Source organism: Roseiconus lacunae (assembly GCF_008312935.1).
GTDB classification, from domain to species: domain Bacteria; phylum Planctomycetota; class Planctomycetia; order Pirellulales; family Pirellulaceae; genus Stieleria; species Stieleria lacunae.
In genome coordinates, this window is the sequence record NZ_VSZO01000010.1 from 1 (window position 1) to 57671 (window position 57671).

Below are 57671 nucleotides of genomic sequence, written 5' to 3' on the forward strand. Positions count from 1 at the left end.
TGTAGATACCAATGCCCACTGGGAGAGTCGGGCCTTCAGGCCCGGAGAGGGCACCCTCCCCGGCCGTTTGCTCGTCCGACCCTCCCGCAAGCGGAAGAGTGTTATCCAGATGTTTGGCCCCAAAGACTCGTGTTTACCTGCTTAGCCCTCTTCTAATTCTGCCGCGTCCACCATCTTCTTTGGAAAGTCCATTAGATCGTTAAAGAACCAGCTCTTCCGCTCAAGCCTCATCAGAGGAATGGTCCCCGAGCTTTCGATCAGCCGGCGAAACGTTCCCTCTAATGCGGGAACACCGTCGATACCGCGGACGATGTCGAGCGCATGCCAGTGAGCATCCATCATCGGAAACTCGTGCTCTGCAATCGAGACAACGCCTCTACTGAGTCGGTCGGTGTCAATGGTATGACGTTCCCTGGCCGTCAGATTCATGTGATGCGGCAGCGAATCCCCCATCAAACGCGTGTAGACCATATCCGAATACTGCCCTTGATAAAGATTCGCGTGAGCTGTCGCGAAACTAATCAAATCCCCTTCTTCACCGAACCATTGTGGCAAGAGTTTAAACGCGATCTCGCCGGCGGCACCAAGGTGATCGGGATATAATTCCACCGTTCGTTTGGCTAGCTCGTTGATTGAGTGAAGCTCATGCTCGAGATCGAGTCGAACCGCGACCAAGGTCGAAAGTGCCAAGATCGGTGGCTTGTCCATCTGCTCGACCACCTCTGCCAACTCTTCCTCGGCCTGTTGATTCTTTTCATAAAACGTCTCAAAACCTTGAGCCGACACGGTATCGACGGTACCGGTACCTCGCGCTTCCCACGCCAGTCGCCGAAGACGAAAGCCGTTCGCCGACTTTGCTAGTGCACCGCCCTGTTGATGCCACTGCTTAATCTTCTCCAGCACTTGGCGTTCTTTGTCTGAAAGTTGATCGCCTTGCTTTTCGAGGTAAAGCCAACGATAGCTCACACGGGTCAGGAGCAAGTACTGCAGTTCGCTCGGTGACCCCGCACCGTTGATACGAGTCTGACGTCCAATAGCTTCGTGTAACTTTTCCAATTCCCGCATCGGTGATTCGTTCACCAGTTGGTACCCAAGATCACTCAACCTCCATCGACCCGGCGTTCTCCACACTTGTCGACGATAAGCTTTGATGCGATCGTTTTGCAGTAGGACCACCACTTCTCCGTCATCACTGCAAAGCAAACGCATTGGCTTCTCGGCCAAAACGATGGGGTACGAATAGGCGTGATTGACCGGGCCGAGATCGAAGAGAATCCACTGCAGCCCTTGCCGCGTGAGACGACGCCCCACGGCGACGAACGAGTTATAGCCTTCGACAACCGAAAACGGAGCGGCCAGACTTGGCTGCCAATAGCAATGTGCAATTGAAAACTTCTGCGTTGCTTCGCCTTCGCTATCGACGTTCCGGTGCAAAACCTTTGGGTGATGCCCGTCAAGCCAAAGATGTGATGAATCCCCTGCCACCACGGTTTGTTGTTTCCCCGAATAGCCGTGAAATAGATCTTTCGATGTGACCTCACCTTCTTCTTCGAGATTGAAAACAAACGGCCCACCGACATCGACAACAATCTGTGATCCGTCTTTCGCGAGCCCCATGCTTTTGACAAAACGTTCTCCTGTATCGATCGGTGTGATCTTCTTGAGCTGCAAATCTCCATAAAACAGATTGCCAGACGACGTCAACAAGGCCACCACTCTGTCGTTTGAGTCAGTCTCGCATTGCTCGATTGGATCACCGTGCAGATCCGCCTGTGCGACCACAGCCCCGGTGCGTCCACTCACGCGACAGAGTTTTTGATTCGAACCAATCAGAAAGTCATTCGATTCCCCACAAAATCGGATGAGATCGGGCGCAGCGTTCGGCCAATCGCCCGGCAATGGAAAGCTTCCCACACGTTTAGCATCACTCAGGTTGTACAGCACCACCTCATCACCATTGAGAACGATCAATCGCTCTCCGTCGGTCGACAAATCAAAAGCGCCCGCACCGTTGAAATCCGTCTTCGTTACTTCCACCAACAGTTGCATTTCGGTCGGGGGTGGAGCATACGCTTCGGTAAGAAATGCCTTTGCGGTCGCATTTAAATTCAAATCACTGCACTTGACCAGCGATGCCTCGAACCGTTCGTCCATCGAGAATGGCTTGCTGAATTCATTTAGGTATCCCATCGGCGCTGGCTTGGAGACGACATAATTACCTTCCTTCAAAGGCCATTGATATCGAGCGGAAGCATTGTTTGCGTCAGGAGACTCAGCAACGCTGTCGGTCACAGGGTCAATCCATTCGACCGGCGTCACACTTGCCTCTCGTGAGATCGAGTGATGAATGACCCGGTCACATCCGATCGCCAACCCGACCAACATCAAAACTACCACGAAGGCAAGGTGAGATCGCTTTAGATTCGCAGTCGACCGTTGCGGCTGTCTTTGTCTCATTCTTCTGACTCCTCGATCCCGCTTTTGTCAGATACTTCCACGTCTTGATCAACCACAATGACCTGTGGTCCACCGATGGCTTGGCCACCAAACAGACGACCGAACATTCGGTTCATCAGGGAAGGTGCATCAGAGTCGCGATTTTCAACATCCGCGTCCTCTTTCATCTGAGCGAATTCGCCGACCGGCGAAAAAGCCTCAACATCGATCTTCGCGAATTCATCTTTCACCGTCGGTAGCTCCATCGCCATCATCATTCCTTGCGAAGAATTCGCCATCTTTTGCCGCCACTGTTGAGTCGCCTTGAACTCGGCATAGTCGTGTTCATCGATGACACGCTGCTCCGCCATTAACCTGGTGTGCACATTTGAATCAAGATTGCTTCCGGTCGGGTCAAGCATCAAACTCGGATGCCGACGCATCAGTTCATAGACCGCCCGTGAATCGACTTCGCAGTCACGCAACACTAACAACTCGATATCGGTTCCATCGAGTGCAGAAAGCAAGTCTTTCGAAACCTTCGATCCGGCTAGATTGAGGTGTTTGATCATTCCAAACGAAGCAATCTTAGTAAGCGTCGGCTGATCGATCCCAATGTCCGCTAAAGAGAGTACTCGCAACATGGTCATCCCTGTCAATCCAGCCAGATCTGCTGGTTTCAAGTCACAACCATCCAAACGCAGACTTTGTATTGACTCCGATGCGAGCAAGGTCTGCAACGATGCCGCGGTCACCTCGGTATGGCTTAAGTCCAATGATTGAAGCGTTGGTAAGCTTCCCCAATTTCGAACCACCGAATCGTCGACCTTGCATCCAGGTAGACTCAAGTTCACGATCGCTCGAAGATTCAACTCACTCAGCGCCGCTTTCGATGCGTCCGCATAAGCCAGCGTGATTGTTGTCAGCTGATCACAATCGGAAAGCGATTCGACGACAGTATCGGTGACCTGCGCGCCGCCGGCGGCAAAGTATTCGAGGTCTCGAAACCCGCCAAAATGGGTTTTCGACGGAAGCGGCGACGAAAACGACAACCCTTTAAGCGACGGCGACCGATCGATCCATATTTCGTTCCCGACCCACTGAAAATCGAAGGAGCTTTGCAGTCGCGGCATGCTTTCGATCCGCACCGAATTAAAAAAATCGAAGCGCATCGCGTTTCCGGTCAGTTCAGTTAGATGGGCATGGCGTGCCAACTGAAACGAGTCCGCGGAACGATCGAAAACGATCATGTCATCGTTGGTGTCAAACTGAAACTCCAACACTTCAAGGTTCGGAAACAACGTCAGAATCGAAGCGAGATCTGCCGGACCAGCTGATGCGGTCCCCAGTCGTAAATGTTTCAGATTTGGCGTCGATGCGAGTTTTTTCACCTCCTCGGTGGCCACCCCCGTTGACGCAAGGAACAGTTGTTCTAGACCGGCATTCTCACATAGTGGCGTCAGATCTGTGTCACGAAGAAAAACGGCATCCAAGTCAATCAACGCTGGCCCATCGCTTGCGCCCAATCCTTTCACCAACGCATCACGAGTCTCCTTTTCGGGGCGAACATACTGAGGGTACCCCATCGGAAGATTGCGAAACGCGGCGACATAAACGGCGTCTAACCCTGGCAACTTACTGAGCTTGATTTCTTCGATTTCTGCTCCGTAAATCTCAACGGTTTCCAACTTGGGCACATTCTCAGCAACTAAGCGGCTGAGCCAAACCCGCCCCGGCATCGACTCCCCGCGTGCCAATCGCATTTCCCAAAAATCGTTCTTCCCTTGCCATCCAGTGAACTCCGGCAAATCGGACAACTCCAATGAAAACTTTTGCAATTGACCGAGTTCCAATGTTTCTAGTTTCGGTAGCCCTGACAGTTTCAACTGCACCGCGTCGGCGTTAAGTTGATGATCCCAATCATTGACCGAAAGAAACTTCAGCGATGGCCAACCCTCGATCGTCAATTGATCGGAACCGCGACTCGGGTGAGGCAGCCACAGTTCGGTGATCGACTTCGACCACGATGGCCGTCCTAGCTTGCTCAAAACGACATCGCTGTGCATCGCATTGAGCCGTCGGAGCCGTGGTAGCTGCAGTGATGCGAGCGTCTCAGAAGAGACATCCGTTCGCATCAGACTCAGCGTGTGCAAGCGGGGCATCGAACCGATCATTTGCATCGTCGCTCGATCGAGCCGCCGTCCGGCGATCCTGATGTCGACCAAATGAACTTTATTGAGCAGCGGCTGCAGCTGCTTCAGCTGATAGTTGTTACCGCCAATTCGGAAACACGTCAGCGTGGTCAACGCCATCGCTTCGTCAAGATCCTCCGGCGACGGCGTATCAAGCCTCACCGCGCGGACTCTGACAAACTTTTTGGCGAAAGAATCTGGGAGTTGATCCGCAATGATCTCGGGCAACCACGCCGAAAAAACCACACCGTGATTCTTTCCCATCATCGAATTGGCGTACTTTTTAACCGCCTTTTCACGGCCTTGAAGGTATTGGTACCAGCCGAAGGAAGCGGCAACCAGTGACGTCGCGATCATCAGGTCTGCGATGGTCAGGTTCCCGCGCCCCTTCGATTTTTGTTTCAATTTCTTGCGATGGGCATAAAACTGAAACACCGTGATGAGCGTCACTAGACAGGCGATGTTGATCAGCAACGCGGTCCATGAAAACACAGATTGCGAAGCCGACAAAACATTGCTTTTATCTTCCGTCTCCGGACGCCCCGCTGGCCCGGATCGATAGTCGATCCAATATCGAAACGGTGCCCCCGCCATCACAGGCAACTCATAGGCCTGGTTGGGAAGATCAACGATCGATTGAACAGAACCTGAACTGAATCGTTCGACATATTGAACCGGCCAATTCAGCGCAACGAAGATTCCGATCATCAACGATGTCGACCCCCAAACCGCCGTTTTACTACGACGACGCTTCTCATTTGCTTCGGTCGATCGCTCGACCGCTCGCGCTTCCGGTTCGGCGAGCTCACTCTCGCATTCCGCCGGCATCTCTTGATGAGCGGTATCCTGGCCGACATTCGCCTGACCGAGATTCCTTTGCTCGGATGGTAGTTGATCGCCAGTCATTCAAGCCCTGTGTGAAAACGTTTAAACTATTAACAGGGCCCATTCTGAACTACCCGACAGAGGTAGGCAAGCATTTTCGGGGGGGCACGTGCGAGAGACACCCAACACGGACGCAAGCGAAGCGGCAACGCGATGGACCTATCACTTTGGATCTTCAGTGACGAAGGCTTCCCGGCCCGATGGTTTTGCGGATCCGGCTGGACCGATGAACCTTACGTCGGCTGGATCCACGTCGTATCCGATCTCGTGACTTGGGCGTCTTACCTGACCATCCCAGTCCTATTGATGTACTTCGCAACAAATCGTCGCGACGTTACCTTCCCCAAAGTGTTTTGGCTGTTTTGTGCGTTTATCATTTCGTGTGGAATGGTCCATCTTGTCGAGGCAGTGATTTTCTGGTGGCCGGTGTACCGTTTGTCGGCGGTGTTGAAATTGGTGACCGCAATCGTTTCCGCGGCGACTGCGATCGCGCTGATCCGTGTCTTTCCCGTTGCCCTCTCGTTGCCAGCACTGGCGACGATCAACCAAAAGCTGCAAACAGAGATCGAAACGAGGAAACTTGCGGAGGAGAAGCTCGAGCGAATCAACCTTGAACTTGAGAGCTTCGTTTCGATCGCTTCTCATGATTTGCAGGAACCACTTCGCAACGTCATCAGCTTCACCGAACTGCTAAAAGAAGACCTCGGTGACAATCTTTCTGACAATGCGACTCAGGACCTCAAGTACATTTCCTCCGCCGCGAGTCGGATGCAACGACTGATCAACGATCTGCTGACGTTCTCGCGCACCACTCGGCACGGTGCGACATTCCAAATCGCTCCTGTCGACGATTGTGTCGACGAGGCGTTGGAGATTTTGCAGTCACGCCTGGAACAATCAGGCGGAACCATCACGCGAAGCAATCTCCCAAAGCTAAAGCTCGACATTACCCTGGTCGCTCAGCTCTACCAGAATCTCATCTCCAACGCGATTAAGTTTACCGAAAGCGATCGGTCTCCGCAGATTGATCTGACGGCCGAAATGGTCGACGGAGTCTGGGTCCTAGGCGTACGCGATAACGGGATTGGCATCGAATCGAAATATACCGATCAGATCTTCGAGCCTTTCAAACGTCTTCATGGCATGTCGGAATACGAAGGCACGGGGATCGGCCTGGCAGTTTGCAAAACCGTCGTCGAACACCATGGCGGACAAATCTGGGTGACTTCTCACCCCGGCGAAGGCTCCCACTTTCAGTTCACGTTGGAGCCGTTTATGCTTACCGCTGGCGTTTCGCCGCAGGCGACTTGACACCGAACATTACGGAGTGCACAGGTGACTCAAACGGTCTTGATGATCGACGACAATCCGGCGGATGCGGTCATCGTCAAACGGCTGCTGGCAAAGATCCCGGGGAGTACATACTCGTTTCTTCACGCCGAGAATGCTGAAACCGGCTTTGAGTCGCTGCGACAACAATCCATCGATTGCATCGTTCTGGATTATCAACTCGGACGAATCAGCGGAATCGAACTTTTGCATCAAATGCGCAGTGCCGGCATCGATGTTCCAGTGATCGCACTGACCGGTGAAGGTTCCGAGTCGATCGCCGTCGATACTCTGAAAGCCGGCGCACAAGACTACTTGGTCAAAGGGCAGGTTACCGCCGCGACGCTCCATCGCTCCATACTCTCGGCGACAAAAACGGTCGCACTCGAGCGCAAGTTAAGGGAACAACGCGAAGAACTCCTTTCGTTCACAGGAATGGTTTCCCACGACCTCCGCAATCCGCTTCGGCACATCTGTCAATATTCGGAACTTCTGCAACTTGAACTCACCAACTCCGACGACCATTGTCGTCGTTACGTCGAAGCGATCGACAAAGCCTGCAAACGGATGTCGACGCTGATAGAGAACTTACTCAGCTACACCAAGTACGGCCGATCTGCCAAGCAACTCACTGATGTTGATCTTACAGAGGTGCTACGTGTCGCGACGACGGACCTTTCCGCGGTAATCGAAAGTTCTAATGCGTCCGTCCAATTTGATGAATTACCAGCAGTGACCGGTGATCCGACCGGACTAAGCCAATTGTTCCAGAACTTGATCGGCAATGGAATCAAGTACAACCACTCGCCACGCCCTTCGATCGTCATTCAATCGGAACACGTCGATGATCGAATCAACGTCACGGTAATCGACAACGGAATCGGAATCGATGAACAGTATCTCGATGATGTCTTTCGACCGCTTTGCCGGCTGCATACCGAGGAAGAATATGAGGGCTCCGGTTTAGGGCTTTCCACCGCCCAGCGGATCGCACATCAACACGACGCGACCATTACCATCGAATCGAAACTCGGCGAAGGCACCGCTGTCTGCCTTTCATTCCCGGCCGGCCCCAAACGTTAGAGTATCTTGCCTCCGAACACCGTGTCGCCCAAAACACTTACGCCAAGCCCTACTGGCCGAAAGCGCCTAAATGTGAGGCCGCGGCCAGCGTCGTCGACCGACAAGTTGCACATCTTCAATTTTTGCGGTGTTCTTTCATTGCCCGCCCGAACCGGTCCATCCGATTTGACTTCTCCGGAAGCCAGGAAATCGTTGCCCGCCAAAGCCCCCGGACCTACAATAGCGTCTGATCTAAACATGTGTGTGCCCGCATTGTCTTGTCGTTGAATCCGATTGTTGTCGATTCGACAAACCTGGTCTGGCTTTCTTGGTCTGGCTTTTCACTATCGTAGTCTCTGATGAATCTTGACCTATCAAAGACGGACTCGAACCGTCTAAGCCAAATCAAGACAAACTGGACGGCGATGTTCGACGCGACAGAGCGGCCCGATAATGCGTCCGAAATTCAACGTGAGTTACTGCTGCGATATGCGGGCCCGGCGTACCGCTACCTCCTTGCCATGGTCCGAGATGTAGACATCGCCGACGACCTCGCCCAAGAATTTGCCTTTCGATTTATTCGAGGCGACTTTCAAAATGCGACCCCAGATCGAGGCCGCTTTCGCGACTACCTAAAACGCTCGCTCGTGAACCTCGTCAACGATCACTTTCGCAGGCAGCGGCAACGCCCCGTCCCCATCGGTCAAGCCGCGTTAAATGCGAAAGAACCATCGTACGCCTCGGATGTCGATGCGGAATTCGACCAAGATTGGCGTCGCGAACTTCTTGCCAGAACCTGGTCCGCTATGGATACGGCCGACAACGTTTCTCGGACCTGCTACTCCGTTGTCCTGAAAATACGCGCCCAACACCCCACCCAGAATTCGAAGTCTTTGGCAATGCTTGCCAGCGAATCATTGCAGCGTGATGTGAGTGCGACTTGGCTTAGACAAACGCTCAAACGTGCGCGTGCCCGCTTCGGTGAATTGATGCGAACCGAAGTCCGCAACACATTACTCGCCGCCTCAGATGAACAAGTTGAAGTCGAACTTCAAACACTGGGACTTCAAAAGTACACGAATTCCTGAACCAAGTGAGATTGACCGTTCCTGTTTTGTTTTAAGCGGTTGAACACGAATCCTTCGTGTTCAACTGCTTGGCCACGGTGATTGCACAGAAACCGTGGCTAACGCCAATCGGTTAATCCTAGTATTGAACTGGTACGAGACACTAGATTCCCAAATCGATGACTGCGATATCGGGCGCAATCCCGGCTTTGGCTTTCGTCGGGACCAACCGCGGACGAGAAACGTTGTTGGCGCGAGCCCACTTCGCGACACAATCTTCCCGACGATACAATTCATACGGCATGGCGAGTTCGTTTTCTTGGCTAACGCGAACGAGATCCAATGCTTCTTCAAGGGCATCGGCAAAAAACTCAATCCGATCGTCGACATTCATCATGACCGCTGGGCCTCGACTTACCGCACTGCGAAACATTTCGTCTTTTGCTGTCCTCCGTTGTATATTCACGATTGCCTCCAACGCATCGCTCAATTCGTGAAAAGCAGCGATCACTGTCTCACCGACGTTTTTTATGTATCTACCGTTAAATGAAGAAATCGAATTCCCCGCCGAACGAATGAATTGACGGGTTTGGTCCAAACGCTTTTTGGAATCAATCCTCGACGTCTCACCTCGCTGCCTAGAAATCACAACAAAAGTCAGTTCGGGAATTTCAATTGGATTCTCGGGCGTAGGAATTTCATTCGGGAACAGTCTCTGAAAAATCGGAAGTGCGGCAACCTCGGTCGCGGTGAACATCTCTTCGCTGGAATCAATCCTCTCGATACGGATAACAAGCTCCTTCGCGAACTCATTCTGAATCGTGATCGTTTGCGATCCTTCGGACAAGACAACATCCTCCTCACCGCGACGGTTCTTTGAGAGGACGACTGTTGCATCACGTTTATCTGCTTCGATGTCGATCGTTAATTCGATCGACGTGCGCAATTGCGGACTGCCTAGGCGATAACGTCCCCTAGCCAAGGAAAGTTCAAGCGATCGTTCCTGACGCCCCGGTAAAACACATTGAGTCGACACCTTGGGTAAATGCCACGGCCCGCCGATACAGTAAATCTGATTGGTGCACGATCGGATCGTCGGATGAACTTGAAACGTCATCTCCACAAGGTGGGCAAGATCGTTTTTGAACTCGGCCCTGCAGACCTGGCAACGCCCGTGGGTCTCAATGTCAGACAAGCGTTCCACTTGTGACGTCGGTACTCGGCAGGAGGGACAATGAATCTCCCATCGATAGCTCAACAATCCGGCGTCGACGGCGGCCAGACAAGCATCGATGACGTTCTTTCTAGGCAACCCGATGTCACGGGCGAAGACGATCGGTCGGATTTTCCCGACGACTTGATCGGGTCCCTTACGGATCAACCGAGACAATTCGATCAACACAGCGGAATCCAATCCTTGTGCGGCGAGCCGATCCAGCCCCGAATCGATTGCAGCGTGACTCGTTTTCGAAAGTCGAGGCGATGATTCGAAAGGATCATCGCTCATGTCAGTCGCCATTGACGTTTGTGAATGGACCGAATCTGGTCGCCGTGAAATTACTTGATCGATCCGATCATAGAGACGTCGAAGCTGTCGCCGAGCGACGCGTCCGATCTGAAAACGCGCGAGGCCTTGTCCCACGAATCCATGGGGTGCAACTTCAAATCGATGGATCACGGTGGTTCCATCGCCGTTCGACAAAAGTTCCACCGTGCTGTTGACCCATCGAAACGGCCCGACGGTGAACTCGCGAAAAACGGAAAACCGCCGAGGTTCCGACCACTCGAAGAGATGCTCAATCCACGTAAAACGTATTCCGAGAAACTTGACCGTCGCAAGTTTCTTCAGTGCCGCGTCTGCATCTTTCCAGACAGAGTAGTCCACCGCGGGCAATCCTAAGGCATGGTTAACGCGTTCTGTGTTAGAGAGGTAGGGCCAAAGGATCTGAGCTGGTGATCGAAGCTGACATTTCACTTCGAATACCAAAGGCCGCGTTGTGACGTTTGATGTGGCAAACCCTGAACTTGGCAGCAAGCACGACGTCGGCTGTCCTTCAATAATCGCGTCGACTTCTGCCAACAATTCTGCCGCGTCGGAAAACCGATGTCCCGGATGTTTGCTCAGCGCACGATCAACCAATCGTGCGACCAACTCGTCGACCTCTGATGCAATCGAACGCAAAGAAGGTAGCGACTGTTGGGCATGTTTTTCGGCCAGTTCCAAAAAGCTCTCAGCCTGAATCGGTGGTCGCCCGGTGATTAACTCAAACATCATCGCCCCGACCGAGTAGACATCCGATGCCGGGGTCCAATCGTTACGATCACTGAATTGTTCCGGTGCGAGATATCGCGGCGTCCCAATGATGGTGTTGGTCCGTGTTAACTCCATCGACTCTGTTTGCCGGATAAATCTTGCCAATCCCAAATCGGACAACTTGACTGCCCCCGGAGCCAAAGGTTCTGGACAATCTGGTTGATAGAGCGTGGCGATCTCGCTGTCGCTTAGATTGACTAAGACATTCGAAGGCTTGATATCACGATGGATGATGCCTTTGCAATGCAAGTGACTTAATCCGCTGACGATCTGCCGAATTACTTCAATGGCTCGCGACGGTGGCAACGGCCCGTGACGCTGCAACAGTTCGAGCAGGCTTTGGCCCGGAACGTACTCCATCACGAAATAGACCAGCCCACGTTCGTCGCCGATTTCGAAGATGGACGTGATCGCAGGACTGTCGATTTCAGACAGCAATCGAGCTTCTTTTCGAAATCGCTCGATCGCCGATGAACGATTGGAAATCTCCGGCCGCAATACTTTGACCGCGACCACGCTCCCAGAGTCAGCCTCTCCTTTAAAGACAAGCCCCATCGCGCCACGTCCAAGCAATTCCACAAGCGTATAGACGCCAAGCCGTTTCCCCAAAAGCTGCTCTGACCAATCACCTTCCAAGCAGACTTGGAAACGATCACCAACTGAACGAATTTCAACCTCGCCATACCAACTCGGGGCATCGACAAGTTCATCTGAGCTTTTGTCTAGCTCGCCGTTGTCACGCGACTCGGCTTCGGACTCAGAGGACATTCGTCGGGTTCTCGCGGACAGCCGGGAAAAAAAAAGAAGACAAGACAAGCTGTGAAATGCGTCGGTGCTCCGTTGTTCCGAAGCGGCAATTCCCTGGCCTGCGACCAACAAAACCCAAAAACATCGCTCGAATTTTTGGATTCAGTGTCACAACACGAACGCCGGGGCGTAACCGATTCAGCAATTTGTCACCGGCACCTTGCCCCTCAGGATCACCAGAACTGAACGCCCCCATCCGATTGATCACGGCGCACCCCGTGCAGTGGGCTGGCGAAATCAATTGTAACTCGAATTCAAACCTAACATGACCAAGCAGTTGCCCAACTCACCTTCCTCACGCTCTCGATACTCCGCTCGCCTCAAAAACCTCGCCACTAGAAGAAAACGTCGGCCGCGACGTTCGGCTCGGCGACAACCGTATTTGGAAGGACTTGAAAAACGACATCTGCTTGCCGCGATCACCGTTGATACGCTCACCGACACCGTCGATGCCTCCGATGGTGTCACCAGCCTGCGGGAAGCGATCCTACAATCCAATAGCAACGGGGAAGACGACACGATCAACCTGCCGTCCGGAACGTTGACGCTATCCGTTGCCGGCAGCGGTGAGAACATGGGGGCGACCGGCGACCTAGATGTGACGGAAACAAACTCACTGACAATTATTGGGTCGGAAAATACGGTGATCGATGCCGCTGGCTTAGCAGACCGCGTGTTCGATTTTCATGCGGGAAGTCAGGTCAGCCTTAGCGGATTGACGATCCGTGGTGGGGTCGCATCGGACGCCGGAGGAATGATGGCAAGTGACGTCGGTGACGGCGGTGCGATCTACAACGCAGGGTCATTACAAATCGACCAAGTTACTTTGACAAACAATGCCGCGGCCGGTGCGTCAGGCAGCGGCGGAGCGGTGATGAACACAGGTGTCTTCGTCGCGGCAAATTCTTCCATTGTTGCTAACGTTGCTAATCGAGCTGGTGGGGGAATCGAAGACGCTTCCAATCAATCAGTTGTTCTGACGAACGTCGCCTTGGACAACAACAACGCAGGTGTCGGTCCGGCAGCAACCGCGGCACCCGGTAACGGGGGTGGTTTGCATGTCACCGGAAGTGCAAGTGTGACGATCAGCGGTGGTACGGTTTCCGGAAACGTCGCCGCTTCCGAAGGCGGAGGACTTTGGAATTCAAGTTCCGGAACGATGATCGTCGACGGCACTCAAATCGAAGGCAACGAAGCGGCGACCGGGGGCGGTGTCTTTAACGACAGCGGTTCGGGAACCCCAGTGCGAGTCTTTACAACCGACTTAGTTGCGCTCAATGATTCAGGTATCTCCGGAAACGGGACGGTCACCGTCGATCAATCATCGCCGATGAACCCGACAATCACGGTCTCCATTGATGCCACCGGGCTCGTTCCCAATCAGCCGCACATTCAACATATTCACGGGCGATTCATTTCAGACCTTGATGATTCTGGTACCGTTCCGGGGCCTTTCGTAGGGCAAGGTGGATCGGCGATCGATTCTCGAATTCCGAGCGATGAAGATGATCTAAACGGCGACGGATTTATCACCGTCGGCGAAGGACTGGCGGCCTATGGCAACGTCCTGCTGAATCTTTCTGACCCGCAAACGACGGCGCCCCCCGAAGGTGAATCGCCGTTGGCAAGTTTTGATCTGGCTAGCTTTCCAACTGCCCCAGACGGAACCATCGACTTCGAGATGACCTATTCGTTCGACCTGCGTGATCCGAATGAACTGCGTCAGTTCAATAACCTATTACCGATGTCGCTTCGTGAAATCGTCCTCCATGGCGTCAACACCGACATCGATGTCGACGGCGATGGCTCACCTGATGGCTATCGGGTCACCGGGCCGGCAGCGGCCGGACAACTCGTTCCGGTTGGTGGCAGCCTAACTATCAATAACTCGGTGATTGCGGAGAACCAAGCGGTTGGAAATGGTGGCGGTCTTCTTAACGAAAGCGGCATGCTAACGATTTCGCAAAGCACGATTCGTGAAAACGTCAGCGGCGGAGACCAGGCTGGCACAGGCGGCGGGGGCTTGGCGAATCTAGCTGGTACGGTTCACCTAAGCGATACCGACCTGATCGCAAACACCGCCACCGCCGGACTTGGAAATGGCGGCGGCATCCTCAATAACGATGGCGGTACTCTCGTCGTGCGTGGAGGAAATATCTCATCGAACGAGGCCGCCCGTGCCGGTGGCGGTGTTGAGAACGCCGGTGTTGCGAGCTTTGAATCGGTTCGTTTCGAAGACAATCAAACCGGTATCAACGGCGGTGCGTTCCACACGTCGGGTCCGTGGGATGCAACCTTTGTCAACTCTACCGTTGTCTCCAACACTGCGGGTGCCGAAGGCGGCGGGCTTTGGAACAGTGCGTCGGGCACATTGGTTGTTGCCGGTTCCGAAGTATCGGGCAACATCGCCAACGGGGACGACGCAGACCAAGGTGGCGGCGGCGTTTTTAATGACGGCGGTCAAGTGATCATCGGCACAAGTCTGATCGATGGCAATACGGCGACCGGCGCTAGCGGATCCGGGGGTGGGATCTTAAATCTTGGTGGCATGCTCACCGTCTCGAACACCACAATTAGCTCCAACACGGCCAACCGTGCCGGTGGCGGAATTGAATCAACCGACGCGAGCGAAACAGAACTTGTTGACTCGACGCTTCGACTCAATGTCGCAGGACCAGCTGGAACCGCAGCACCAGGAAACGGCGGGGGTTTTCACATTAGTGGTGCCGGAAACGCATCAATCATTGGCGGAACCGTTGCTGAAAACGCCGCCGCCGCAGAAGGCGGCGGCTTGTGGAACGGATCCGGGGTAATGACGGTCGAGGGTACAACCTTTGAACTCAACACCGTCACTGGGATGGCAGATGATAACGGAGGCGGTGCGCTGTTCAACAACGGCGGCACGCTTCGAGTAACCGATGTGACGGTCATGAATAATTCGGCGACTGGGACGCGGGGCGGCGGTGGCGGGATCATGAACGTTGCCGAGGGAACATTGGAAGTTGCCGGAAGCACCTTCACCTCCAATGTTGCGGCCGGAACCGAAACGGGCGATGGCGGTGGTGGAATCCTCAGTACTGACGGCGTCGTCACGGTCTCCGATTCCAACTTCACCAACAACACAGCGCTCGGCACCGCAGGCAGCGGTGGGGCAATCCTCGCCCGTACTGGAGAACTCAACATTGTCGGCTCGACGATCGAAGGCAATCAAGCGAGTCGCGCCGGCGGCGGAATCGAAATCGGATCCGTCAAACTATTGCTCGACGACGTTACCCTCGGCGGCACAAGCAGCGAAGACGGAAACTCGGTCGCGGGAAGCTCAGCGAATCCGGGTAATGGTGGCGGACTACACGTCACGTTTGATTCGGATGTCATTATCAGCGGTGGGCTAATCGCCAACAACGCTGCCGTCGAAGGTGGTGGTCTTTGGAATTCAGCGACGGGAACGATGTCTGTCGACGGAACGACGATCGATGCCAATGTTGCCACCGGTGATGCAGCCGACAATGGTGGCGGCGGCGTATTCAACGACGGAGGCGAATTGATGATCATCAACTCGATGATTACTAACAATATCGCTAACGGAACGAGCGGGTCCGGTGGAGGCATCCTAAACCTCGGCGGGTCGATGGAGGTCAAATCATCAACAATCGGTGGCAACACGGCAAACCGCGCCGGCGGTGGTATTGAAGTCACCGCGAACAGCTCAACAACGCTTGCTGATATCATCCTCGGCAGTGACGGCAACGGGATCGTTGGCAATTCCGTACGAGAGAATGCGGCACCAGGCAACGGCGGCGGCTTACACATCAGTGGCAATGGTGTCGTAACCATCCATCAAAGTAGCGTTTCAGACAACGCCGCGATCGAAGGCGGCGGACTTTGGAATTCACCGTCGGGCACGTTGACGGTGTCTGATACGTCGATCATTAATAATAGTGCCGTTCGCGGCGGTGGACTTTTCAGCGAAGTTTCTACGACCGGCGTCACGACCGTTGTGCAGTCGACTTTCACTGACAATATCGCGGACGGAGACGAAGCGACCGATGGTGGTGGCGGAATCCATAACCTTGGTTTGATGAGCGTCACGGGATCGAGCCTGACCGGGAACACTGCCTTGGGGACGTCAGGCAGCGGCGGTGGAGTAGCCAACGCTGGGACGCTTTCGATCACAGCATCGGATATCTCTGCCAATACTGCCAATCGCGCCGGCGGCGGGATTGAAACGCTCGACGGATCGGTCACATCACTGATCGATACCGACTTGACGGAAAACGTTGCAGGCCCCGGAGCGATGGCCGCACCTGGGAATGGCGGCGGTCTACACATCAGCGGCGCCGGGAATGTCTCGATCATCGGAGGCAACATCAGCGACAATCAGGCCGCTCGCGAAGGAGGTGGCCTCTGGAATGGCTCGGGCGTGATGACAGTGATCGGATCAGTCATCTCGGGTAACATTGCCAGTGGTGACGGAGCCGACGATGGCGGCGGTGGACTGTTCAACAATGGTGGTATGCTTTCGATCGTCGATGCGATCGTCAGTGACAATGTCGCGGACGGAACGAGCGGTTCCGGCGGGGGAATTTTGAACCTCGGCGGCATCGTACTAACAAACGACACGATCTTCGAAGGGAACATCGCGAACCGGGCTGGCGGTGCGATCGAAGTCACGGCGGGATCGGAGACGGAGATTCGAAATTCGACTCTATCAGGCAATGTCGCTGGCCCGAGCGGAAGCGCCGCGCCGGGCAACGGTGGTGCGTTGCATATCTCCGGCGACGGACGCGTCTCGTTCAGTCATTCATATGCATTACTCAACCGTGCCGCCAACGAAGGTGGAGGTCTCTGGAATAGCGGGTCCGGATCATTACAGGTCGATGCTTCAACACTGAGTCAAAACGACTCCCCACAAGGAGGCGGCCTGTTCAGTGATTCCGGATCTGGAATCACAACGGTAACGAACTCTACCATCGCCGCAAACAATGCTTCCGATGCCGGCGGCGGAATTCGAGTCGAAGGCGGACACGTCAATCTCACGAGCGTCACCATCGCACACAATGACGCGATGACCGGCGGTGGAGTCTCGGTCGCATCCGGTGGTAGCCTGACCGCAACGAACACGCTTATCGCCGAAAACTCCGCTGACAACGCCCCCGATGCGTCCGGCGTTTTGACGAGCGAGGGTTGGAACTTGGTCGGTGATTCGTCTGGTGCGTCCCTGTCACCGGAGCCGACCGATCGGATCAATGTCGACGCGATGCTCGGCATGTTAGCCGAAAACGGTGGGGCAACACCGACGATTGCTCTGCTTGAAGGTAGCGCCGCGCTGTCAGCCGGGAACAGTGCCGGATTGACCATTGATCAACGTGGAGAAGCACGTCCACAAGGAAACGGGGTCGACATCGGTGCTTTCGAATCTGCCCTGATGGGTGATGGTGGGTTCAACGGTGGCGGTGAAACGCAAATCATTATCCCTGATCGCTTACTTGGGCCTTTGACGATTCCGGGGAACAATGTACCGACAGCAATCATCTTTCAAGCCGAAGTCGATGCGACCATCACCGTGCGCGCGATCGGATCAGTTAGCCTTGCCGAAACAGTGACGATTCGAAATGGCAGCCTGCAGCAAGTCAGTACGATGACCAGAGGGACGGCCACGGCGGACATCGAAGAGGACGGCCTGTACGCAATCATCTTCGAGCCGCAATCGATGGATCGCCTGTTTGTGATCCAGTCCAACCGAGGTAACAACTCAGTCGCCTTGTCGGTGGCAACGAATATCATTTCGCAAACCGACACCGATGCCAGTGGGCAGACAACCCCGTCGGACGCCCTCAGGGTGATCAACGCGTTGGCAATGCAGGGTGAAGGTGAATTCGCGGCGTCAAGACCGTTCCTGGATGTCAACCGCGATGGACAGGTTTCGCCATTAGATGCTTTGGCGGTTATCAATCAACTTGCGTTTCAACAGGCCGGTTCCAACGACAGCTTAGCGGAGTCCTCGACACGTAGCGCCGCGATTGATTCGGTGATGCAACAAGGGCTTGATGAAGACGACGACTCTGCCATCGATTCGCTCGCCAACGTCTTGTTCTAATCTGCGATCACGCCTTCGCTATTTCCCTTTGGCGGACCACATGTCAACGCAGACATTTCCGGGGATTAGAAATTGACCCGGAAATGAGGCGAAACTCAACGTGAAGATACGGCAAAGCGGAATGCCAGAGGAGTCAATGTGGCGCGAGTTCTTCGAACCACAAACCACACTCACACGTCTCGGACTCAACCGTCAATGTGTCGACGTCGCCGAGTTTGGTTGTGGCTACGGAACATTTACTATTCCCGCGGCACGAATTATCAGTGGGCGGGTAAAAGCGTTCGACATCGACCCGATAATGATTGAAGCAACCCGATCGAAAACCATGGCAGTAGGCATCGACAACGTCGACGTCAAGCTCTGTGATTTCGTTGGCAACGGCACCGGACTGGCGGATGAGAGTATCGATTATGTAATGCTATTCAACATCCTCCATGGCGAAGATCCGCATGAGCTTCTAGACGAAGCCCACCGAATCCTCCGTCCCAACGGCATCGCCGGAATTCTGCACTGGAATTATGATCCGGCGACGCCACGTGGGCCGGACATGATGATTCGGCCCAAACCAGAACAATGCCGTGCCTGGGCGATCGAATCGCAATTCCATACGGACGCATTGTCACCGATCATCATCCCGCCATATCACTACGGGTGGATGATGAAAAAACCGAAACGATAACAACAGAGTATCTCGCCCGCCTAATCGATCGGTTATGGATAGATCTTTGCCCAATCGTTTTTCATATTGATAACGTGCCAACCACGTTCGGGGGCCGCGTCGAGTGCCCGATCAAGCTTCCCGACCGCCGAATCGCGATCGTATGCCCACTCACGTTGTGCATCGGTATGGTGAACTACTAGACCGAACCGAGGCCCTTGACCACTGGTGGTCCATTCGAGCATTTGGAAATCGCCATCAGAATTGCCGGCAGCGAAAATCGGACGGCGACCGATATGGCTTTGAATTCCAACCGGCTTGCCAACCTTGTCATCGATCAGATCGACTTCGGGGAGCTTGACCAAAACGGGCACACCGTCGCGTACCTCGTACTTCATCTTCAGGCTGCTACCGACAACTTGCTCGGGCGGAATACCATAGGTGTTCTCTGCCCAAGGGCGCATGAACTCAATCCCGCCACCGGAAACAATAAACGTTTTAAAGCCGTTGTCGCGCAAGTATTCGAGCAGCTCGAGCATTGGCTGATAAACCATTTCGTTGAAGCGTTTCCCCGTGGTGGGATGCTTTGTCGATTCCAACCAATCGCCAACCGTCGTGGAAAATTGCTCGATCGTCATTCCCGCATGCGTCGCTGCGATCAGTTGCATCAACCCCTTTTCACCCGACGCTGCCACTGCCTTCAGATCATCTTTCAAAACCGACGCGAATGGCTCCTGCGTTTTCCATTCCGGATGATCCACCGCCAGAGTTTTGACTCGATCGATTGCAAAGAGGAGTTGAAAGTAGACCGGTTTCTCGCTCCATAGACATCCATCATTGTCGAACGTTGCGATTCGCTCTGGTTGGGAAACAAAGTCGGGTGAATTCGGGTCGGTCACCTTCGTCACGAACGCGATGATTTCTTGCTTCACTCGTGAATCATTCCACGAAGGCAGCGGATCGTCGGCTTTGACGTTGACAACGCTGAGGACGAAAAATACAGGAGCAAGAAAAAGCAAATGGCGTTTCACTTGAGGTTCGACCGTTGATTGAGATTTCGTAGAGCAAAAAAAAGCGGGCACCGCAATCACGATGCCCGCCCTCGAATCTGACAGTTACTTGCCGCCCACCGTCATGCTTTTAATCTGAGCTTCTAACGTCGAGAGGCTCCAGTCACCAGGTGTTTGACTTGGCGGGAAATCTTTTAGTGTCATCAGGAACTTACTCGCGACGACCTGCATTGGCCCCAGGATGTAGGCACGATCGATAAACCAATCATGATACGTGTTCGAGTTGTGCTGTGACTTCTCAAACGGATCTCGTCGCAAATTGAACACAAGCGGCATACGAAGTTTGACGAACGGTTCTCGCCAAATCTGAAGTTGCTCCGCCCGGTTTTCAAGGTAAATCGCCTTCCAATCGCCGACGCGAACCGCACAAACTTCGCCGCCATCGGTGACGTAGATGAACTCTTTACGCGGACAGGCTTGCTGATCTTCAAGGATGGTTTTGAAGGACCCTGCTTTGCTGAAGTAGTCGAGCATGTCGTAGCCGTCGATGTAATTCTTGTACTGACGACCATTGAGTTCGACGCCTTTTCGCAGCTGGTCCTTGATATCGGGCGCGCCGGCTGCGGCTGCGAACGTTGGCAACCAATCCTCGTGCGATACGATGCCGTTGGAAACGACGCCGGCGGGAAACTTCTTCGGCCAACGGACGAACGCCGGGACCCGGAAAGCGCCTTCCCAATTGGAGTTTTTCTCGTTCCGGAATGGAGTCGTGCCTGCATCCGGCCAAGTGTTGTAGTGTGGCCCGTTGTCGGTCGAGTAGAGGACGATGGTGTTCTCAGCCAATCCCATTTCATCAAGCAACTTGAGCAGTTCGCCGACATGCATGTCGTGCTCGGCCATGCCGTCGTGGTACTCATTTGAGTTCTTACCGGCAAGGTTTTTGTGCTCTTCTTTCACATGCGTACGGAAGTGCATTCGTGTGGCGTTCCACCAGCACATCCATGGCCCCCCACCTTCGTTCTTTCGCTTGATGAAGTCTTTGGCTGCGGCCAACGTTTCCTCATCAATCGTTTCCATCCGCTTCTTTGTCAAAGCACCGGTGTCTTCGATGGTTTGACCACCTTTGCCATCCGCTTTGCTCTTGATAACGCCCCGAGGACCGAACTGCTCGCGAAACGTTTTCCCGTTTGCCAACACCATGTCGCCGGGGTAATCGCGGTTCTCGGGTTCTTCTTCGGCGTTGAGGTGATAGAGATTCCCCATGAACTCATCAAAGCCGTGCATGGTGGGGAGGTGTTCATCACGGTCGCCTTGGTGGTTCTTTCCGAACTGACCGGTCGCGTAGCCTTGAGCTTTCAAGACAGTCGCAAACGTTACATCAGACTTTTGCCATCCCTGTTCGGCACCCGGCATTCCGACCTTTGTCATTCCCGTTCGCACGGGAACGTTGCCGCCCAGGAACGCGGCGCGACCCGCGGTGCAACTCTGTTGACCGTAATAATCGGTAAACGAGATACCTTCCTTTGCGATACGATCGATGTTGGGCGTTCGGTACCCCATCATGCCACGGTTGTTGTGGCTGATGTTCCACGTCCCAATGTCGTCGCCCCAGATAACCAAAATGTTCGGTTTTTCTTGAGCCGAAGCGAGACTAGAAATCGCCATCGCCAGAACGGCGGTGAGCGCACACAAACGTTTCAAAACCATTGATTGCGTCCCAAGGATGCGAGTTGCCAAAGTAATCGAAAGACTTCTGTCTCATTACTCTAGCAACCAACTACGCAAGTGGTTGTGTGCGGCTCGTTAAACTTAGGGGTTTTTAAAACTGCACGTTCATACGCACACCCAATAAATAGACATCATCAAGATTCTGACGTGCTTGATCAATCCATTGAAAGTCGGGGGTGACTGAAATTGACCTCGTTATCTGTGAACGATAGTACATCTCCACCCCCTGACTGTCATCAATCGGACCTGCGACGGCTGCCAGGATCGGACCAACCTCATCACTCGTTCCGCTGTAGTAGTAGCCGACACCAAAGGAATCGCCTTCGCGAACGGGACTTGCGCCCCCTAAACCGACGCTTAACAGATAGTTGATAGGATTAGCCGAGTCGTCGGCTAGCCCGGCTCTCGCGAAGAAGCCCCAGTGACGATCCGAGTGACACGGATCGACCCACAACGCTTGGTCCATGTTCCAATACAGTGACCATGACCCGTCTGCCTGCGTGATGGGAATGTTTGGAAGAATCACACGTGGATCTTGCCCCAGCGAAACATAGTCGCGGCTACTCCATGTCCCCGCGAATAACTGGTGTCCAGGCTTGCCTCCGAATCGAGTCGGAAATCGCAACTCGGTTGAGAGCGCGACGCCATCAGCAAATAGCTCGTCGAATCCGTCGGAGTTGGCCGTGTCCGTTGGGTTCATGACCAAAAAATTCAGCAGGGGCTCGCCGTCAGAAACGATGACAAACCCGCATCCCAATGACGCGTAGGGAATCGTTCGCAGAGCGATCGGGTTCGCGATGAATGCGACGTTGGAGAATTGAGTGATTCCTCGACCACTCGCATAGGCATTCGCATCTCCATCAAGCGTGTCTAGCTTTCCCGCGTAAATCCCAAAGCTTTCAGACAAAAACTGGGTGAAAAGCACGTTGGTTAAGTAGAGATCGCGGCTATCGGCAACCGGTAGCTCTGTCGCGAGTGTGGGTGGGAGCAACACACCAGCGGCTTCACCAATTGATTCACCGAATCGATGTTCGGCTCGGATCTTGACGAACAGTCCTTCCTGGATGCCCATCTTTCCGAGGTCAATATTGGCAACATAGTCGCCGTGGCCTCCGTAGCGACCGGTCTGCTCTCTCCCGCCACTGACGGTGCCGAAATAGTATTGTGTTAGGTTGTTCGACAACGTGATCCCATTGTCGGCGAGGCCAGCTTTTAACGAACCGTACCATCCCAAATCCTGACACCCGAAAGCGTCGCAGCCAGACGCATCACAACCATGCTGGTTACAAGATACCGCCGCGCCGTCACATAACGGTGAATCACCCCAGCCGGCACAATCGATTGATTGAGCCAAAGCGGACGAGCACGCACCGATAAGTGAAAGCGATCCGAGCAAAGCAATCATCGCAGCAGCTTGCCTCGCCAACACCAACTTGCAAGTCATTTCCCGGCCTCGTTTTCGATCCGTGTAAATGGCGTACGACTCCCTCATAACGCTCGGTTCCAGTTGCTGGTGTGGTAAAGGTTATGCAAAACACGCACGCTTGATTGGAAAAACGCGTTAGTCACCGTTCCAACTCGGTTCCAGGTTTAGCCACATGGCGTTCGCCACGGTTTCGGTGCAATAACCAGGGCTACGGCCCGCCGGCTGATGACTCCATCCCGTTTTTTCAAAGGGGACTAGGCACTAGTCTTCGTCGACAACTCAGCCCCCCCGGTCAAGCCCTTGGCGGAATGAACCTTCCAGTCATCGGAGTACCGTCATCAATGTGCGGATTTGGCTGGTTGTAGGAGAGTTGACTAGATGAGAGACCGTGAAACGATTCGATTTGCGATCGATTACGCGCGTTTGCAGCTGATGGCCATACTTTCGGTCCCTACCTCTCGGCCTTTTACGATATCGCCGTGGCGCCGATCCACCTATCGATCGGCTACGGGGTCGTTCGCCGACATTCCCAAGGGCCCATCGCCCCGCCCCGGCGATTTGGTTCTCTCCGTCAATTCTCCACCGAAGAAACGACACGACTTCGCCTGAAATCCAGACCGACAAGAAAGACTGATTTATACTGTTGCCTCGCTCCAATAGGAGTTCCGGGTGTAATTCATCAGTCGACGGGCGTCAGCCGATTGTCAGCTGACTGAATTGTTTAATATGAATTTCACAAGTGTGAATTTGCCCGGCCCCGTCGTCAAATAGACGTCCAACTTGAACCACTGACCTTACCCATTGCCCATAGCATAGGCGACATCATGAACCGTCACTTCGCTTGTTTTTCATTCATCGGCTCGCTCTGCATCGCAATGGCGACCTCAGCCGATGCGAAGCCAAGAACTTGGTCTAGCCTGAACGGCGAGGTTACCCTGGAAGGAGAAATGATCGCATCGAATGACTCCACGGTGATCCTGAAACGCAAACGATCGGGGCGACTGGTGGCCGTCGAATTGGCAGAACTATCGGCCAAGGATCGCGCATTCGTAAGCGCGGCGACGACCGACGCATCCGCGGACGAGAATGCTCAGCAAAGTCCGATGCATACGTGGACGTCACGTGATGGATTAAAACTGAAAGCGAGCATCGTCGCCTACGGAAAAAAGAATTACACGCTTGGCAAAACCCGTGGCGTGGTCACGATCAACGGCAAAGCATTCTCGGCGATGGATCCGCTTCATCAAGCCGTCGCATTGAAAGTGTTGTCAAAACTTGAGAACCAAACGTTCAATGATGAAACTGATTTAAAACGTTTTGTAAGCTTGCTCGCTGGGAAGCCTCGAACCTATCCGCTTGAGGGCGTCCTAATGGAACTCGCTTCGGGCGACCAAATCGCCGTTCCGTTTTTTATGTTCAGTGACCAAGACCTCGAAGTTTTAAAAACGGGCTGGGAAAGTTGGCAGCAAGCAGAATCGTCAGCGCAAGATCGCGAAAACTTGATGCTGCGATCCGAAGCGATGGACTATCAGCAATCGATGACTCAATCGAATGAACAACAAGCCGACTACCAGCGGATGGAAATGTTAAAGCTAAACATGCTCGCTGCTCGGACCGGCCTGACTTCCATTTGGGAAGTTCAAATGAAACCCAACCCCGGAGTTTATGGTCGGCCATTCAGCGTCATGGTTCCCGCCGACAATAGCAAGATTGCAACACAAATGGTCCTGCCAAACTATCCGGGCTACTCTTTGATCGGAGTTCGAAAGGCAAGTCGGTAACGTAGTACAACTTGACTTGGGCCAAGCGATTCAGTTGTTCGCAACGGCTAACGAGCTATCGACGTTTCATCAACTGACGTCGATCGTGTTGTCAGCCAACTGATGCATGCCAACCTGTGAGCCGCAGGTCCCGCATTTGCCTCCTATTTGCTACAGAGGCCCGAGGCACGCTTAGTCTTGATCAAATGTTTGGGAGCATTTAATCAGCCAGCGTGCATATGCCTCGATTTTTGCTCGAGATCCGTGACTAACGCCATTCGGCTAGTCCTCATTTAAGATGTCAACGGAGCACCAGCGTTGTCGGCTCTTGGGTCTCGCCACGCACTCTGACGCCCTGGATTCGTGGAACGAACGGCGACTTTTACTCAATCGACCAACCGCCGATGACTGCTCGTGCAACCCAAGCCAGATTTCGGACTTGGACGCGGCGCTAAGGAAGATAGAAACCAAACGACATTTGCAATCGGTGAGCATCCGCTTGCTGGCGATTGTGATTCTCACGCAAACCGTAGAGATACTCCAGTCCGCCAAACAATCGTTGGTATGGCGAGTAGATCAGGTTCACAGCCAAATAGTCGGTACGGCGCAGGTTTGTCGCTTCTTGGCCCGGTAAATCTTCCAGGGTGAGTTGGCTGAACGTCATGTTGCTGGTAAGGCAATCTGTCCACGAGTGCTTGCAGCCGATCATCCATCCGAACATTGGCAAAATTGCCGCCGAATTCGGACCGGTCGAGACAACGTCGGGAGACCCCCGGTAGCTTCCGATCCCTTCTCCAACGGTCAACTGAGAATACACACGGGTGCATTCGGTCAGATGGACGGATCCGGTCAAATTGACGCCCCAACCGGTCCCGGTCAGTACCGGTTGCCCTGCCGGTTGAAAACCAATCTTTCGGACAAGGAATGCTGCTTGAGTTTCCGCAAACTCGCCATCAAAGCGAAGGTGGCTGATGATATCGGGAGACTCTGTCCTTCCTTGTCCCGCGAGGTTAACCGGAATATCAATATCGATCGTCGGGTCTTCCACCGAAACGGCCCATTTCCAATCACTGTCGCCAAGCGGTTGTGTGAAACGCATCAACCCTTGCCGACGGTTCACGTTCGATACGGCCCCTTCGAAATCGAGCGTCTGCGGGACGGCCGATGAATCGGTGAACGTTGTCCAAGTCTGTCCCACCGTAAAACGCCCCAGTGTGCCATAGGCATGACGCAGCCGGAGCGAACCATTTTCCCCGTCATTGCCGCCGAAAAAATCCGATTCAATGTAAGCCCGCGCTACCTCACGATTCACTCGCCAGCGGGTGTCAAAACTTAAACGCGACTGCTTCGCATGAAACCTGGCGTTCTCATAGTCTGCGGCACCGATTGGAATCTGCGTGGTATCAAATGAGTCTTCGCTATCGATGGGATCAAAGTCCGTGATGAAGTCGGCCTTGATAAATCCCCCGATCTTCAGTGCGGCGTTTTCACCGAGAATGACGATCCCGCCGGAAAAATCCGGGAACGAAGTAAAGTTATTGTCCGCTTGGTTAAGAGAGTTTCCGTCGAACGCTTCGGTTCGAAATCCGGCAGCACTCGTCGAAGCCGTGTTCGGCTGAAGCAATGCGTCAAGATCAATCGGTGCCTGTTCGACCGATGGCTCAATCACCTGAGGCAAGGCCGAAGTCTCAACACCAGGCCCCATGGTATCTGCGGCCAGACCCGCCTTGCCGGCTTGCGATTGGTCGCCGCTCAACAGCCCCGCAATGCTATCCTGCCCAACCGAAGGGCCACACCAACAGTTCACGATCGCAGCCAACAAAAGCGACCGGACGATGGACGTTTGTCGTACCATCCGAGAGACCGCTTGAGCAATCGTTTCCATACCGACAGGTAAGTTTCGTGGAGCCAAATGTCCCGATCATCGGATCGCTAGACGATGCTCCCCAGACGGAAGCTTTTAGCTAATTCGGATCATTCGACACCAAACTTGACATCGCCTGCGATTTTCGCCGGTTTAGTTCAAGAAGGCAGAATCTATTTCGCAGAGGGAGAAGGGCCCGTATCCGATCCGGCTCTCCCTTGGGCCAACAATCTGCACCGATCACAAGTCCACACCGCGTTTCAATCGGCACAAAAAAATCGCCGACCAATCATGTTTCAAAAGCAGACTTTCGAAACAGCTTTGGCCGGCGATTAAAAGAACACAGTCGTAGTCGTGCTGCATCAGAACTGAATCTGATATTTGCTTGTCATCTGACGACGAGTTTCCGCGGTGAGCTTGTCGATCTGATTGAGCGTGTTGCGATAGTCGCCGTAGGCATTGCCTTGTGCCATCGCGGTCGTAACACGCTGATAGTCGGCACTGTTGTGGTAGTTGTAATAACCGTAGCCGTCGTTGTAGTAACCGTTATCGAGACTTTGCTGAGCCTTGATTTTGCCAGCCTGAATATTTGTCTGACGGACATTGATGGCATTGCCACGAAGCAATTCAGCAACGTTGGTTCCGTACTGCACCATCTCCGGGGCAACATTCAGCGTGCCGAGTTCATCGATTTGACGAGCACGGCGATCATTCCAACTGGCCATCGCGCCGGTGGTTTGCGACTTATGGTCACGAGTCCGTTCGACGATCGCATTGACTTCATCGAAGTAATGCTTGGTGGTGTACGCTTCCTGGGCTTTCTTGTCGTCCTGAAGCATCGGGCGTGAAGCGGCACGCTCGGCTTGACTTTGCAAACTGAAAATGCCCATCAATCCGCTCAGCGTTGCATGGGTGACGGGACCTTGTAACGCCAGCGAATTGTCTTTGACGGTCACCTTCCAGGTCTTCACCTCTGGAGCTGCCAGACCATTCTTTTCCAAGATCTCGGCAAGCATTTCGGGTGCGATCAACTTCAACGAAGCGGGTGACTTTGAAAACTCAAACTTCACGATGCACTGTTGCAAACTCTGCCGACCGACGATCACGCTAAAGCCTTCCATCGACGCCAGAATACTTGCGACTGACTCGGGAGGGTTACTCTTGAGTGATTCGATCGTCGCCAAACGAGTGGCGAGTGGAACCGGCGAGAGAACATTCTTCAACTCCACCGCCATCATGAATGACAAATACGATTCGGGCTGATTGGCATGCGATGTCAAAAATGGTGTGTATTGCACATCCATACTCGGCGTCAGCCATTTTCCGAGCAGTGACCGATCGGCGGGCCGCAGAATCCCCAGCCGTTCGGGATGATCTTTTAGGGGAACGAGATAGGACTGATTCGGAGAGTGCACCACCTCGCGTCCTTCCACGGTATCGACGTAGCCGCCGACGGATTTGACCAAGCTATCCGTTGGGACTGGCTGGCTTAGTACCGCGTAACCGGCTTCCCACTTAGGGCGGAAATCAGAGAGGTTTAGATCCGAAATGAACCAAACCTCTTTGACTACTTTGGACGCCTTGTTTTTGAACCCTGCTTCGTCCATCAAGCGGTTCAGTGATTCGACATGCACATACCCAATCGCGTTCGCCGCCGAGGGAGACCGGTCGAGCAGCAACGCAATCTTTTCTTTTTCCTGGGCGTGACCGACCGGGACCGAACAGAAGAGGAGGAGGGCCGTGCAGAGAAAAGCTCGGGTTTGCATTGAATCAGCTCTTTGCGCCAAGGTGTACTATGGTCTGCTGTCGGATCGAAAACGGCAGTTTAACCGTCCCTTCACACAGACCTGATCAAGATTGAGGACTCCAAAAATTGCCGGGCATCAGTATAGACCGAGAGCGCTTCAAGTGCGCCCCTTGACGAGACGGGTTCTCTATTCGAATTTTTTGCGCAAGGCGCTGACACTGACACCGGTTTGGATTTTTGCCCCACTGGTCCCGACGGTCGCCGCACCCCGAATCTTTGCCTCATGCAAGGCGATCAAACCAGCGGAACTTGCGGTGTTGCAAGGACAAAGCAATGCGGGCACCAGCAGCCGGCAGGATTCGCAGTGATACGCTGAAATCCCGTGATCGTAATTCTCCTGACCTTTTTCAATCGCCTCGGTTCGCCGCTGTGTATTGGGGTGATACCAGACTTCAGAAAGTGATGCCGTTGAAAGGTTTAAGCCGCGGCGTCGGGCCTCGAGGATCAAGTGTGGCGCCGCACAGCTTCCCATTTGCGGATGCACCCCAGGTGGACGAATCGCCTCGAGTTCCCCCACGTCGATCGGACAACCTCCCGCCGATGTGTAGGGGGGGCGAACGTGAGGCGCGATCGAAACCTGATACCGCTGCAACGCATTGGTGTGGGCGTCACGAATGCCCAGACGTCCGAGCGGCTTGACCGCAGACTGCAAGGCGCCCGTCTTCGCACCCGAACGGCTGATCAACACGGTGTGACCTTGCATCAGAACGCCCATCATGAATCGCTGACTCCGGCCACCGGTAATTCTCCCGGCAAGGGTCGTCGATAGCTCTGCCATCACTTGCAACGCCAATCGTCGCGCCCGAGGCTCTTCACGCATGCGGTGTCGTTGACCACACAACGGACAAGGATCGTTGCCATAGGTTAAAAACATTGCCGGACCTCGACCCATTTACTGAGACCATTGGAAGCTGAGCGCAGGTTTGCTCCAGAGCAGATCAACTCAGTATAGCGACTCCCCTCCCCCGAAACGTGGCGGCACGTTCTGCGTCGCCCAATGCCGATGAACGCAGCGACGCCCCATGTCCGCAACGAGAGGTGGTGCCTCAGTACCAGCGGTGCGTTCTGCCGATGGCGCAAAAAATAACCGGTAGCAACAAGACGCTACCGGTTATTAAATGACCTAAACGACCGCCGGGGATTTTCATCCTACAGCCGATCGATGGCGTTGAGTTAGTTGATGTTCGTCAACTTTGCTTGATCCAACTTACGCAGGAACCGAGGCGCTCTTGACCGTTGCGATGATCGCACTGGCGACCATGTACGGGTCGGCGTTGGACGCGGGACGTCGGTCTTCCAACCAACCTTTCCAGCCGTTTTCGACGGTAGCGATCGGAATTCGAATCGAAGCGCCACGGTCAGAGACACCGTAGCTGAACTTATCGATCGACTGTGTTTCGTGCAGACCGGTCAGGCGTTGGTCATTGTCGGCACCGTAGACATCGATGTGTTCTTTGATGCGTGGTTCGAACGCTTGGCAGATCGCTTCGTAAACTTCTTGGCTTCCGCAGGTTCGGAGCACTTCGTTGGAGAAGTTCGCGTGCATCCCGCTACCGTTCCAGTCGCCTTGAACCGGCTTGCAGTGCCAGTTGATCGACATGCCGTGAGCTTCGGCAACACGTTCGAGCAAGTAGCGAGACAACCAGATTTCGTCGCCGGCGTCTTTCGCACCTTTGGAGAAACACTGAAACTCCCACTGACCCATCATCACTTCGGCGTTGATGCCTTCGACGTTCAAGCCGGCTTGCAGACAGAGTTCGAGATGCTCCTCGACGACTTCACGTCCGACCGCTTTTCCGGTACCGACGCTGCAGTAGTACGGACCTTGGGGTCCGGGGTAGCCTTCCGCTGGGAATCCGATCGGTTTATTCGTGTCGGGATTCCACAGGGTGTATTCCTGCTCAAAGCCGAACCAAAAATCGCCGTCGTCATCATCGATGGTCGCGCGACCGTTGGTACGGTGCGGGGTCCCGTCGGCGTTGAGAACTTCGCACATCACGAGGAAGCCCGTCCCAAGGCGACCCGGATCGGGGATCACCTTGACCGGTTTAAGCAAGCAGTCGGACGAACCGCCAGGAGCCTGCTCGGTCGAGGATCCGTCGAAGGACCAGAGCGGCGCGTCTTCGACATTGCCGCTGAAATCGCCTACGATTTTGGTCTTACTTCGCAGACTTTGAGTCGGTTGATAACCATCCAACCAGACGTATTCCAACTTGCATTTGGTCATGAAAAAGATTCTCCCTAGGTGAATCAAACGAGTGGACCATTGAAGATGCAATCGGCTCGCGCCGTGATGCAACTTCGCTTCTACCAATGTCTACCTAACGCGCCCAAGCAAACGCGATCGACGGGCCGCTTTCAGCCGAAGCTTCGCAGACCCAACGACCTTGCCGCTCGGTCAGCCCAGCGAGCAAGTGGAACCAACCGCCTCTGAGCAACTACCGACCTTGATCCGCAACGAGGCTGGCACACTCCCGAAAGGGGCTGCCAACCTTCAAAACGTCCAAGGTTCACGAAGACCGGGCTCCTGCTTCGTCTCCGTGTGCCGGCCCTTTGACAGGCCTCTTTGCCGTGGTGCCGTTTTCGCCAACACCGCCACGCATTCTACTTGCGGGGCGTACAGAAAAACAGCTCTCGTGCAGGTAACACTTCTACCACGAATGCAACTTTTCGTCACCCCTCACCCACCGTTTAGTGCCACCGAATCACCCAACACCAGACGCCCAATGGCCGTTCGTAACGCGGCCGCACGAGTTCAATCCAGATTGCCCCCAGCCAACTTCAGACGCATTGCGGCAATGGGGTTCGCTGAAGCGAGAAGTCACAAACTGTACCGACGGGGATTTAGACGCCAACAACTCCCGATTGCGGCGTACCATCGATCGAACTCAGCGTCTCCTGCAAGACGACTTTCACCAGCGTTTTCCACAGGGAACCACTGTCCCGCTGTTATTCCGATTTGTCACCGCCTACGGTGCTAATCAAATCTGCCTTTTCTTCACCATGACCGTTTGAAATCCCGCCGGTAGCGGACTTCGCGATCCTTAACGGTTGGGAAGGGAATTCGGATTGGTCTAAAATACCCCGATGATGGTCGACTCCTGGTAAAGACGATCGCCAGATGAATTGCTGACACGGATCGAAATCACTCCGGACGCGTCCCCATGGAGAGAATCGCATGTTGCGCCCACCGCTCACCACCGCAAATAACCGACCGATCGATCGCCTCGCGGGCGGCGGATTCCTTCGGCTTTTTGTCTGCCTAGCCGTTTGTGGATTCATCACCGGCGGCGCTGACCTCCGAATCACTCACGCACAATCGACGCCTGATGCGGCATCGTCCGATGCCCGATCTGCCGAGAGCCAACCTGCGGCATCCCTACCAGATGAAGCTCCGGCAGATGAAGCTCCGATGGGCCCAACCGCTGCCGTGCAGACCGATCTCGCGGTCTCGGGTAATCCCAAGTCGCCTCGAAAGGCGGTCGTGATCCCCTTTCACAGCGACATCAACCCGATGAGCACTGCGCTGCTCACCCGCAAATTCGAGTCGGCGATCGAGAGTGGCGCCGAAGTCGTGATCTTTGACATTCATTCCCCCGGCGGCATGGTTTTCTATACCTTCCAGATCATGGACATGATCCAAGATGCCAAGGGGATCGAAACGGTCGCGTTTATTCAAAAAGATGCGATCAGTGGTGCGGCATTGATCGCACTGGCCTGTGACAAAATCTACATGATGCCTCACGCGCGAATGGGCGATGCGGGTGTGATCGAGATGGGCGAGGACGGTGCGTTCCGCTACACCGTTGCGAAGCTCCGTAGCCCGGTCGCCCAAAAAGCCCGCGACACCGCCGAAGCAACGGGGCGACCGATCGCACTGGCCGAAAAGATGACCGACAAGGACCTCGTCGTCTTTCGCGCGGTCAACAAGAATGACGGCACCGTTCGCTACATCAGTGACCGAGAATGGGAATCGATGGCCGATACCGACCTGTGGGAACGTGGTAAACCCATTCGCGAAGCCGGCAAGGAAATGTTCTTTATCGCCAACGGAAAACGCTGTGTCGAACTTGGCATGGCCGATCGTGTGGTAAACGACCTCGATGAACTCGCCGAAGACTTACAAGTAGAAACGCCGGTCATGGTCTTGGACCGAACCGCCGTCGATGTCGCCATCGTCATCCTCAATCACTGGTTTGTGACATTGCTGCTGTTGATCATCGGATTGGTCGCCCTGGTCATCGAATTGAGTGCTCCGGGAATGGGGATCGGTGGACTGATTTCGACGCTCTGCTTTGGATTATTTTTCTGGAGCCGATTCCTGGGCGGAACGGCCGGTTGGCTCGAAGTCACGTTGTTTGTTTTGGGGATCGTATTCATCGGGTTCGAAATCTTCGTCATTCCCGGTTTCGGAGTCGCCGGAGTCGGCGGGGTTGGCTTGCTACTGACGTCGCTGGTGATGGCTTCACGACGCTTCCTGATCCCACAGAACAGCGCTGATGCGATCAGCCTCGGTTGGGATGTGTTGACCGTCCTGGGCGCCTTTGTTGGATTTCTTGTCGCGATGCTTTTCTTGGCAAAACACATCGGTGACATACCGGGACTTGGACGTCTGACTCTCAAGCCACAATTGGCTTTCGACGGACTCCAGGCTTCCGAACATCAAGACGTTGGCTCGTCCGATTCAAGCTTGCCGGGCTGGCAGCGTGTCGAAGTCGGAGAGATCGGGACCTCGGCCGGGGCATTGCGACCCGGCGGCAAGATTGACATGGGTGATTATTTTGTCGACGTTGTTTCCGAAGGCGACTTCATCGAAAACGGACAACGGGTACAAATCATCGCCAAGCAAGGCACCCGAATTGTCGTGCGCCAGATTCAGGAAGAATCCTGATACTTCGACGCACGACATTGACGTGTCACAAAGAACAACCAGTGCTCCGCCAAGACCGAAAGTTCGGTTCGGCTTATCAGCCAACGGGCGTTTGCCCCGGTGGTTGCACCGAAACCGTGGCGAACGCCATACGGCCAATCCTCATTTCAGAGGTTGACGAAGCCCGAGGGCAGATCGAAGTAATCACCTAGGCAGGCGGCAGCCCCACACTATCACGGCGGGCGGTGACGAAACGATACTCCGCCAACGTAGGATCACCGTCATCCAAGACATCCCCTGCGGTCACTTGCCGATCAAGAACCAAGCCGCATTGGCCTAGAAAGTCATCGATGTTTTTCGGACCATGGATAAACTTCTCTCCGATCCCTTCCATCTGATCGATGAATGCCTGGATGTTAGGATCGCCGGTGCTGGAGTCGATCACAGCCGGTGTCACACAGTCCATCCAGAGTCGACTTGCTGGGTTCTTGAGCGACCGCATGACTGATGACAAAAGCTTGACATTTTGTTCATGATCGAAATACATCGAGCAACCTTCATAGATCACCAGTGTCGCCGCCGTCTGCGAAAACGCGAAGTGATTTCGAAGCTTGCTGCCAATATCCATTCGCAGAAAATCAGCCGCTAGCTGATATCGTTCGGGTGCCTGATGAACACCACCGATCTGCGTCTCCATTCGCCCGATGACATGCTGGCGTTCGGTCAGCATGTCAGGGAGATCGAGTTCAAAGACCGTTGCCCCTTGCAGTGCATTGGAAAGACGAAACGGCCGCATGTCCAATCCCGCGCCGAGCATAATCAATTGCTCGATCTCCGGCATCGATTGCAAGACTTCATCAGCATTGCTTGTCCGCGCGGCGACCATCGCTTGAAGTTGTGGCAATACTTTTTGTAGCCGCTCGGCTTGTAGTATTCCGTGCGTTCCGGCGGCAAACATATCATGTCCGCCATCGACTCGTATCCTTGTCCCATCATCACGGTTGATCCAGTGTCCCTGGTTTTGGCCTGACTTGGCACGAAGTCCTGAGATGATACGCGCGGACTTCTTGATATTCAACTTCGCCAACGAAGATCGTTCGCCATTGGGACGATCCCCCAACAGTTTTGCGGTCGCCTGGGCAAAGTACTTCATCTCGGCAACGGCGATTCGGTCGTTGTCTTCGGAGAAAAACTCGACCGTCAGAGTTGCGAGTACCACTCGACCACCGAAATACCGCGATTTGATTCGATCGGCGGTCTTGGCATCGATCCGACAAACGGCACGCAAATGACTCGTACTTGGGTTTTCGTACTTTACATCCATCGACGCCAACCAAAGCGACGCGGACTGATCGGGATGCCCGCGATGGATGCCCGTCAGAGGGACGCCCGTCAACAGCGTCGTCAACGCCATGCCCCCGGTGTAGTCGGCTGACAATGAAATCAACGCCGCCTGATGAGTGCCATGTTGGTTGGTCGTCGGGACACTTAACGGCAAGATTGACTCGCAATAGCCGCGTTCAACTTTTGTAATCCGCCAATCGGTCCACTGAAGCACCGGGACGGCCTGGTGAAGAAGTCGATTCATCAATTCCGGATTGACGCGTTGAGCGTAATCCGACTCCCAGGTAACGGGAGTTGCTATATCGATCGCAGACATGAAATGCCCCCTGTGTGTTGCGAACGAGTTTTCGAGTGATTGATCCCATCATTAGGGATCAACGTCGGGCTTACCAGTCTTTGATTTGGCGGTGCGTCGTCAATGAGGGCGAACCCTCGAAGAAGTTACGGCTTCGGTAAAGAAGCGGAGACCTACTGTTGTCTAGAGCCAACGGGTATCCGAGTAAAAACCACCCCAATGGCCCTGCAACCGCTGTTTCGTGTTGAGTGAGCGAAACATTGGATTCGGGGAGGCCCCACCTCGATTGAACAGCTCGTACGCGCCAGAGGTGCGCATCCACCGATCGGGCCCCCTCGATTCAGTCGAAATGAACCTGCACGACCTTTCCGACGAACACTTTCATTTGGTGCGCCGCTTAGCGGATGTACCGGATGCAGATAGCCTTCTGGTTGAAGACGACCAGACGGGACGTCGTTATGTGCTACGCCGAATCGATCGTTCGATCCTTCCCAACAACCTTCGCGTCCGCTTCGACAACGAAGTACGGCTATTGAGCAAGGTTGAGTGCGAACATTACTGCAAACTGATCACGCATCGATGGGTCGACGACGAACTGCAGGTTCTGTATCCGTTTTATGAAGGCACGTCGCTCGCGGATCGTTTGCGCGACGGACCATTGCCGCCGCTGGAAGTCACGCGGATCGCGGTAGACATCCTGCAGGCATTGGTGCAGATCCACAAACAGGGTGGCATCCATCGTGACTTCCGGCCGTCTCACCTCTTGCTTCGTGACGACGGTCACGCCGTCCTTGCCGGCTATGGTCCGCTGTGGCGGATCAATTTGGCTTACCCGGACAGTTCCTTTGGCGTCGAGATGCTACGTTTTGCGTCTCCAGAACTTGCTGGCATTATCCGGCACGATATCGGTCCTTCGTCAGACCTTTACTCCGTCGGCTTGGTGATGTTCGCGGCGTTGACCGGGCGACCGGTCTGTGACGCCGAAACGATCAGTGAGATCCTGCTTCAGCATTCCACCAAAGACCTCGACACGGGACAACTTCCCAGTAGCACCCCGTCGCCACTCGCCGAAATGGTCGAGCGTCTGGCGCAGAAAGAGCCTCGGGAGCGGTATCAGTCTGCGGCAGCGGCGCTCGACGACGCGCTGGCGATTCTGCAGATGATCGAAAACGACGAGCCTGATGCCTCCGTCGTCATCGGTCGTAGCGACGCCCGCGCCGGTCTTGTCGACCCGGCCTTCGTCGGTCGTGAAGCGCAAATGCGTGCGTTGGGCGATAACCTCGGCTTGATCTTTGAAGGTGCTTGGCGTCAAATTTTGATCGCATCTCCGTCAGGGATGGGCAAGAGCCGACTGACCCAAGAAATGTCGCGTTTGGCAACACGTCTGGGCTGTATCGTCTTGTACGGTGACTCGACCGATCAAGCGACCGGTGAACCGAACGCACCATGGATGCAGGTCATCGATCGACTCGCCACAGTTTGCCAAACCGATGACGTGTTGCGCCAACGCCTTGCCGAACTGATGTCGGACTATCGCGAAGAAGTGGTCACCGCGATGCCAAAGTTGGCTCACGTGTTTCAGTGGACCGGACGAAGACTCTCAGGTCCGGAAGCGTTAGGTCAAAGCCGGATTCTGACCGCATTCGCCGCCCTACTCACCGGACTCGGAAGCGCCGAAAAACCGGTGGTTGTTGCCCTCGACAATTGCCAGTGGATGGACGACCAGTCGATCCGTGTGCTACAGCGGGTGACCCGAAGTGATGCCTCACATCAACTGCTCTTGCTGTTGTCGCGTCCCGACGAAGGTCAAGCCAATCGCATCCGCGAAATCGCCAGACCCGATCAATCGCTGTCGCTCGGACCACTTGATCGAACCAGCATCGGACGACTGTGTGAATCGATGGCCGGGGCTTTGCCGGTCGACGCCATTGGCGTCATCGCGGACTATGCCGAAGGCAGCCCCTTCATGGCTTCGGCCGTGCTTCGTGGGATGGTCGAATCATCGGTTTTAGTTTCCGAACAAGAACGTTGGGTGCTCAATCGTGATCACTTGGCCGACTTCCAAACGGCCGAAAGCGCCGGCGAAGTCCTTTCCGGACGCATCAAGAACCTACCTGAATTGGCGGCTCGTTTTCTTGAGTCCGCGGCCGTAATCGGAAGCACGTTCACGCTCGATGCGGTCGCGACGCTGTCGAAGATCGATCTTGAAGAAAGCTTTTCATTGATCGCCGACATTCGCCGTCAGCGACTAATCTGGAGCAAACCGGACGGTGAGTATGCGTTCGCGCATGACAAAATTCGGGAAACCGTCCTGAAAGACTTGAAGCCCAACGTCAAACGACGGATGCACGGCCAAATCGGAGCCTACCTCGCCCGAACGCAAGGCAACGCACACTACGATTTGGCATACCATTTTGACGAAGCGAGCATGCATCGCGAGGCGTTGCCACACGCGCTTGCCGCCGCAGATGCCGCCCGAGCCGAGTTTTCTCTCAGCAGCGCGCGACGACAACTCGAGATCGCGTCACGAGCCAAGCAATACGCTGACCCGCAAACTCGCCATCGCATCGAATCGATGATGAGCGAAGTGGTGATGCTCCAAGGCGAATACGATCAGGCCCAAGAGTGGTTGGCCAAATGTGCCGTCAGCGCGATTAGCGATCATGACGAGGCGGTCGTCTCAACTCGCTTAGGGGAACTTGCGTTTAAACGCGGAAACAAAGTCCAGGCGGTCGAGTACTACGAGGCTGCTCTCCGACGCCTCGGTGAACCGATTTGCAACAATCGCGTTCAACTCGGCATGCGATTGCTGCGAGAAATCACCGTCCAATCACTGCATACCTATTTCCCACGATTGACTCACGGTGGTGATCGACAACCGGACGAATCCGAATTACTGCGGCAGAAACTGTATAGCCATATCGCGCATGGCTACTGGTACACGCGAGACAAGTACTACACCCTCTGGTCACATTTGCGCGGGATGAATCGCGGTGAAGGCTTTCGTCCGACGACGACGCTCGCGCAAGCGTACAGCGAACATGCCCCCGCAATGAGCTTGCTCGGTTGGTATGACCGAGGCAAACGCTATGCGACGCGATCGATTGAGATTCGAAAAAAGCTGCAAGACATTTGGGGACAAGGCCAGTCCCGGCACTTTTTAAGTATCCTGCTGTATTCGTCCAGCCAGTTCGAAGACTGCGTTCACGAGTCCAGTCAAGCAGTTTCGATTTTGGAACGAACCGGCGACTTCTGGGAAGTACACACGGCACGGTATCAGTACGCCGCCTCGCTCTATCGTCAAGGTCACCTCACCGAGGCCCTTGAACACGCGAAAACCAACTATCGTTCCGCCGTCCGAAGAAGTGACTTTCAGGGAACCGGCAATATCGTCGATGTTTGGGCTCGGGCTTCGCTCGGTAACATTCCCCAAGACGTCCTGCAAATCGAAGTCGGCCGTGATGTCGATGACGCCCAGCGTGAGTGCCACGTCAAACTCGCCCACGCGGTGTTTCATTACTATCGGGACAACTATACCGAAGCTGCCAAATCACTTGGCGAAGCGGTCAAGACCGCCGAAGCCGCGTCCGTGTTCAATGCCTACACCAGTCCCTGCTTTGCTTGGCACGTCTCGGCTCTGCGAAGAAAAATTGAAACCCAGCCGGCAAAGATCGCCACGATACGTCGACGCGAACTGCGTGAACTGCGTTCCGCGGCCCGGAAAGCACTCCGCATTTCAAGGAAATTTACGAACGAATTGCCCCACGCTCTTCGTGAAATGGGCGCGGTCTGTGCACTGACAGGCCGCGTCCGGAGTGCGCAAAGCTATCTCTGTCAATCGCTAATCGTCGCTCGCAACCAAGGCGCGCGATTGGAAGAAATCCAGACCACACTGATGTATGCCGAATTGGCGGCCGAAACCAATTGGCAGGTTGACGAACAAGAACTGCATGCGGCTCGCGAAGCGATGCTGCAATATGAAACCGAAGTCGGCGCGACCGATCAGGAGTCGTCCGTCTCGTTGGTCGATCGCTTCGACGCGTTGCTCGAAGCCGGCCGCAAGATTGCGGTCTGCACCGATCAATCCGAAATTGATCATGAAATCATCGAAGCAACGTCACGTCTGCTACGTGGCGATCGTGTCTTGCTAATCCGAAAAGATCGCGACGGCAATTGGATCGGCGACTCACTCCAAGCCCAATTTGACCTCGATATCGTTCGTCAATCGGACGAACAACGGTCCGCCATTGTCTGCGACTTCGAAAACATCATTGAAACCACCTCCGGTGACTCGGCTGGCATCAAGAAACAAAACTACGGAACATTCTTGTGCTGCCCGATCTTAGTCCGCGGCCAGGTAACGGCGCATATTTACGTCGCCAATTCATTCATGATGGGAATGTTCGGCGACGACGAACTGCGAATTGCCAACTACTTGTCGTCGGCCGCCGGCGCGGCATTCGAAAAGGCTGACGGATTTCGCCAACTACAAGACTTAAACCAAACACTGGAACGAAAGGTCGCCGAACGAACGGCGACACTCCAACAACGAAACGTCGAAATCGAACGAACGGCGGATCGTTTGCGGGCAACCCAAGTCCACTTACAAGAAGCCAAGGACGCCGCAGAGCACGCCAATCAAGTCAAAAGTGATTTCTTAGCTCGAATGAGCCACGAAATCCGCACACCCATCACCGCTGTTTTGGGTTACACCGAATTGATGTTGCGTGGTGTGGTCTGTGAACCGGACGAACAGCGACTTCAACTCGAAACCATCCATAGCAACGGTAGCCATCTACTGCACTTGCTGAACGATATCCTGGATCTTTCGAAGATCGAAGCCGAGCGAATCGAAGTCGAGCAGATTGAGTGCACACCGGTGAAGATCGTCGGTGATGTCATCAAATCACTCTCCGGTAAAGTACAACAAAAGGGAATCGGAATCTCTCTGTTGGCCGAGTCCGATATTCCGGAATACGTGATGAGCGATCCGACACGATTGCGACAAATCCTCACGAATGTCCTCGGCAATGCCATCAAGTTCACCAACGAAGGCGGCATCGACGTGGTGATCAAATTCGAAGATTCCCCCCAACCATCGTTGTCGATCGCAATCGAAGACTCCGGTATCGGCATGAACGAAGAACAGATGTCGAAGGTATTCAACCCCTTCGCTCAGGCTGATACGTCCACGACCCGGAAATACGGCGGTACGGGTCTTGGGCTTTCGATCAGCAAACACCTCGCAGAAGCATTAGGCGGTGGACTGACGGTCGCCAGCACCCCCGGCGTCGGCAGTACGTTTACGCTAAAAATCGCGACGCCGCTCGTTCAGGGTACGCGGATGATCGGACGAATGGAAGCGATCAAGCTTGCCCTCGGACATGCCGAATCTCGCTGGGAAACGATCACCGTCACGGGCGCTCGGGTGCTGGTCGTTGACGATGCCGCGACCAACCGCGACCTGATCGATCGCCTACTCAGCAACGCCGGCGCCAAGGTAATGAAACTTGAAAACGGAAAGGAAGCCGTCGACTACTTCGTCAACGACCGTCACGACATCATCGAACGCGAAGTGGATGTCATCTTGATGGACATGCAAATGCCGTTGATGGATGGCTACACCGCGACAGCGAAGCTACGTGAAGCAGGACTCACCATTCCGATCGTCGCAATGACTGCGAACACGATGGTAGGTGACGACAATAAGTGTCGCGAAGCGGGATGCTGTGACTACCTTTCTAAGCCGCTCGACCTAGACCTCGTCCTAGAGAAAGTACGACACTGGGCAAACGAAACGATCAGCGTTCTGCCGCCAAAACACTCATCACAATCTCAAGCAACCTCGTCGCAGATACTGACCGAACCGGTCGCCGAATCTGCCGAAGAACCATTCGTCGATTCGTCGCTAGAAGACGGCAAACCGCACCTTCCGGATGATTGGATGCGTCAATTCGCGATTGACTTGGTCACCAAAGTCCATGGGCAACTTCCGGCGATTTGGAACTCGTTCCGTGGTGATGATTTAGATGCCGTAGCTACCAAGATTCACTGGATCAAAGGTTCAGGCGGCACGGTCGGCTTGCCAAAGCTGACGGAACTGGCGAAGTGCTGTGAAGAAGCAGCACACGAATCGGATCTCGAAACTGTCAGCCAAAAACTTGATCAAATCGAACGCTACATCAATCTGTTGGTCGACGAATCCAACGACTGAAATTTCTGGTCGTCCCTTAAACCATTGTAGTTTTGTCACTTAGAGCGTAACGCGAGCTTGGCGGATGAAATCTCGACGACGCTTGCCGCACAAGCCTCTTCGTTATTTGGTGCAGGTAAAGTTCCATTTCGAACCAGTTGCCCCGCGATATGCTTTCCCTACCGAGTCCCCGGCGACGCATCGACTACTTTCCCCACACGCACCGCCAAATCAAGCAATCGCTCTGACAGATCGGCCGGTTTCATCATTCGCCTCACCATTCGATGTCTTCTTCAATCTAACTTTCGCCATGTTCAATTTGCAATTCTCTGCTCAGTGCCTTGCCAACCTCTGAGATGAGGATTAGCCAATTGGCGTTTGGCATCGTTCCCGTCCAATAGCCGGTTAGCGTCCTCGGTCGATCGGCAAGCTCCCAAACGTTCGGACGAGACGGCGTTACCAAACGCTATCGCACGATTCGCCAACAGCGATGAATGCGGCGGTTGCGAAAATCCTCGGGTACCGTTTGGGAAGAGATTTCGTGGCATTCACTCACATCCAACTCCGAAGCATCGAACTTGAATCGTCTGAAGTTGTTGGAGAAGAAGACCACCCCGCCTCGCCGGACCAGTGGCAATAACTTGTTTAACAACGGGATCGCGTCCTGCTGGACATTCCAGTCATTGTCAGTTTTTTTACTGCGAGAATACGTCGGCGGGTCAAAGACAACGACGTCGTATTTCTCTCCGGCAGGATGCTCCTCGATAAACTTCGAGACATCCATCGCGAACACTTGATGTTTGGCATCGGACTGGCTGGCATACCGACGTTCGTCTGGTGCGTCTTGATCGTTTAAGAAACCATTTAAGCGAAGGTTCTCGCAGGTCCAACGCGTGTACGTACTCGAGAGATCGACTGTCGTCGTCCTGCGTGCACCACCGTCGGCGGCATACACCGTGAAGGAACCGGTATAGGCAAAGAGATTTAGAAACCACGCATCCTTGGCTAAGTCACGTACCATCGAACGTGTTTGACGATGGTCGAGAAACAACCCGGTATCGATGTAATCATCCAAGTTGACCCAGAACTTCAAACCGCCTTCGTTGACTTGAAAACGGTTCCGCGTTTGATCGACTTTTTCGTACTGGACGAAGTTCTTTTGTCGGTCCCGACGCTTAAAGTGTACATTGCTTGCGTTGATCTCAAGCGTTTCCGCCGCTGTCTTCGCCATCCGATCAAGCCAGTTGGCGTGCTGTGCGGGATCACGATCGTGCGGTCGTTCATATTCGGTGATATGCAAATGATCTTCGTAGCGATCGACGACTAGCGGAATCTCTGGAATGTCACGTTCGTAGAGACGAAAGCACGTGATGCCACGTCGGGTTGGCCATCGCCGCAAATGTCGGGCACGCTTACGAAGTCGCGCGGCAAATAGCTCAGCCTGCTCGTCCGCCTTGTCCCCTAACTGTCCAAACGCGGCTGATCCCTCCGCATGAACCAAGGTTGTCACTTCATCGTCATGCTGCCGCTGTTCGACCACCGGCTTTGGACCATAAAACTGATAGAACGTATTTTCGTGCTTGCCGTTGTACAGCTTCCGACGCCGATCAGCCGACTTTCCAAGCACCCGCTCGAACCCTTGATAACTACTCAGAACGTAGTGCGACCAAGTCGGCAATCCTCGAAAGACCTCGGGAAGAAACCGATACAACGAATCCAACTCACGAGATTCATGTGAGGGACGCGACATGTCCGACTTTTCCGAATTCGCTTTGGGGCGATGCCTACGATCCGGCAATGACGGTTTAGGCTGTATTTCTCGTTCCTTGGATTGAAACTCAAACGGCGCATGCGTGATCAAGCACCCGAACCGTCGTTTGGTCGAAACCTCGCGGATGTCTTTCCGTTGAAAATGAATGACGCCATCAACCCCTGCTCGCTTGGCGTTCTCGCGGGCAATATGGACCACTCGACCATCGAGATCACTGGCTAAGATCGGTTCGTCCAGTGTTTGAAGTTGTCCCTTGACCGCATCACTCCGCAAGTCCTCCACAAGGTCCGATGGCGCGGCAGCCCAGGCCGTGAAGGCAAACTCCCGGTCGATGCCGGGTGCGATCTTCAGTCCGATCCGCGCCGCTTCAATGGGGATCGTCCCGGTCCCACAAAACGGATCAAGAAGCGGGCGTCCCGGTTTCCAATAACTCAATTGAACTAACGCCGCCGCTAAAGTCTCACGCAGCGGCGACCGGGCACCTTCGATTCGATAGCCACGGCGATGAAGCGACGCACCAGAAGTATCAAGCGTCAGCGTCGCGTGATCTTCAATGATCGAAACATCAATTTTGTAGACCGCCCCTGTTTCTTCAAGCTGCGAAGTTCCGTGACCACGCACCATCGAATCGACGACAGCCCGCTTCACACTTCGCTGGATCGCGGGAACACTGGTCAAGGTCGACTTGATTGATCGCCCCCCCACCGGAAAGGCGGCATCGACGGGCAACCAGTCGGCCCAATCGATTGCACCGGTTGCGTCGAAAAGCGAATCGAAATCGGTTGCGGGGAGTTCGGCGACTTGGATCAGGATACGATCGGCACACCGAAGGTGCAAATTTGCCATCGCCACCAACGTCCAGTCGCCTTGAAACTGCACTCGGCCGGCTCCGGCAATTTCGCCTTGCACGCCCAAGGTTTCTAACTCTCGGCGAACGACAGCCTCGAGGCCAAAGACGCAGGTCGCGATAAGATTCAGTTTCGTGTCCACGGGGTCCAGCGTATCGTTTTTGGGGAATTTCCACCGCGCGATGGTTCGCCCTGGTGAAACAGATTTCGTTTTCGGCAAGGAGTTTCAGGCGGAGAGAAGAATTCTTTGCCGATCTTCATCAGATGATTGAAACCGGTCGAGCGAAGACGGATTTAGAGGGGTTACTTCTCATTGGATCCCGATTCAATCTTGGCGGCAACACTGTCCCGGCTACCATGATCGTTGCCGATGGGAGTACACTGTCGGACCCTTCCATCCATCCTGCCAATCAACTTCGACCGGACAAACGGCATGTCAAGTCATCCATCTCGCGGGCCATGGATCATCGCAGCACTGGTGGTGCTGTTGTTGATTCTGCATCAAGACAACTGGTTTTGGGAAAGCGACACGCTCGTTTTCGGATTCATGCCGATCGGCCTGTTTTGGCATGCCTGCATCTCCATCGGTGCCAGCCTCACTTGGGCGTTGGCGACCGTGATCGCATGGCCGCTCGATGACGACGACACGGTGGGTGTCGCGGGCGATTCGAAAGCTGCCGCCAACGATGAGGGGGCGTGAACATGGAATCGTTAAACCATCCTGGCTTGCCACAGTTGATCATCATCATCATCTATTTGGCAATCCTGCTGATCTTAGGACTTTCTTCGGGACGCCTTTTCAAGGGTACGAAAGAGGACTACCAAGTTGCCAGCCATTCGATCGGCCCATTCCTGTTGCTCATGAGCATCTTTGGAACGACGATGACCGCGTTCGCCTTGGTCGGCAGCAGCGGTGAAGCCTTCAAAGAGGGCATCGGCGTCTATGGAATGTTGGCCAGCAGCAGTGGAATTATTCACTCGCTTTGCTTCTTCCTAATCGGTGTCAAGGTTTGGAAGTTTGCCCGGCGTCACAAATACACCACCCAAATCGAATTCTTCCGCGATCGATTGGATAGCGATTTTATCGGGCTGCTACTGTTTCCGATTCTGGTCGGTTTGGTCGTTCCGTACCTGCTGATCGGCGTGATCAGTGCCGGTTCCGTCGTTCAATCGCTGACCGCCGGATTGGCCCCCGATTTATTTCCGGCGCTCAATCCCGCGGGCGAACCGATCATGGCGCTGCACGGTGGAATCCCGCCATGGATGGGATCGCTAGTTATCTGTGTGGTCGTGCTGGTGTACGTCTTCTTCGGCGGAATGCGTGGGACGACCTGGGCAAACACACTGCAAACGATCGTATTTATGATCTTAGGCGTCGTGACGTTTTACGTCATCGCAAATCGCTTGGGTGGACAAGATGGCCTGATGGCGAACTTGCAAGTCCTCGCCGATTCGGTACCAACCGAAAAGCTCACTCGAATGGAGATGAGCAAAACTAAATTCTTCACTTATCTGCTGATCCCGTTGTCGGTCGGGATGTTTCCGCACCTGTTCCAACACTGGATGACAGCTAAGAGCGCCAATACGTTTAAAGTTCCGGTGATTTGTCACCCGCTTTTCATCATGATTGTCTGGGTACCCTGTGTATTGGTCGGCGTCTGGGCGACCGGAGATCTGATTCCTCCGAAGCCACCGTTACCAAACAATCCCAACACGGTCCTGCCGTTCTTGGTGAAAACACAGACCGGAAAAGTGCTCGGCGGTCTGCTGGCAGCCGGAATCTTGGCGGCCATCATGAGTAGCCTCGACAGTCAGTTTCTTTGTCTGGGCACCATCTTCACCAACGACATATTGACGCACTATAAAGGCAAAGAGAACGTTACCGATGCCCAACAGGTGCTCTACACTCGTCTGTTCATCATCGCAATTGTGGCGGTCACTTACGGACTCGGGTTACTTGACCCGAAAAGCGTCTTTGCGATGGGCGTTTGGTGTTTCAGCGGTTTCAGCGCGTTGTTCCCAATCGTCTTTGCGGCGCTTTATTGGCGTGGCCTGTCAGCCGCCGGTGCGATCGCCGGCGTTTTGGCCGCGATCGCAAGCTGGGGCTACATGTTCTACCAAGCACTCGAGCAAGACGCCCTTCGCACTTATGTTTTGAAACTGCCTCTTGGCGGCGAAGAGTATGAGCTAATGCCGGTCGTTGCGATGCTCGCCAGCTCGCTGATCACAATGGTGGTCGTCTCCTTGATCACCCCCAAGCCTAACGAAGCGACCCTGAAGAAATTCTTCGCCTAGTGCTTCGAAAACCTCAGAAGTTAGGACTAGCCGATTGGCGTTCGCCACGGTTTCGGTGTAATAACCGGGGCAAACGCTGATCAGCCAATCCCATAGTTTTGGGCTAGACGAAGCACCGGGAAAGGCAACGAGCTTACTGCGGGTGCACGAACCCAAGGTGCAGTTCCATGTGGCGGCACTGCAACTGCTCGTTATCTTCTCGCGAGAGGTTACCGAACAAGGGATGCCGCGGCAGCGTGTCGATCGAACGATAACGCTCATAAGCGGTTCGAAATTGTGAAAGCGCGTCTTCGAGCTGCTCTGCGTCACGCCAAAAAAATGCTTGCGCCTTTTGCGGTAATTTGAGCCCCGGTTTCATCGGACGATGAGCGGCGCGTTTGGCCATCAACGGAGCAACGACGCGGATCAACCACGGCACCGGTGGCGGCGTTTGATGCCCCGATGAGATGTCGAATGCGGTCGCTAAGTGTTCGACGATTTGCGGAAAAGTAAAGTTCCCCGTCGTTTGAACAGGGACCTTTGCAAGACGCTCGACTTCGGCGACCGCTTCTTCAAGACGATCAAAATGTAGCTTTCGATGAGACGTAGACATGAACCGTTCTCGCGAGACAAGTGACGAAAGAATCGTTTCACCAATCGTCCCATCGCTAGCCCATCGAGAACACCCACATTCGGTCGCACCGGACAATCCGACGCACGGCAGGTTGACGCCGATGGGCTGAAGCCGATTTTTTAAGGTGCTGGCATGATTCGAACAAAGCCCCGTGAGGCACGGACATCGACCGTAAAACCCGCTTTTTGCGTGATCGATCATTACCGATTCGATGCGGGCCGACGCCACCGCATCCGGCCCACGGTTTTTGCGATCGGTCGCCAGATGACGCACCCTATGGTATGGCGACTGGCTTGTTCGAGTCCGCGTTGACCAACCGCCGATAAATCGTTTTGCCATTGGTCACATACAGATAGCGATGGCCCTCACCTGCCAACACACAACTGGTCAGCGGCTTTGACGGATCGGGCTTCGGCAACACACCACAAGGCCGTCCGCTAGGGTCGAAAACTTGTACGCCGAGTTCACTGGTCACATAAAACCGACCGGCTCGATCGATCGCCATGCCATCGCCTTTTGCGGTTGCCTGACGCGGAGGAGGCTCGTTGAAATTAAACTCGCCTTCTGGATCGATGGGAACTCGCATCGGCATCGTTGGCATCTTGGCGTCGAGCGATTGATCGGCATTGACGCGAAAAGTCCACGTCCGATCACCTCCGTAGTCAGAAACCGCCAAGGTTCCCCCATCGGCCGTCAGCGCGATGCCATTCGGTTTGTTAATTCCTTCGTCGGCAATGACGACTTCTCCATTTCCCGGATTGATTCGCAGGACTCGACTGGTCGGCGTTTCGGTGACAAACAGAGTTCCGTCCTTTGTAATTGCAAGATCGTTGGGGCGCAAATCGGAAGCGACCGTTTTGGTAGTTCCATTTTCCGGATCAATCGCGACAACCTGACGTTTCGATCCTTGGCATCCATATAGCAAGCCATCTGGGCCAAACATCAGACCGCTAACCGGTACGTCCGCGATTTTAGTTTGCTGCCCGTCACCAGCGTCGACCCGATAGACCGCCGGAGCCCGCATGTCGCTGTAGTAAAAATTCCCCTCGGCATCCGCACACGGTGCGTCGGCAAAGCCCAGATCTTTGGCAACGATCTCCCAGCCTTCGCCGGGAATCAACAATCGTAACAACGGATAATCTCCGCCAAGATCGTCGCTGGTATCGACCACCGGTTGATGAGTTTCGTTTCGCCAGAGCCATGCCATCGCATCGGGAAAGCAACTGCTACCATAGTCAGCATTGTGTGCATAGCCTTCCGCCCAATCGAAGCGAACATCGTATCCCATGTACTTTAGAGCCGACGCCATTCGCTGATTCGCCCACGGCCAACTTCCGAATGCGTTGTCGACGTCACCACTGGTATCGGCCATGTAGACCCGAATCGGCTTGGGCTCCGTCTTGCGAACCAGACCGGGATAGATATTTCCGCCGCGCAAATGCGTAAAGCTACCGACGTTGGAATAAACCTTTCCGAATTGATCGGGACGATTCCAGGCGACGGTGAATGCACAGATCGCGCCACTGCTGGAACCACCAATCGCTCGCCGCTGAGGATCCGAAGAGACGTTGTACTTTTGCTCGACCACCGGAAGAATCTCCTCGGTCAGAAACCGAGCGTATCGGTCGCCGAGACTGTCGTATTCAAAACCGCGATTGCTGCTACGGTTGCGTTGGCGAGGCTTCGATTGATCGTGCCCTGGGTTCAAGAACACAGCGATCGTCGGTGGCATCTCCCCCCGCGCGATCAGATTGTCGAACACAATCGGAATTCGCCAGCGACCGTCAATTTTGCGCATGCGTTCGCCATCTTGAAAGACCATCAGCGCGGCCGGTGTCTTCGGATCATACTGTGCGGGCACGTAAATCGCCCAGTCACGAACCATTCCTGGAAAGACTTTCGATTCCCATGGCGACATGACTTCAACGGTTCCTTCGGGAACGCCCGCTTGGCGAATCGCATCGGGATGAGGTTCCCACTTGGGCTTCGTCGCCGTGGAAGGAATCTTGGTGGATTCTGCGTCCTCGTCCCAGAGCCAACGAATCGCCCCGGGCAACACTTCGCCGGCCCACTTCGCACTGTGGCCACCCTCGGTCATCTCCAATTTGTATTGGTACCCGGCGAACTGCAGTGCGGCAGCGAGGTCGTGGTTCGCCAACGGCCAATCACCATGAACGTTATCCAAATCATCGACGCCTTCCTGTAGGTAGACCTTGATCGGTTTCGGTGATTGGTGAGTCTTGCGAACAAGCCCCGGATAGACAATTCCACCACGAATGTTGGTGTAGCTCCCGATGTGACTGAGGACGTTTCCAAATTGATCGGGGCGGTGCCAAGCTACCGTGAAGGCGCAGATGGCGCCGGAGGAGATTCCGCAGACGGCACGATCCAGCGGCGACGACGAAACATTCAAATCCTTCAGGGCGACAGGCAAAAACTCGTCAATAAGGAATTTCGCATAGCGATCGCTCATCGCGTCATATTCGAAAGAACGATTGCTACGGTTCTTCGCTCCATTTTTCGTCGCCGATAGGGTCCCGGGATCGACAAAGACAGCGATCGTCGTTGGGATCGCTTCTTGGGCGATCAGGTTGTCCAGGACCGTGGGGACACGAAAGGGTCCGCCGGGGCGAACATAATTTCGCCCATCCATAAACACCATCAAATTGGCTGGCTTTGTCGAATCATATTGAGCAGGAACGTAAACGCTAAAATTGCGGGTCGTCCCGGGGTAAATTTCACTACGATCAAAGACGCCAGTCGTGACCGTACCTCGGGGGACATCCGGGTTGACCTGACGGTCGGTCTCGTTGGACGCGATGGCGGGAACGGCGATCACCAGGATCGCCGCTATCTGAAACAGGCTTCGCATGGTTGCCTCGGCGGGAGAAACGTTGCAGCTACGGAGAGGAAAGCTGCAAAGTTTAATCAATCGCCAAGTGACGGAGGAACCAATCGCAAAACCCATCTCGGGTGAAGATCACCTAGATCGGTCTGCTGAAGCGACCTCGACCGTTTTCTGAAGAAGACAGCCAAGCCAATCGAGCCACAAGCCGCGCAATGAATGTCGCTCGGATCCCCAAGCCGAAAGCGTAATCGCGCGACGTAATCGGCTCGGAGAGCCGAACGACATTGAAAGCTCATCCGCTTTCTACGAAGGACTGACAAGGACAGCCACCGAATGACCGGATCTCCACAACGCGCCGCCCTGCAATGCAAAATCTGGGACATCGCCAACGACGGATGCGGAAGTGTGGGTGGATGGCCAACCAGCTTTTGCCGACCTTTGGCGGCGCGATCAGGTTCATGGTTTCGCCGACGCGGAGCAGACCGTGGATGACTGGCGGCTGCAGCACTGGGAAACGAACAAGCAATTAACGCAGGCTGCGAGCCCGGCCCCCAGCCCTTGGTACAATTCGGATGTTGGTACAATTCGGATTGTTGGTAGGCTCAGGATGGGCCCCGTCCAATCATCGCATCAATGCGGGGCACCGAGCGACAGTTTTAGGCTCGGATGGCGCAGCGTGATCACACCGGAGGGACTCTTACCGGTGTCATCCTTTTGGCCCAAGACCACCACACGGTGCTGGTAGTTCGCCTCGCGGTCAAACAGCAATCGGTTGTCAACAGACTTTGGTGGCTCGCTGTCTTTGCATTCGACTTCGAAGAACCACCACGCATGGGCGCCTTCAACCTTTCGGCCAATCCACTGAATCGGTTTCCCGGTCGCGACTTCCTTGCCGTCATCACCCTTGACGATCTTTCGATCAAAGTAGACGTGCTTCCGTAAGTAGTCCGCCTGCCAGTTCGAGTTGATTTCGGCGTCGATACTTCGTCGCATCCACTGCTCGTCGAGAACATGAATCCGCAAGGCAACTTCACAAGAACGACTATCCGCATTCCACTCAAGTTCCGCATAGGTTTCATGAACCGGATGCAGTAACAAGGCCGAACAAAAAGCAAACGGCAACAGCACTCCGGTGATCACTTGGCGGCCTCTGCTTTCTTTGCGTCAGGCTTTTCGGTCGGTTTTGCTTCCGTCTTTTCGTCGTTTTTTTGTTCCGACTTCTTTCGAGCGTTAGCCTTTTGCATTGGGTTTTTGCTCTTGTCGCTTTTGAACAATTTGAAGCGGCTGGGCACTAACTTTTCAGGCCAATGATTGTTGCTAGTATCCACGTCAGCTGTCTGCCGCTGTGGGTCCAATTCCATCCGCACGATTTCTTTGTCCGAAGCGATCAACTTCTTGATCCGCTTGCTGTTGTAACGCCAGATTTGTGCCGGCATCGTCATCAGTTCACTCGTGCTATCGGCATAGTGAACTCGCAGGATGATCGGCATTACCAAACCACCATGGTTACTGAAATCGACGACATAGAAATTGGTCGTTCGGCGAAGCATTGCTCGTTCGTCGCTATCGAGTCCGTCGAGAAATCTTTGGAACGCCTTACGATCGTCTTCTTCGACCTTTAATTCGTCAAAGTCTGGACTGTTGTAAAAGTCTTTCAAACCGGGTTGCCATTCGATTCGTCGGCGGAGGTCCTTATTTCGGACCTCAGAAATCGAAGGTTCTTCTTGGTCTTTCTCTTGGCGTTGTCGCTCGGCAGCTTCGTCGGGGTCGCCTGCGTCGATTTGATAAAGCTGCACATCGGTGATTCCGATATCCACATGTTTGGTCGAGTAAAACCAACCACGCCAGAACCAGTCCAAATCGGTCCCCGATGCGTCTTCCATTGTGCGAAAGAAATCACTGGGGGTTGGTCGTTTAAACTTCCACCGGCGGGCATATTCACGGAAGGCTTCGTCAAACAGTTCTCGCCCCAGGATCGTTTCACGCAGGATGTTCAGGGCGGTCGCGGGTTTGGCGTACGCGTTGCTTCCGAACTGCAAAATTTCTTCGCTACCGGTCATGATCGGACGTTGGTTTCCTCCACGCATGTAGCCGACGATTTTTTCCGGTTCGCCACGTCGCGATGGATAGTTTTCTTCCCATTCTTGCTCGGCCAGATATTGCAAGAACGTGTTCAGACCTTCGTCCATCCAGGTCCACTGGCGTTCATCGCTGTTGACGATCATAGGAAAGAAATTGTGCCCGACTTCGTGAATGATCACTGAGATCAAGCCGTACTTGGTTGCCTTGCTATAGGTCCCGTCCTCTTCCGGGCGAGGCCCGTTAAAGCAGATCATCGGGTATTCCATTCCATACACCGGACCGTTGACACTGATCGCAACCGGATAGGGGTATTCGAAAGAGTAGCGTCCGTAGACTTCCAAGGTGTGAGCGATCGATTCGGTCGAATATTGACTCCAAAGTGGCTCCGCTTCGTTGGGATAGTACGACATCGCCATCACCGTTTGCGAGCCAACCTTCACCCCCATCGCGTCCCAGATAAATTTACGACTGCCGGCAAAAGCAAAGTCGCGGACGTTGTCGGCTTTGAATTCCCAGGTCTTCGTTTCATCACCGCGAACGCTTTCGTTCTTCTTCGCCTCCTCGGGGGTGACGATGAACTTCGGCTTAGTCGACTGCTTTGCGGCAGCCAAGCGTTCTTTCCATTCGGGCTTGAGAACGTCATCGGGATTGGTCAAGGTTCCCGTCGATGCGATCACCATCTCTTTCGGCGCGGTGATCCGAACGACGTAATCGCCAAGCTCAAGTGTGAACTCACCGCGTCCCAAGAAAGCCTTGTGCTGCCACGCCCCGAAGTCGGTGTACGATGCCACACGTGGAAACCACTGCGCGATCTCGTAAATGTAGTTCTCGTCCGCTTCGAAGAATTCTTTACCGGCGCGGGCCCGAATGGTTTTTGAATCGACGATGTTATAGGAGTACTCGATACCGAACGAGACCGACTTTCCAGGTGCGAGCGGCTCTGGCAAGTTGATTCGCATCATCGTGCCAACGTCGGTGTAGTTTAATGCTTCCCCCGCCGCATCAGTGACCGCGGTGATTTTGTATCCACCGTCAAAAACCTGTGCCGCGAGGATCGACTTCATCGACTGAAACGAAATCCGTGGGGCGAGCGACGGAGCCGTTGTGGTGGTCAATGCATCCGACCCAGGTCGAAATCGGTTTTGATCCAACTGCACCCAGATGTAAGACAGCGTGTGCGGTGATTGGTTGTGGTAGTGGATTTTCTCCTTGCCAACGATCCGCTGATTTTCATCATCGAGTGTCACATCGATTTCATAATCAGCCCGTTGTTGCCAATAGCCTGGCCCCGGTGCCCCAGACGCGATACGAGTGTCCGTCGGAGTCGGCCACCAGGGATCCAGTTGTGCGAATGGATCGTACGGATCACTGTGCTTTGGGTTGGCTGCTTCGGGTGATTGCGTCATCCCGGCGGGGGCAAATGAAACAATCGCAAGAGCGACGACAAACAATCGGGCGGAGTCAAATCTCACAGCTGAGCGCCTTTGCAGTTCTTCGAAATTCTGTCCATGCGGGACCACGGTGACGTGGGAAAGTGAAAACCGAGTCAACGTCTTAGCGTCAATTCCGAGTTCACGATTCCTTCACGAGAATCCCAATCCTGTTGAAGCCCAATTCTAATTGGTCTTGCGGCCGTTGTTGGTCGCGAATCACGGAATCCGATGCCTTGATCGCTGCCAACGACTTTAAAAACATGGCATCTACCCAAAAAGACGCCTCACCGTAGGATATTCCGCTCTAGAAGCCTCAAAAACATTTCCCCGATGTCAGGAATCCCAATGCGTCAGCCCGATCAACTCCGTCCCGTCGAGATTCAAATCGGGTATTTGGAGCATCATCCCGCCAGCGTGCTGTACAAATCCGGAAAGACGGTCGTGTTGTGCACTGCCTCGGTTGAACCGAGTGTCCCTCCGTGGTTGGAAGGAAAAGGGAAAGGCTGGGTGACGGCCGAATACAACATGCTGCCAGGCAGCACGGTGCCTCGGAAGCGACGTGAACGCAGTAAAGTCGACGGCAGAACGACCGAGATCCAGCGTCTGATCGGCCGTTCCCTGCGCGCCGTCGTCGATTTGGAAGCACTCGGCGAACGTTCGATCGTCGTCGACTGCGATGTCTTGCAAGCCGACGGGGGGACACGCACCGCTTCGATTACCGGTGGTTTCATTGCCCTGGCCAAGGCCATCAAAAATGAGTTGCCAAATTCAAAAATCGGCCCCGAGGGCCCGCTCCGTGATTCGATCGCCGCGATCAGTGTCGGCGTTGTCGACGGCGTGGTGCGTTTGGATTTGGATTACGAACTCGACTACGCCGCCGATGTCGACATGAACGTCGTGATGACCGGCAGCGGCCAATTTGTCGAGATCCAAGGGACAGGCGAGGAAGCAACGTTCAGTGACGGCGAACTCGCTTCGATGATTCAGTTGGCCAAAAGCGGCATCGCTGAATTGACCTCCGAGCAACAAAACGCCCTCGCTTGAGCACGATTGCCCCGTTGGCTTGGAGTCTTGATTCGAGATGGCTGATTCGAAAATCGTTGTCCCCACCGACGCGACGATTGCTGCTGCGGCTCAGGCGTTAGCGGCTGGGAAATTGATCGGCGTGCCGACGGAAACCGTCTATGGCCTGGCCGCCGATGCGACCAACCAGCTCGCCGTCGAGCGGATCTTCCAAGCCAAAGGACGCCCGGCAAACAATCCTCTCATCGCACATTTTGCGAACGCCGACCAAGCCCGTCGCTGGATCAATGTCGACGACGACGCAACGATCACGTGGCAATGGAACCTGGCAACAACATTCTGGCCAGGGCCGTTAACCGTGGTCGCGCCGCTCCGTGGCTCCGTCGCCCCCGCGGTAACTGCCGGTGCGGAGACCTTGGCCGTGCGAGTCCCCAATCACCCAGTCATGCAATCGCTGCTGGAATCCTTTGCCTTGCCGATCGCCGCCCCGAGCGCGAACCGATCGAATTATGTCAGTCCGACACAAGCCAATCATGTCGCGACGGCGTTTGGTGATTCCATCGAAATGGTGCTCGACGGAGGCCCTTGTGACTTTGGAGTCGAATCCACCATCATTCGACTAACCCCGACGGTACCACAACTACTACGCCCGGGTGGGATTTCAACAGAGCAGTTGGTCAGCGTCTTTGGTGACATCGAACTCATTCGCCATCAAGCCCCCGCGTCCCCGTCGGCGAACACCGACTCCGCGGGCGTTGAACCGGCTTCACTGGCTCCATTGCCATCGCCGGGATTGATGCGCAAGCACTACTCTCCTCAAACGCGATTGATCAAAGCGAGCGAATTCGATCTTGGAAAAATGAATCCGGCCAAGGTCGCTCGCCTGTATTTTACGCCGCAGCCGCAGTCGGATCGCCCCATCGCGTTCGGATGGATCAGAGTGCTAAGCCCGACCGGAGATTTGAACGAAGTCGCGAGACATCTTTTTGCGGCGATCCGCGAGGCCGACCAATTGCCGTGCGAGCTAATCGTTATCGACGAATGCTCTAATGCAGGCATTGGACGTGCCATCATGGATCGCGTTCATCGCGCCGCGACTTAACGCGGAAGGAAACCACTTTTGCCGTCGGGCTAGCCGGTCGATTGTCCGATTAGCGGTTTGGCCATTGAATTTGGATCGTTCTTTGGTGGCCTGCTGAAAAGGCTGTGGATTGGTCTTGGGTAATTTGCCCAAATTGGCGTATCCTCCACAGCAGCGTCTCAGGCTGAAGGATGTTTTTTCGTGTGTCAGGCACAAGGATGTGACCGTAGTGACCGACGACCACCAACTCGATGAAATCGAACAAACGCAGCTCGACGTCACCCGTCGCCGGCGCGATCGACGTTCGAATCGCAAATTCCGGCTGACCCTCATCACGCTCGGATTTCTCGGGTTTGCCGTTTTAGCAGCACCGAGCATCATCAGTCACTCGGGGATCGCGCGATCGATCTTCCTCTCTCAAGCCGCCGCGTATGGTTGGCAAGCATCAGTCGAATCCATTTCGGTCGGCTGGTTCACACCGCTGTCGGTGAAGAATGTCATGTTGGTGGGGCGATCCAATCAAACACAATTGCAAATCGGACACACGACGAGTTCTTTGACGGCGATCGATTTGATTCGATTTGATCCTTCGAGCATCGGCGAACTTTCGCTGCGAGAAGTCACGCTGCGATGCACCGTCGAGCAAGGCGGCTCATCACTGGAATCTGACTTGGCGACGTTGCTCGAACCGTCGGATCAAACATCGCCTCTGGTTCGCACCTCGATTCAACTGCAAGAGTGTCAGATCGAAGTTACCGATGCGATCACACAACAGGCCTGGACGTTGCATCAGTCCAATGCCCAGGTCAACGTTGATGGTGACCGGATCACTGCTCAATTATCCGGGGTCGTCGCCGAACCATCAGGAACCGCCGGTACGATTGAGACACAGTTTCTTCTGCATGATCCGACTTTGTTGTCGGCTGCGATTCCTGCAGCCTGGGAACTGAATGTCAAAGCGGACTCGTTTCCACTATCGACGGCTGATTTGATAGCGAGACGGTTTTATCTCGAGCACACCCCGACTCCGATCGGCAATGCGGGCGAGACGTCTGGCAGTCTCAAAGTGCTCGGACAGACCGATGGTGGCGTTCAGGTCGACATCTCCGACGTTCAGATCCGAAATTTGCAAACCACACTCCCCGTTTCCGATCGGCAGCGGTGGCAAAACAATTTGGCGACGCTTCACGGTCACATCACGCTCACCGAGGATCGGTTACACGGTAATGACCTCGCCATCACAACGGACTTTGCGTCGGCCGAACTTGACGGATCATTCCCAACATCGATTTCATTTGTCGGAACGGAAGACAATCCATTGTTGTGGATGCAGTCGTTACAAGGGACGGCGAAACTGAACGTCGATTTGGCGGCACTCACGCATTCGCTGCCGGGACTTTTGCCGATCCGTAAGGACGCAACGCTGGTATCGGGAACGGCAACGGCCATCCTTCGTAACCAGACACGTCCCGGCCAGAACGACGCCCGAACGGAACTCGCACTCAAGACTCGCTCGATCCGTGCCCGTTCGTCCGGCCAGATCGTGGTGATCGAACCGATTTCGATCGACGCGACGGTTGCCGATAACGATGGCTCACTTCTCGCAGAACATTTTTCGCTGCGCAGCTCGTTCGCGGAAGCTTCCGGGCATGGGATGCTGCGCAACGGAGAGGCACGATTCGAAGTCGACTTTGGCCGCCTGTATGCCATGCTTCGCCCCATCGTCGATGTCTCCAATTTTTCTCTTGGCGGGAACGCCGATGGTGCCATTCGTTGGTCTGTGGTTACCGGCGTTGATGGCGATCGATGGGAGTTGGGCGGATCGGGTGCCGGAAAGCAATTGTTGATCACCTTGCCCGGCGGACACCAGTTCAAACGCTCGATCGTCCAAACCAGTATCAATGCCAAAGGAAACTGGAAAGACAATCAACTCGAACAACTTTCACATGCCGATTTTTCGCTCGGCAGCGGTGGCGTCCAAATCGATGTTTCGTTACTCGATCCGGTCTATCAGCCCACCAAAAATGCAGTCTTTCCGATCAAGGTCGAAGTTGACGGTCGTTTAGAAAACTTGAGTGAATCATTGGGCCCCTGGCTGCCGCCGGAATTGGCAAGTGCCGAAGGTCGAGTGACCGGCACCGCCGTGGCCAGCGTCCACGAAAATGGCGGTACGATCTCCAAAGCTGACTTCGAATTCTTGCAACCACGGATCAACTATGGCGATCAATGGTTTTCACAGCCACAACTGACCTTACGATTCGAAGGCGCGTGCGACCTTCCCGAAGGAACCATTGCGACCAAGTCGTCCGGCATCGTCGGTGAAGCGATCTCGATCGGGATCACGGGTGAGATCACGGCGAAAAACACCGACCTTGAATTGACGTGGAAAGCAGACCTTGAGCGTTTGCAGGAAAGCATCGGTGCGACGATCGCCCGGGCCGCCGCGGTCCCCACCGTGCGACCGATTGGCTATCGAGCGGTCGAAGACAACACGTATCGCGTTTCGGGTCGATGCGAAGGCAATACAAAGCTG

The 57671-nt window shown here is 54.5% G+C and carries 29 protein-coding genes (1 of these 29 running past the window's edge); 13 read left to right on the plus strand and 16 right to left on the minus strand.

The annotated features are described in order from the left end of the window. Nucleotides 1-141: 141 nt before the first annotated feature. Nucleotides 142-2457, minus strand: coding sequence for a hypothetical protein (locus FYC48_RS14190; RefSeq protein ID WP_149497389.1), 2316 nt, complete (start codon nucleotides 2455-2457; stop codon nucleotides 142-144). Further along, complete coding sequence (locus FYC48_RS14195; protein ID WP_149497390.1) at nucleotides 2454-5534, minus strand: leucine-rich repeat domain-containing protein; 3081 nt, start codon at nucleotides 5532-5534, stop codon at nucleotides 2454-2456. The genes FYC48_RS14190 and FYC48_RS14195 overlap by 4 nt, the downstream gene beginning before the upstream one ends. 132 nt (nucleotides 5535-5666) lie before the next feature. On the opposite strand from FYC48_RS14195, the gene FYC48_RS14200 reads away from it, so the two are divergent. The 3 genes from FYC48_RS14200 to FYC48_RS14210 all read left to right on the plus strand — a co-directional run bounded on the left by FYC48_RS14200 (nucleotide 5667) and on the right by FYC48_RS14210 (nucleotide 8992). Next, a complete protein-coding gene (locus FYC48_RS14200; RefSeq protein ID WP_149497391.1) occupies nucleotides 5667-6824 on the plus strand; it encodes a sensor histidine kinase in 1158 nt (385 codons plus the stop codon). 24 nt (nucleotides 6825-6848) lie between these two features. Continuing rightward, nucleotides 6849-7925 carry a hybrid sensor histidine kinase/response regulator gene (locus FYC48_RS14205; protein WP_149497392.1) on the plus strand — a complete coding sequence of 359 codons (1077 nt, stop codon included), beginning with the start codon at nucleotides 6849-6851 and terminating at the stop codon, nucleotides 7923-7925. A gap of 338 nt (nucleotides 7926-8263) precedes the next feature. Then, complete coding sequence (locus FYC48_RS14210) at nucleotides 8264-8992, plus strand: RNA polymerase sigma factor (RefSeq protein WP_149497393.1); 729 nt, start codon at nucleotides 8264-8266, stop codon at nucleotides 8990-8992. Nucleotides 8993-9134: 142 nt separating this feature from the next. On the opposite strand, the gene FYC48_RS14215 is transcribed toward FYC48_RS14210, so the two are convergent. After that, nucleotides 9135-12053, minus strand: a complete 2919-nt coding sequence (locus tag FYC48_RS14215; protein WP_149497394.1) for a protein kinase domain-containing protein — start codon at nucleotides 12051-12053, stop codon at nucleotides 9135-9137. A 304-nt stretch (nucleotides 12054-12357) separates the two neighbouring features. Here FYC48_RS14215 and FYC48_RS14220 point away from each other — a divergent pair, with 304 nt between their 5' ends. Both FYC48_RS14220 and FYC48_RS14225 read left to right on the plus strand, forming a co-directional pair. After that, nucleotides 12358-18189 (plus strand): choice-of-anchor Q domain-containing protein, encoded by a 5832-nt coding sequence (locus FYC48_RS14220; protein WP_149497395.1) that lies wholly within the window; start codon nucleotides 12358-12360, stop codon nucleotides 18187-18189. 100 nt (nucleotides 18190-18289) lie between these two features. Continuing rightward, a complete protein-coding gene (locus FYC48_RS14225) occupies nucleotides 18290-18868 on the plus strand; it encodes a class I SAM-dependent methyltransferase (protein ID WP_149497396.1) in 579 nt (192 codons plus the stop codon). Between the two features lie 32 nt (nucleotides 18869-18900). Here the strand turns inward: FYC48_RS14225 and FYC48_RS14230 are convergent, their stop codons facing one another. The 3 genes from FYC48_RS14230 to FYC48_RS14240 form a co-directional block, all read right to left on the minus strand. Beyond that, a complete protein-coding gene (locus tag FYC48_RS14230) occupies nucleotides 18901-19878 on the minus strand; it encodes an HAD family hydrolase (RefSeq protein WP_235034255.1) in 978 nt (325 codons plus the stop codon). Between the two features lie 84 nt (nucleotides 19879-19962). Further along, nucleotides 19963-21564 carry an arylsulfatase gene (locus FYC48_RS14235; RefSeq protein WP_230627712.1) on the minus strand — a complete coding sequence of 534 codons (1602 nt, stop codon included), beginning with the start codon at nucleotides 21562-21564 and terminating at the stop codon, nucleotides 19963-19965. Nucleotides 21565-21676: 112 nt separating this feature from the next. Then, a complete protein-coding gene (locus FYC48_RS14240) occupies nucleotides 21677-23029 on the minus strand; it encodes a carbohydrate porin (RefSeq protein WP_235034256.1) in 1353 nt (450 codons plus the stop codon). Between the two features lie 806 nt (nucleotides 23030-23835). Here FYC48_RS14240 and FYC48_RS14245 point away from each other — a divergent pair. Beyond that, nucleotides 23836-24792 (plus strand): hypothetical protein, encoded by a 957-nt coding sequence (locus tag FYC48_RS14245; protein WP_149497398.1) that lies wholly within the window; start codon nucleotides 23836-23838, stop codon nucleotides 24790-24792. 430 nt (nucleotides 24793-25222) lie between these two features. Here FYC48_RS14245 and FYC48_RS14250 read toward each other — a convergent pair whose 3' ends face one another. The 4 genes from FYC48_RS14250 to FYC48_RS14265 all read right to left on the minus strand — a co-directional run bounded on the left by FYC48_RS14250 (nucleotide 25223) and on the right by FYC48_RS14265 (nucleotide 30669). Then, nucleotides 25223-26656: a DcaP family trimeric outer membrane transporter gene (locus FYC48_RS14250; protein ID WP_149497399.1), complete on the minus strand. Its 1434-nt coding sequence runs from the start codon at nucleotides 26654-26656 to the stop codon at nucleotides 25223-25225. A 341-nt stretch (nucleotides 26657-26997) separates the two neighbouring features. Continuing rightward, on the minus strand, nucleotides 26998-28401 hold the full coding sequence (locus tag FYC48_RS14255) for a hypothetical protein (RefSeq protein ID WP_149497400.1): 1404 nt from the start codon (nucleotides 28399-28401) through the stop codon (nucleotides 26998-27000). 168 nt (nucleotides 28402-28569) lie between these two features. Then, on the minus strand, nucleotides 28570-29262 hold the full coding sequence (locus FYC48_RS14260; RefSeq protein WP_149497401.1) for a hypothetical protein: 693 nt from the start codon (nucleotides 29260-29262) through the stop codon (nucleotides 28570-28572). A 387-nt stretch (nucleotides 29263-29649) separates the two neighbouring features. Continuing rightward, nucleotides 29650-30669, minus strand: a complete 1020-nt coding sequence (locus tag FYC48_RS14265) for a glutamine synthetase beta-grasp domain-containing protein (RefSeq protein WP_149497402.1) — start codon at nucleotides 30667-30669, stop codon at nucleotides 29650-29652. Between the two features lie 951 nt (nucleotides 30670-31620). Between FYC48_RS14265 and FYC48_RS14270 the strand changes: the two genes are divergently transcribed. After that, complete coding sequence (locus FYC48_RS14270) at nucleotides 31621-33333, plus strand: NfeD family protein (protein ID WP_149497403.1); 1713 nt, start codon at nucleotides 31621-31623, stop codon at nucleotides 33331-33333. 187 nt (nucleotides 33334-33520) lie between these two features. Here the strand turns inward: FYC48_RS14270 and FYC48_RS14275 are convergent, their stop codons facing one another. Further along, on the minus strand, nucleotides 33521-34972 hold the full coding sequence (locus FYC48_RS14275; RefSeq protein ID WP_149497404.1) for a class I SAM-dependent methyltransferase: 1452 nt from the start codon (nucleotides 34970-34972) through the stop codon (nucleotides 33521-33523). 328 nt (nucleotides 34973-35300) lie between these two features. On the opposite strand from FYC48_RS14275, the gene FYC48_RS14280 reads away from it, so the two are divergent. Further along, nucleotides 35301-41165 carry a hybrid sensor histidine kinase/response regulator gene (locus FYC48_RS14280; protein WP_149497405.1) on the plus strand — a complete coding sequence of 1955 codons (5865 nt, stop codon included), beginning with the start codon at nucleotides 35301-35303 and terminating at the stop codon, nucleotides 41163-41165. Between the two features lie 445 nt (nucleotides 41166-41610). Here FYC48_RS14280 and FYC48_RS14290 read toward each other — a convergent pair whose 3' ends face one another. After that, nucleotides 41611-43905, minus strand: coding sequence for a class I SAM-dependent methyltransferase (locus FYC48_RS14290; protein WP_160149519.1), 2295 nt, complete (start codon nucleotides 43903-43905; stop codon nucleotides 41611-41613). Between the two features lie 291 nt (nucleotides 43906-44196). On the opposite strand from FYC48_RS14290, the gene FYC48_RS14295 reads away from it, so the two are divergent. After that, entirely contained in the window at nucleotides 44197-44463 is a 267-nt protein-coding gene (locus FYC48_RS14295; protein ID WP_149497407.1) for a DUF3311 domain-containing protein, read from the plus strand. 2 nt (nucleotides 44464-44465) lie between these two features. After that, complete coding sequence (locus FYC48_RS14300; RefSeq protein ID WP_149497408.1) at nucleotides 44466-46058, plus strand: sodium:solute symporter family protein; 1593 nt, start codon at nucleotides 44466-44468, stop codon at nucleotides 46056-46058. A 133-nt stretch (nucleotides 46059-46191) separates the two neighbouring features. On the opposite strand, the gene FYC48_RS14305 is transcribed toward FYC48_RS14300, so the two are convergent. The 4 genes from FYC48_RS14305 to FYC48_RS14320 all read right to left on the minus strand — a co-directional run bounded on the left by FYC48_RS14305 (nucleotide 46192) and on the right by FYC48_RS14320 (nucleotide 53007). Next, entirely contained in the window at nucleotides 46192-46650 is a 459-nt protein-coding gene (locus tag FYC48_RS14305) for a DUF1569 domain-containing protein (RefSeq protein ID WP_149497409.1), read from the minus strand. A 295-nt stretch (nucleotides 46651-46945) separates the two neighbouring features. Further along, a complete protein-coding gene (locus FYC48_RS14310) occupies nucleotides 46946-49543 on the minus strand; it encodes an alpha/beta hydrolase-fold protein (RefSeq protein WP_149497410.1) in 2598 nt (865 codons plus the stop codon). A 606-nt stretch (nucleotides 49544-50149) separates the two neighbouring features. After that, nucleotides 50150-50659 carry a DUF6702 family protein gene (locus FYC48_RS14315; protein WP_160149520.1) on the minus strand — a complete coding sequence of 170 codons (510 nt, stop codon included), beginning with the start codon at nucleotides 50657-50659 and terminating at the stop codon, nucleotides 50150-50152. Further along, nucleotides 50656-53007: a M1 family metallopeptidase gene (locus tag FYC48_RS14320; protein WP_160149564.1), complete on the minus strand. Its 2352-nt coding sequence runs from the start codon at nucleotides 53005-53007 to the stop codon at nucleotides 50656-50658. Before FYC48_RS14320 ends, FYC48_RS14315 begins: the two co-directional genes overlap by 4 nt. Before the next feature lie 357 nt (nucleotides 53008-53364). Here FYC48_RS14320 and rph point away from each other — a divergent pair, with 357 nt between their 5' ends. The 3 genes from rph to FYC48_RS14335 form a co-directional block, all read left to right on the plus strand. Then, nucleotides 53365-54078, plus strand: a complete 714-nt coding sequence (gene rph / locus FYC48_RS14325; protein WP_149497412.1) for a ribonuclease PH — start codon at nucleotides 53365-53367, stop codon at nucleotides 54076-54078. 37 nt (nucleotides 54079-54115) lie between these two features. Further along, complete coding sequence (locus FYC48_RS14330; protein WP_149497413.1) at nucleotides 54116-55159, plus strand: L-threonylcarbamoyladenylate synthase; 1044 nt, start codon at nucleotides 54116-54118, stop codon at nucleotides 55157-55159. Nucleotides 55160-55367: 208 nt separating this feature from the next. Further along, on the plus strand, nucleotides 55368-57671 hold the 5' portion of the coding sequence (locus FYC48_RS14335; RefSeq protein WP_149497414.1) for a hypothetical protein. It continues 1440 nt past the right edge of the window; only the first 2304 of its 3744 coding nucleotides appear in the window; its start codon is at nucleotides 55368-55370; the stop codon falls past the right edge of the window.

Excerpts from the sequence above, each read along its gene's own strand:
- FYC48_RS14190 (WP_149497389.1), bottom strand. The coding sequence starts at position 2,457 with ATGAGACAAAGACAGCCGCAACGGTCGACTGCGAATCTAAAGCGATCT.
- FYC48_RS14195 (WP_149497390.1), bottom strand. The coding sequence starts at position 5,534 with ATGACTGGCGATCAACTACCATCCGAGCAAAGGAATCTCGGTCAGGCG.
- FYC48_RS14200 (WP_149497391.1), top strand. The coding sequence starts at position 5,667 with ATGGACCTATCACTTTGGATCTTCAGTGACGAAGGCTTCCCGGCCCGA.
- FYC48_RS14210 (WP_149497393.1), top strand. The coding sequence starts at position 8,264 with ATGAATCTTGACCTATCAAAGACGGACTCGAACCGTCTAAGCCAAATC.
- FYC48_RS14215 (WP_149497394.1), bottom strand. The coding sequence starts at position 12,053 with ATGTCCTCTGAGTCCGAAGCCGAGTCGCGTGACAACGGCGAGCTAGAC.
- FYC48_RS14220 (WP_149497395.1), top strand. The coding sequence starts at position 12,358 with ATGACCAAGCAGTTGCCCAACTCACCTTCCTCACGCTCTCGATACTCC.
- FYC48_RS14235 (WP_230627712.1), bottom strand. The coding sequence starts at position 21,564 with ATGGTTTTGAAACGTTTGTGTGCGCTCACCGCCGTTCTGGCGATGGCG.
- FYC48_RS14240 (WP_235034256.1), bottom strand. The coding sequence starts at position 23,029 with ATGACTTGCAAGTTGGTGTTGGCGAGGCAAGCTGCTGCGATGATTGCT.
- FYC48_RS14245 (WP_149497398.1), top strand. The coding sequence starts at position 23,836 with ATGAACCGTCACTTCGCTTGTTTTTCATTCATCGGCTCGCTCTGCATC.
- FYC48_RS14250 (WP_149497399.1), bottom strand. The coding sequence starts at position 26,656 with ATGGAAACGATTGCTCAAGCGGTCTCTCGGATGGTACGACAAACGTCC.
- FYC48_RS14255 (WP_149497400.1), bottom strand. The coding sequence starts at position 28,401 with ATGCAAACCCGAGCTTTTCTCTGCACGGCCCTCCTCCTCTTCTGTTCG.
- FYC48_RS14260 (WP_149497401.1), bottom strand. The coding sequence starts at position 29,262 with ATGCGTGAAGAGCCTCGGGCGCGACGATTGGCGTTGCAAGTGATGGCA.
- FYC48_RS14265 (WP_149497402.1), bottom strand. The coding sequence starts at position 30,669 with ATGACCAAATGCAAGTTGGAATACGTCTGGTTGGATGGTTATCAACCG.
- FYC48_RS14270 (WP_149497403.1), top strand. The coding sequence starts at position 31,621 with ATGTTGCGCCCACCGCTCACCACCGCAAATAACCGACCGATCGATCGC.
- FYC48_RS14275 (WP_149497404.1), bottom strand. The coding sequence starts at position 34,972 with ATGTCTGCGATCGATATAGCAACTCCCGTTACCTGGGAGTCGGATTAC.
- FYC48_RS14280 (WP_149497405.1), top strand. The coding sequence starts at position 35,301 with ATGAACCTGCACGACCTTTCCGACGAACACTTTCATTTGGTGCGCCGC.
- FYC48_RS14295 (WP_149497407.1), top strand. The coding sequence starts at position 44,197 with ATGTCAAGTCATCCATCTCGCGGGCCATGGATCATCGCAGCACTGGTG.
- FYC48_RS14300 (WP_149497408.1), top strand. The coding sequence starts at position 44,466 with ATGGAATCGTTAAACCATCCTGGCTTGCCACAGTTGATCATCATCATC.
- FYC48_RS14305 (WP_149497409.1), bottom strand. The coding sequence starts at position 46,650 with ATGTCTACGTCTCATCGAAAGCTACATTTTGATCGTCTTGAAGAAGCG.
- FYC48_RS14310 (WP_149497410.1), bottom strand. The coding sequence starts at position 49,543 with ATGCGAAGCCTGTTTCAGATAGCGGCGATCCTGGTGATCGCCGTTCCC.
- FYC48_RS14320 (WP_160149564.1), bottom strand. The coding sequence starts at position 53,007 with ATGACGCAATCACCCGAAGCAGCCAACCCAAAGCACAGTGATCCGTAC.
- rph (WP_149497412.1), top strand. The coding sequence starts at position 53,365 with ATGTCAGGAATCCCAATGCGTCAGCCCGATCAACTCCGTCCCGTCGAG.
- FYC48_RS14330 (WP_149497413.1), top strand. The coding sequence starts at position 54,116 with ATGGCTGATTCGAAAATCGTTGTCCCCACCGACGCGACGATTGCTGCT.